Annotated in this window: 34 protein-coding genes; 19 read left to right on the top strand and 15 right to left on the bottom strand. The window is 73.2% G+C overall.

The features are described from left to right. Positions 1 to 947 (top strand): 16S rRNA (cytidine(1402)-2'-O)-methyltransferase (gene rsmI / locus I6A60_RS04510; RefSeq protein ID WP_203055565.1); only part of this gene is annotated, 947 nt, incomplete at its 5' end. A gap of 121 nt (positions 948 to 1,068) precedes the next feature. Here rsmI and I6A60_RS04505 read toward each other — a convergent pair. Together I6A60_RS04505 and I6A60_RS04500 are read right to left on the bottom strand one after the other, a co-directional pair. After that, the gene (locus I6A60_RS04505) at positions 1,069 to 2,142 is read right to left on the bottom strand and encodes an rRNA adenine N-6-methyltransferase family protein (RefSeq protein WP_307873527.1); all 1,074 of its coding nucleotides are present in this window, start codon (positions 2,140 to 2,142) and stop codon (positions 1,069 to 1,071) included. 10 nt (positions 2,143 to 2,152) lie between these two features. Continuing rightward, positions 2,153 to 2,995 (bottom strand): TatD family hydrolase, encoded by an 843-nt coding sequence (locus I6A60_RS04500; protein ID WP_203020066.1) that lies wholly within the window; start codon positions 2,993 to 2,995, stop codon positions 2,153 to 2,155. Between the two features lie 223 nt (positions 2,996 to 3,218). On the opposite strand from I6A60_RS04500, the gene I6A60_RS04495 reads away from it, so the two are divergent. Both I6A60_RS04495 and I6A60_RS04490 read left to right on the top strand, forming a co-directional pair. Then, positions 3,219 to 4,325 (top strand): ABC transporter substrate-binding protein, encoded by a 1,107-nt coding sequence (locus I6A60_RS04495; RefSeq protein ID WP_203020068.1) that lies wholly within the window; start codon positions 3,219 to 3,221, stop codon positions 4,323 to 4,325. A 149-nt stretch (positions 4,326 to 4,474) separates the two neighbouring features. Further along, complete coding sequence (locus I6A60_RS04490; protein WP_203020070.1) at positions 4,475 to 5,101, top strand: YdcF family protein; 627 nt, start codon at positions 4,475 to 4,477, stop codon at positions 5,099 to 5,101. A gap of 24 nt (positions 5,102 to 5,125) precedes the next feature. On the opposite strand, the gene I6A60_RS04485 is transcribed toward I6A60_RS04490, so the two are convergent. Continuing rightward, positions 5,126 to 6,175 carry a tryptophan--tRNA ligase gene (locus I6A60_RS04485; protein WP_203020072.1) on the bottom strand — a complete coding sequence of 350 codons (1,050 nt, stop codon included), beginning with the start codon at positions 6,173 to 6,175 and terminating at the stop codon, positions 5,126 to 5,128. A gap of 10 nt (positions 6,176 to 6,185) precedes the next feature. Beyond that, positions 6,186 to 7,100 (bottom strand): glycosyltransferase family 2 protein, encoded by a 915-nt coding sequence (locus tag I6A60_RS04480; protein WP_203020074.1) that lies wholly within the window; start codon positions 7,098 to 7,100, stop codon positions 6,186 to 6,188. A 344-nt stretch (positions 7,101 to 7,444) separates the two neighbouring features. Between I6A60_RS04480 and I6A60_RS04475 the strand changes: the two genes are divergently transcribed. The 5 genes from I6A60_RS04475 (at position 7,445) to I6A60_RS04455 (ending at position 13,471) form a co-directional block, all read left to right on the top strand. Next, positions 7,445 to 7,675: a hypothetical protein gene (locus tag I6A60_RS04475; protein ID WP_013421808.1), complete on the top strand. Its 231-nt coding sequence runs from the start codon at positions 7,445 to 7,447 to the stop codon at positions 7,673 to 7,675. Between the two features lie 358 nt (positions 7,676 to 8,033). Next, on the top strand, positions 8,034 to 9,494 hold the full coding sequence (locus I6A60_RS04470; RefSeq protein WP_203020076.1) for an FHA domain-containing protein: 1,461 nt from the start codon (positions 8,034 to 8,036) through the stop codon (positions 9,492 to 9,494). A gap of 105 nt (positions 9,495 to 9,599) precedes the next feature. Next, a complete protein-coding gene (locus tag I6A60_RS04465) occupies positions 9,600 to 10,415 on the top strand; it encodes a DUF305 domain-containing protein (protein ID WP_203020094.1) in 816 nt (271 codons plus the stop codon). Positions 10,416 to 10,708: 293 nt separating this feature from the next. After that, positions 10,709 to 12,271: a SulP family inorganic anion transporter gene (locus tag I6A60_RS04460; protein ID WP_203020078.1), complete on the top strand. Its 1,563-nt coding sequence runs from the start codon at positions 10,709 to 10,711 to the stop codon at positions 12,269 to 12,271. A gap of 228 nt (positions 12,272 to 12,499) precedes the next feature. After that, a complete protein-coding gene (locus I6A60_RS04455) occupies positions 12,500 to 13,471 on the top strand; it encodes an acyl-CoA thioesterase domain-containing protein (protein WP_203020080.1) in 972 nt (323 codons plus the stop codon). Between the two features lie 7 nt (positions 13,472 to 13,478). Here I6A60_RS04455 and I6A60_RS04450 read toward each other — a convergent pair whose 3' ends face one another. Then, positions 13,479 to 15,038, bottom strand: a complete 1,560-nt coding sequence (locus tag I6A60_RS04450; protein WP_238434758.1) for an MFS transporter — start codon at positions 15,036 to 15,038, stop codon at positions 13,479 to 13,481. 830 nt (positions 15,039 to 15,868) lie between these two features. Here I6A60_RS04450 and I6A60_RS04445 point away from each other — a divergent pair. Then, positions 15,869 to 16,810 (top strand): JmjC domain-containing protein, encoded by a 942-nt coding sequence (locus I6A60_RS04445; RefSeq protein ID WP_307873525.1) that lies wholly within the window; start codon positions 15,869 to 15,871, stop codon positions 16,808 to 16,810. Between the two features lie 34 nt (positions 16,811 to 16,844). On the opposite strand, the gene I6A60_RS04440 is transcribed toward I6A60_RS04445, so the two are convergent. Next, entirely contained in the window at positions 16,845 to 17,699 is an 855-nt protein-coding gene (locus I6A60_RS04440) for a sucrase ferredoxin (RefSeq protein WP_203020082.1), read from the bottom strand. Positions 17,700 to 18,177: 478 nt separating this feature from the next. Between I6A60_RS04440 and I6A60_RS04435 the strand changes: the two genes are divergently transcribed. Together I6A60_RS04435 and I6A60_RS04430 are read left to right on the top strand one after the other, a co-directional pair. Next, positions 18,178 to 18,747: an LppP/LprE family lipoprotein gene (locus I6A60_RS04435; protein WP_203020084.1), complete on the top strand. Its 570-nt coding sequence runs from the start codon at positions 18,178 to 18,180 to the stop codon at positions 18,745 to 18,747. A gap of 324 nt (positions 18,748 to 19,071) precedes the next feature. Further along, on the top strand, positions 19,072 to 19,296 hold the full coding sequence (locus I6A60_RS04430) for a Fic family protein (RefSeq protein WP_203020086.1): 225 nt from the start codon (positions 19,072 to 19,074) through the stop codon (positions 19,294 to 19,296). Positions 19,297 to 19,800: 504 nt separating this feature from the next. On the opposite strand, the gene I6A60_RS04425 is transcribed toward I6A60_RS04430, so the two are convergent. Together I6A60_RS04425 and I6A60_RS43345 are read right to left on the bottom strand one after the other, a co-directional pair. Then, positions 19,801 to 21,150 (bottom strand): winged helix-turn-helix domain-containing protein, encoded by a 1,350-nt coding sequence (locus I6A60_RS04425; protein ID WP_203020088.1) that lies wholly within the window; start codon positions 21,148 to 21,150, stop codon positions 19,801 to 19,803. A gap of 20 nt (positions 21,151 to 21,170) precedes the next feature. Then, complete coding sequence (locus tag I6A60_RS43345; RefSeq protein ID WP_203042332.1) at positions 21,171 to 23,066, bottom strand: FUSC family protein; 1,896 nt, start codon at positions 23,064 to 23,066, stop codon at positions 21,171 to 21,173. 540 nt (positions 23,067 to 23,606) lie between these two features. On the opposite strand from I6A60_RS43345, the gene I6A60_RS04415 reads away from it, so the two are divergent. Genes I6A60_RS04415 through I6A60_RS04400 form a run of 4 tightly spaced genes read left to right on the top strand, consistent with a single transcriptional unit; the run spans position 23,607 to position 28,865 of the window. Then, positions 23,607 to 24,566: a UDP-glucuronic acid decarboxylase family protein gene (locus I6A60_RS04415; protein WP_203024530.1), complete on the top strand. Its 960-nt coding sequence runs from the start codon at positions 23,607 to 23,609 to the stop codon at positions 24,564 to 24,566. Further along, positions 24,566 to 26,344: a glycosyltransferase family 2 protein gene (locus I6A60_RS04410; RefSeq protein WP_203024529.1), complete on the top strand. Its 1,779-nt coding sequence runs from the start codon at positions 24,566 to 24,568 to the stop codon at positions 26,342 to 26,344. Before I6A60_RS04415 ends, I6A60_RS04410 begins: the two co-directional genes overlap by 1 nt. Next, complete coding sequence (galE, locus tag I6A60_RS04405) at positions 26,341 to 27,423, top strand: UDP-glucose 4-epimerase GalE (RefSeq protein WP_203024528.1); 1,083 nt, start codon at positions 26,341 to 26,343, stop codon at positions 27,421 to 27,423. Before I6A60_RS04410 ends, galE begins: the two co-directional genes overlap by 4 nt. Next, complete coding sequence (locus tag I6A60_RS04400) at positions 27,420 to 28,865, top strand: UDP-glucose/GDP-mannose dehydrogenase family protein (protein WP_203024527.1); 1,446 nt, start codon at positions 27,420 to 27,422, stop codon at positions 28,863 to 28,865. The genes galE and I6A60_RS04400 overlap by 4 nt, the downstream gene beginning before the upstream one ends. Positions 28,866 to 28,977: 112 nt before the next feature. On the opposite strand, the gene I6A60_RS04395 is transcribed toward I6A60_RS04400, so the two are convergent. After that, positions 28,978 to 30,045 (bottom strand): glycosyl hydrolase 53 family protein, encoded by a 1,068-nt coding sequence (locus tag I6A60_RS04395; RefSeq protein WP_203024526.1) that lies wholly within the window; start codon positions 30,043 to 30,045, stop codon positions 28,978 to 28,980. Positions 30,046 to 30,787: 742 nt separating this feature from the next. Here I6A60_RS04395 and I6A60_RS04390 point away from each other — a divergent pair. Then, positions 30,788 to 31,705, top strand: coding sequence for a hypothetical protein (locus tag I6A60_RS04390; protein WP_307873524.1), 918 nt, complete (start codon positions 30,788 to 30,790; stop codon positions 31,703 to 31,705). Between the two features lie 215 nt (positions 31,706 to 31,920). Here I6A60_RS04390 and I6A60_RS04385 read toward each other — a convergent pair whose 3' ends face one another. The 5 genes from I6A60_RS04385 to I6A60_RS04365 form a co-directional block, all read right to left on the bottom strand. Continuing rightward, complete coding sequence (locus I6A60_RS04385) at positions 31,921 to 32,532, bottom strand: HD domain-containing protein (protein WP_307873523.1); 612 nt, start codon at positions 32,530 to 32,532, stop codon at positions 31,921 to 31,923. A 71-nt stretch (positions 32,533 to 32,603) separates the two neighbouring features. Then, positions 32,604 to 33,833 (bottom strand): TauD/TfdA family dioxygenase, encoded by a 1,230-nt coding sequence (locus tag I6A60_RS04380; RefSeq protein WP_203024524.1) that lies wholly within the window; start codon positions 33,831 to 33,833, stop codon positions 32,604 to 32,606. Positions 33,834 to 33,915: 82 nt separating this feature from the next. Next, the gene (locus tag I6A60_RS04375) at positions 33,916 to 35,724 is read right to left on the bottom strand and encodes a TIGR03767 family metallophosphoesterase (protein WP_203024523.1); all 1,809 of its coding nucleotides are present in this window, start codon (positions 35,722 to 35,724) and stop codon (positions 33,916 to 33,918) included. Between the two features lie 110 nt (positions 35,725 to 35,834). Continuing rightward, positions 35,835 to 36,191 (bottom strand): TraR/DksA C4-type zinc finger protein, encoded by a 357-nt coding sequence (locus tag I6A60_RS04370; protein ID WP_203024522.1) that lies wholly within the window; start codon positions 36,189 to 36,191, stop codon positions 35,835 to 35,837. A gap of 22 nt (positions 36,192 to 36,213) precedes the next feature. After that, on the bottom strand, positions 36,214 to 37,776 hold the full coding sequence (locus I6A60_RS04365; RefSeq protein ID WP_238434757.1) for an APC family permease: 1,563 nt from the start codon (positions 37,774 to 37,776) through the stop codon (positions 36,214 to 36,216). Positions 37,777 to 38,273: 497 nt separating this feature from the next. Here I6A60_RS04365 and I6A60_RS04360 point away from each other — a divergent pair, with 497 nt between their 5' ends. Continuing rightward, positions 38,274 to 39,920: a 3' terminal RNA ribose 2'-O-methyltransferase Hen1 gene (locus I6A60_RS04360; RefSeq protein ID WP_203024520.1), complete on the top strand. Its 1,647-nt coding sequence runs from the start codon at positions 38,274 to 38,276 to the stop codon at positions 39,918 to 39,920. Positions 39,921 to 39,951: 31 nt separating this feature from the next. Next, entirely contained in the window at positions 39,952 to 42,840 is a 2,889-nt protein-coding gene (locus tag I6A60_RS41275) for a polynucleotide kinase-phosphatase (RefSeq protein ID WP_238434756.1), read from the top strand. Positions 42,841 to 42,906: 66 nt separating this feature from the next. On the opposite strand, the gene I6A60_RS04345 is transcribed toward I6A60_RS41275, so the two are convergent. After that, the gene (locus I6A60_RS04345) at positions 42,907 to 44,283 is read right to left on the bottom strand and encodes an acyltransferase (RefSeq protein WP_238434755.1); all 1,377 of its coding nucleotides are present in this window, start codon (positions 44,281 to 44,283) and stop codon (positions 42,907 to 42,909) included. Positions 44,284 to 44,981: 698 nt separating this feature from the next. On the opposite strand from I6A60_RS04345, the gene I6A60_RS04340 reads away from it, so the two are divergent. Then, positions 44,982 to 46,427, top strand: coding sequence for an FAD-binding oxidoreductase (locus I6A60_RS04340; RefSeq protein ID WP_203024518.1), 1,446 nt, complete (start codon positions 44,982 to 44,984; stop codon positions 46,425 to 46,427). Positions 46,428 to 46,502 lie beyond the last annotated feature (75 nt).

The raw sequence follows: 46,502 nt of genomic DNA, 5'->3' as shown, positions 1-46,502 counted from the left end.
CCCGGGGGGCCCCGGGGGGGCCCGCCCCCCGGGGCCCCCCCGAGGTGCTGGCCACCGCGGATGTCGTCGCCGCCGAGGACACCCGGCGGGTGCGCCGGCTGGCGCACGCCCTCGGCGTGACCATCGGTGGGCGGGTGACGTCCTGCTACGACGCCGTCGAGGGGGCGCGGGCCGCGACGTTGACCGAGTACCTGATCGCGGGGCAGACGGTCGCGCTGATCACCGACGCCGGGATGCCGGCCGTGTCCGACCCCGGGTTCCGCGTGGTCGCAGCCGCTGCCGCCGCCGGCGTGCCGGTCACGGTGGTGCCCGGGCCGTCCGCGGTGACGGCGGCCCTGGCGGTCAGTGGGCTGCCCAGCGACCGGTTCACGTTCGAGGGCTTCCTGCCTCGACGCGGTGGGGAGCGGCGCGGCAGGCTGCGCGAGCTCGCGGCCGAGCGGCGCACGATGGTCTTCTTGGAGGCCCCGCACCGGCTGGCGTCGAGCCTGACCGACCTGGCCGCCGTGTTCGGCGCCGAGCGCGCCGCCGTCGCCTGCCGCGAGCTGACCAAGACCTGGGAGGAGATCGTCCGGGGCGATCTCGGCCGGCTCGTCGCCTGGGCCACCGACGGCCGCGAGATCCGCGGCGAGTTCACCCTCGTCGTCGCGGGCGCCGCCGTCGCCTCGCGCCGGCTCGGGTTCGCCGACCTGGCCACCGCGACCGAAAGCGGCGTCGAGACGTCGGCGATCCCGCCTGATTCGATCCTCGATGACCTTCGGGCTCCTGGCCCCCCGACCGCCGCCGAACTCGCCGCGGCGGTGGCCCACCACGAGGCCGCCGGGCTCTCCCGGGCCGCGGCCCGCCGCGCGGTCATGGACCAGTTCGGCGTCAGCCGCGCAGCCGTCTACGAAGCCCTGGTCGTCAACCGCGCCGGCGACGCGACGAGCCGGCGTCCTCCCGGCCGCTGACCATCACCCGGACCGGCACGGTGACCGACAGACCGGCACCCGGACCGGCCTAGCGGGAACTTCAGCCCATCCGCCGGGCTCACAGCGGCTAGACCGCTGACCCGAAGATCCAGGAATGCGGTCAGGGCGTGGTCGGCGTGGCCGCGGCTTCGGCGCGGGCGGCGGCCAGCCGGCAGTAGGCGGCGACGTCGAGGGTCTCGCCTCGGGCACCGGGATCGACGCCGGCGGCCCGGGTCAGCCGGTCGACGGCGGCGGGTGAGCCGGCCCAGCCGGCGAGCGCGGTGCGCAGTGTCTTGCGGCGCTGAGCGAAGGCGGCGTCGATCGCGGCGAAGACGTCCGGGCGCAGCTCCGCCGGCGCCGGGGCTGGCCGGCGGGTGAAGGCGACCAGGCCGGAGTCGACGTTGGGCACCGGCCAGAACACCGACCTCGGTACCGCCCCGGCCGAGCGCGACTCGGCGTACCAGGCGAGCTTGACGCTCGGCACCCCGTAGACCCGTCCGCCGGGTGGGGAGGTCAGCCGGTCGGCGACCTCCGCCTGAACCATCACCAGGCCACGCTCCAGCGACGGAAACCGCTCCAGCAGACCGAGCAGCAGTGGCACGGCGATGTTGTAAGGCAGGTTGGCGGCCAGCACCGTCGGAGCCCCAGCCGAGCCAGCAGGGCTGCCCGCGTCGGCCTGTCCAGCGGGGCCGGCGACGCCAGGCGCGCTGGCAGGGCTGACGGGCTCGGCCGGCCGGGCAGGGCCGCCAGGCCCGGCCGAACTGGCAGCGCCGTCGTGCAGGTGGGGCTCGTCGGGCAGGTCGGCGGGGACCAGCCGCAGCGCGTCCTTGGTCAGCACGGTCAGCCGTCCCGCGGTCGCCGGGTCCAGCCGGGCGGCGGCGGTCGCCGGCAGGGCGGCGGCCAGCGCGGGGTCGACCTCGACGGCGAGCACCCGGCGCGCGGCCCCGAGCAGGCCGAGCGTGAGCGAGCCGATTCCCGGTCCGACCTCAAGGACGACGTCGTCCGGCCCGATGCCGGCCAGCCGCACGAGCCGGCGGACCGTGTTCGGGTCGACCAGGAAGTTCTGCCCGCGCTGCTTCGTCGGCCGCAGATCCAGGGCGGCCGCGATCGCCCGGATGTCAGCCGCCGACAGCAGCCCGTCCTCGGGCACGGCCCTCAGGGCCCCGGCCCGTGGTCTGGCGCCAACCTCTGCCACGTCGGCGGGTCTACCAGGGCCCGAAGACGCGCTCGGCGGTCGCGGCCACGGTTGCGGCCAGCTCGTCGACGGCCTCGCCACGCACCTCGGCGATGGCGCGCAGCGTCAACGGCACCAGGTACGGGCTGTTCGGCCGGCCGCGGAACGGCATCGGGGTCAGAAACGGCGCGTCGGTCTCGACCAGCAGCAGCTCACGCGGGGCGACGGCCGCGGCCTCGCGCAGCTGCTCGGCGTTCTTGAAGGTGACGTTGCCGGCGAACGACATCACGTAGCCGGCCGCCGCGCAGGCCTTCGCCATCTCGGCGTCGCCGGAGAACGCGTGGAAGACGACCGTGGCCGGCGCGCCCTCCTCGGCCAGGATGCGCAGGGTGTCGTCGTGCGCCTCCCGGTCGTGGATCATCAACGGCCGGCCGGTCTCCTTCGCGATCGCGATGTGGCGACGGAAGCTCGCCTGCTGGGCCGCGTGCTGCTCCGGCGGGGTGCGGAAGTAGTCGAGCCCGGTCTCCCCGACGGCCCGGACCTCGGGGCGCCGGGCGAGGGCGGTCAGCTCGGTGAACGTCGCCTCGTCGACCCCGCGGGCCGCCTCGTTGGGATGGATCGCGACCGCGGCGTAGACGTCCGGGAACTCGGCGGAGACCTCGGCCTGCCACCGGCTCGTCGCCAGGTCCACGCCGACGGTCACCATCCGCCGGATGCCGACCGCCCGCGCCGCGGCGACCGCGTCGGCCGGGGCGGCGTCCATCAGGTCGAGATGGCAGTGGCTGTCGATGATCTCGATGTCCAGCGGCTCCGGCGGCGGCGGCGGATCCCCCTTGCGGCCGGTGTCCTTCGCCCGCACGTTCGCGCCACTCACGTCGTCACCTCTGCCACCTGATCACCTCGTCCAAGGCCAGAGCACCTGCCTTCACAGGCCTGTGGAGGCCCGGGATACCCTTCGGACGGACGGCTGTTCGCGCGCCTCGTAGATCCTATGGGTCGTGAGTGGCGGTCCTCGTGTGGCCAGATCCTCGGGATCTGGCCGCCCTGCCACCATCGGGGATGCCACTTTCCATGGGTTGCTTGCTACACGGATGCCGATGACCGCTCTGACCGTCGCGCTTGTCACGCCTCTCACCGGTCCCGACGCGGCGCAGGGCCTGGCCAGCCTGCGCGGCCTGACATTGTGGGCGCGGGACGAGCACGTCCCGCTGCCCTGGACTGATATCAGCGTGACGGCCTACGACGCGTACCCGGATCCCGCCGCGGCCATGCGCACCGCCGCTGCCGGGCGGCCGGTGGCAATCCTCGGCCCGTTCGGCCGGCGCGCGGCCCTGGCCGCCGTCGCCGCGACCGACCGGGTCGTGTTCAACGTCGGCGCACCGATCACCCGGTTCATGCGGCAGACGTACCCCAAGGTCATCAACGTGGCCGCGCCGTCGTCGACGTGGCCGCGCCAGGTGCTCGCGCTGGTCCGGTCCGCGGACCGGACCGCGCGCAAGGCTGCCGTGCTGCTCGCCGCCGGCGACTTCGCGGTCGAGACCACCGCGAGCATCAAGGCTGCCGGCCGTTCGCTCGGCTTCGACGTCACTACCAGCACGTTCGGCCCCGGCCAGGCGGCTCTCGCCGCCAGCCGGCTGCCGTCAGCCGACGTGCTGATCGTGCACGGCGGCCCGGACGACGAGCTGACGGCGGCCAGCGCCCTGCTGCGCCGGCCCTGGCGGGCCGCGGCGTTCTCCACCGCGGTCAGCACCCAGGTCGCCACGAGCTTCGGCGACGCCAGCGACGGCCTGCTCGCCCCGGGCAGCTGGCTGCCGGACAGCAAGGCCGAGACCGCCACGGGGCCGACGGCCTGGCAGTTCACCGGCGAGTTCCACGCGCTGCACGGCACCCCGCCGACGGCGACCGCCGCCTGGACCTACGTGTCCGGGCTCATCCTGGGCGCCTGTATCCGCCACGCCGGCAGCGTCGACGACTCGGCCGTGCTCGCCGCCGCCCGCGGCATGGACACCACGACACTGCTCGGCCGGTTCCGCCTCGACGAGACGACGGGCCTGCAGGTCGGTCACCAGATCCCGATCGTGCAGTGGCAGTCCGGCGCCTCCTGGACGGTCTGGCCGCGCGAGGGTGCCCGCGCCCGGTTCGCCCACCCGCGCTGGCAGGCCCGCACCGCCAACCCCGGCTTCACCCCGCGCACCTACCACTGACCCAGAGCGCCACTGACCCGGCTCGCCGCCGCCCGGACCCCGTCCGGACCGCCGGGAGGCCGTCGGGGCTCGCCGAGACGGCACCACACCAGGCGACCATGGGGCCGAGCGGTTGTACTTGGTGCGAGCAGGAGAGCTGGGAGGTGGCGATGCGGGCCGGACCGACCGCGGCGCTGCCTGGCGTCCCGGAGGCGCCGGGACGCGCCGCCCCGGGAGCGACCGGTCCCGGCCCGGCGCCGCGGGCGCCACGCGGGCTGCGGCGGCGGCGGCTGCTGCGCAGCACGGCCGGGCTGCTCATCGTCGGCTTCCTGCTGACGACCGCGAAGCTGTACGTGTTCCCGAAACGGGACCCAGCGGTGCCCGTCGACGCGATCGTGATGTTCGCCGGCAGCGCCGGGCGGCTCGACCTGGCGGTGACCCTGGCCCGCAACGGCTACGCCCCGGTGCTGGCCGTCTCCCAGCCGACGCCGACCGATCCCTGCCCGCCGGACACCATCCCCGGCGTCGAGGTTCTCTGCTTCCACCCGAAGCCGCTGACCACGCAGGGCGAGGCCCGCTGGACGGGCGCGACCGCCCGGGCCAGGGGCTGGCGGTCGATCATCGTGATCACCTCGACGCCCCAGGACACCCGCGCCCGGCTGCGGCTGAGCCGCTGCTACGACGGGGGCGTGCGGGTGATGAGCGTCGACCCGCCGAACCGCCCGACCTGGGCCTACATGGTCGCCTACGAGTGGGCCGCCACGCTGAAGGCCCTCACGTTCCAGCGCTCCTGCTGACCGGCCGCCGCCGCGAGCCGAGGTCTAAAGCGCGTCGATGCCGACCGCCCGGCGGACGCCGGCCAGCACCGGGCGGGCGCGGTCGCGGGCCTGCTCGGCGCCGTCGGCGAGGATGCGGTCAAGCTCGCTGCCGGGAACCATGAGCTCCTCGTAGCGCTCGCGCAACGGAGTGAGCCGCGTGTTGATCGCCTCGAACAGAGCGTTCTTCAGCTCACCCCACCCGGTTCCGCCCGCTTCGAGCCGGCGCCGCATGTCGGCGACGTCCCCGGGCGTGGCGAAGTTCTCGTAGAGCTGGAAGGCGGCCGAGGTGTCCGGGACCTTCGGCTCCTCCACCGGGGTGCTGTCACTCTTGATCGACCGGACCAGCTTGCGAAGCCGGGCCTCCGGGGCGAACAGCGGGATGGTGTTGCCGTAGGACTTGCTCATCTTGCGGCCGTCGAGGCCGGGCAGCACCCGTCCGGTGTCCCCGGGCGGCGTGACCGCCTCCGGGATCTTCAGCGCGAAGACGTCGCCGAACAGGTGGTTGAACGAGCCGGCGACGTCGGCCGCGATCTCCAGGTGCTGGACCTGGTCCTGCCCGACCGGCACCACGTCGGCGTTCATGATCAGAATGTCGACAGCCATCAGCACCGGGTAGTTGAACAGGCCCATGTTGATGCCGGAGTCCAGGTCGGCGATGCCGGCCTCGGCGTTGCGGTCCCGGGCGGCCTTGTAGGCGTGGGCCCGGTTCATCAGGCCCTTGCCGGTGACGCAGGACAGCACCCAGGTCAGCTCGAAGATCTCCGGCACGTCCGATTGCCGGTAGAAGATCGTCTGCTTCGGGTCCAGGCCGAGGGCGACCCAGGTCGCGCCCACCGACCGGGTCCAGCCCGCCAGCGAGGCCCGGTCCCGGACCGAGGTCAGCGCGTGGTAGTCGGCGATGAAGTAGATCGACTCGTAGGACGAGGCCATCTCCAGCGCCGGGCCGATCGCCCCGATGTAGTTGCCCAGATGCGGCTCGCCGGTCGGCTTGATCCCGGTGAGCGAGACCTTCTGACCCTGGCGCGAGCCGTCGTGCGCGTCCTCGTGTGCCACGGGGCTCAGTTTACGGACGCGGGTCCACCCAGTTTCCCGGCGTGCAGGCGGACGGCTTCCCTGCGTGCAGGCGGGCGGCTTCCCTGCGCTGCAGGCGGGCGGCATAGCCGACCATGAAGCGGACATGGCGGGCCGCGTCACGCAGCGAGTGCAGCTTCGAGGTTCCCGTCCGCGGGTGGTAGGTGATCGGCACCTCCCTGACCCGCAGCCCGCTGGCCGCCGCCGCGACGACCAGCTCGGAGGCCAGCTCCATCCCGCCCTGGCGCGGCGCCATCCGCTCGTAGGCGGCACGGGTGAACGCCCGCATGCCCGAGTGCGCGTCCGTCGTGCGCAGCCCGAACAGCCGGTTGAGCATCCGGGTGAGCACCGGATTCCCGATCCGCCGGTGGGTCCAGGGCATCGCGCCGGGCCGGATGTCGCCGGCGAACCGGGAGCCGAGCACATAGTCGGCTCCACCTGCGCGCAGCGGGTCCAGGAGCCGGGGCAGCTCGCCGAAGTCATAGGAGCAGTCGGAGTCGCCCATCACCAGGTAGTGGCCGCGGGCGGCGGCGAACCCAGCCAGGTAGGCGTTGCCGTAACCGCGGCGCGGCTCGCGCACCACCCAGGCGCCGGCCTGCGCCGCGACCCGCGGCGAGTCGTCGGTGGAGCCGTTGTCGGCGACGACCACCTCGCCTGACAGCCCGGCCGCGGCGAGCCCCGCGTGGGCCGCGCGGACGCACCGCCCGACTGAGTCACGCTCGTTCAGGCACGGCATCACCACGGACACCAACGGCTGGTCGCGTCCCCCGGGAGCGGGCGGCCCGGGTTCGGCGGCACGGGGACGGATCGCTTCGGCCGGGCCGCCAGGGGTGCGCGGGCCGCCGGCGGCCTCAGAAGTGGGGCGGGTGGCCGGGTATCGCTCCGGCTTGACGGTGTGCTCGGTCACGCAGTCTCGTCTACCCCCTCCAAAGCGCGGAACGCACAGTGTCCAGCTGGCATGAAATGACAACAGACCAGCGCCGTCGCGCCCGACTTCAAACCTCAGAGCGAGCGATCGATAACCAAGAGTGTCCAATTAGCGATCATCGGCCGCGGGATCGCGGCGGCTAACCGGGGGGTCGCTGGATCCTTGCCGAGACCGTCGGGGATCGTGGAGCGGGTCACCACGTCCCGCGGCCGGTCCCGCCGTCGGGCGGGGCCTGCGGCCGTCGTGCGCGCCCGGAGGCATATCGGGGGGATCCAGGGCGTTGCCTGCCCCGACATCGGGGACGGCGATCGAGAGGAATCAAGATGGCGGATGTATCGGTGCGTTTCGCGATGACCGATGACAGCGAGATCGTGCTCAACCTCTCGCTCACCCAGGCAATCCGACTGACCGAGGCGATCGCGTCCAAGGTGAGCCAGGCGATGACGGAGCAGCCTCGGATGAACAACTCGATGACGGGCTCGATGCCCGCGGGCATGAACGGCACCGGCGGCTACCCGCCGGCCGGTCGCCCCGGCCCGTACGGCACCGGCTGACCGGCGCCCCACGACCGCGTCGGCACCCCATCACCGCGCTGGCGTGCAGCCGACAGCATCCGCCCGGGCAGCCGACGGTGGAAGATACGGAAAACCGCTCGTCGGACCGATAACCTGTCCCTGAAGATCGCACGCGCCCAGGCTGGGTTGGTCGAGCAGGCTGAGTCGAGCAGGCTGGGCCGAGCAGGCTGGGCTAGTCGAGCAGGTTGCCCGGGTGATGCCGTCGGCGCCACCCGGGAACGGGCCGGCGGCGCGGCGGGCTGCACACCGATCGAGCACGCAACGACAGCCCGGGCCGCCCCAAGGCCCGGGCGGCGAGGGCCGGCCACCGTCGGTCCGACGGGCGCGGAGGGGAACGATGGTGGGACTGGACCGTTTCCGGGTGGTCGTGGAGGCGGGCCGCGGCCAGGAGACCGGCGTGGTGGTCCGACTCCCCGGTGTCCTCATCGTCGCCAGGGTGGGCCGGCCACGGACGGCCGACACAGCCCGCCGGCTGCTGGACCTGTGCGCCGAGGTAGCCGCCGAGCCGGGTGACACGGCGAGCACCGGCCGTCGCCTGGTCCGCCGGGTCGCCGGCCTGCTCGCCGCCGCGGACCCCGAGGACGTGCCGGACTTCGCGCTGCTGACCGCCATCGGCGAGCGGATCGCCGCGCTGGTGCACGGCGCGATGGACGTGGCCGCAGGCGGCTCCAGCCCGATCACCCTGTCCGGAGTCGAGTCGGCCACCTGGGTGGACCGGCTGCTGCCGGATGGCATCACCCACCTGCACATCGCCCCGAGCGACCTGTCCGACGGCTCCGGCCAGCCCGGCGGCGAGGGCTCCGAGGTGACCGGCACCGGTCTCGGCTTCCCGCTCGACCTGCGGGTCGGCGCGGTGCCCGGCGTCGGCGCGAGCCTGCTGCCGGCTCGGGACGCTCCGCTGCCGACCCCGCGGTCAGCCGCCGGCGACCTGTTGTCCAACTACGGCTCGCCCCGGGAGCCGGCGACCGCCGCGGAGCGCATCCCGCTGCCGGCCGACCGGATCCCCGAGCAGCAGTCGGTGGCCCCGCCGCCGCTGGCCCCGCTGCTCACCAAGGAGGAGCAGGCCCACCGGGCGCAGTCCGGCTCCGAGCCGACTCAGGCCGCCGACTTCGACGAGCTCGAGTTCGACGAGTACGACGAGGATCCGCCGACCGAGCTCGCCCGCCCGGTGGGGGGCACGGCCAACCACGACGACGCCCGCGCGCACGGCGAGCTCACCGAGGACGACGACAGCGAGGCGCTGACCCAGCTGCCGGGCCAGACGTTCACGGTCTCTGACCTGATCGAGGACGACGACGCGCCGACGATGCTGCCGGACAACGGCCAGGCGCAGGTCGAGGGCGTGCTGTGCCCGAACGGGCACTTCAACCATCCGCAGGCCCCGTACTGCGCCGACTGCGGCGCGTCGCTGTCCGCGCAGGAGGGCCAGTCGGTGTGGCGGCCACGGCCGTCGATCGGCGTCCTGGTCTTCGACGACGGCCAGACCATCCCGCTCGACATCGACCTGGTGATCGGCCGCCAGCCGGACCGGGACGACGCCGTGCGGGCCGGGAAGGCCCGGCCGCTGGCCGTCGAGGACGGCGAGAGCGCGGTCTCCCGGGTACATGCCGTCATCACCCTGAGTGGCTGGGACGCGGTGATCACCGATCGCGGTTCGGCGAACGGCACCTACATCGCCCCACCCGAAGCGACCGTGTGGACCCCGCTGGAGCCGAACCAGCCGGCCCCGCTGGTCTCCGGCACCCGGGTCCAGGTCGGCAAGCGGACCTTCGTCTTCAACGGCCAGGTCAACGTCTGAGCCGTACCGCCACGACCGCGCCGCCACGGACAGCATCGCCACGACCGCGCCGAGGGCGGCCGCGGCGCCGACCGGACTAGCCTGGTCGCCGTGGCAGACAACGGGATGGTTTCCGCGCAGCGCACCGAGGCGCCGCCCGACGATGTGCCAGTGACCGATGTGCCTGCGACCGACGGACCGGTGACCGACGGGCCGGCCGGCGACCTGCCAACGCGGGACGTGCCGGCGCACGACGCGGCGCCGATCCGGGGGCGACGCTCCCGGCTGGTCTGGGCCCCGCTCGTGGTCGTGCTGGCGGCCGCTCTGGTCGCCGCCGGATTCGGGCTGCGCGGGCTGACGAACGGCGCGCCGGGCAACGGCTCGGTGGACGCCGGCTTCCTGCGCGACATGTCCGAGCACCACGGCCAGGCCGTGCAGATGGGCATGCTGGAGTTCAGCCACGGCGCCGACCCGCAGTCGGTCGCGATGGGCCAGGACATCGCGCTCACCCAGCAGCGCGAGATCGGGGTGATGGGGTCCTGGCTGGCCGACTGGGGGCTCACCCAGTCGACCGTTGGCGCGCCGATGACCTGGATGGGTGGCACCGGCACGGCCGCCGACGACATGGCACACATGCCCGGGATGGCGGGTGGCGGCTCGCTGGGCACCCCGGTCGGGACTGACGGGGTCCGGATGCCGGGGATGGCCGGCGACTCGGAGCTGGCGCAGCTCGCGGCGTCCAGCGGCCGGGACTCCGATGTGCGGTTCCTCGCGCTCATGATCCACCACCACCGCGGCGGGGTGCTGATGGCGCAGTACGCCGCCCAGCACGCGGACCAGGACAAGGTGCGCGCTCTGGCGAAGGCGATGGTCGTCGTGCAGTCGGCCGAGATCCAGCAGATGGAGTTCGACCTGCAGCGCCTCGGCGCCCCGCAGGCATAACGCCGGCCAGGCACCGGCTCGGCCCCTGCCCCTGCGGGCACGACCAGCGGCGCGGCGTGCCGGGGCGGACCGCGCACACGTCAATAGATGATCATTCGTTGGGCATTAGATACGCTTCTGGTCGTTTCGACGGGTCACTCGCCCGGCGCTGGGACGAGGGGCGCCTTGCCCCACGCCACGGCCGGAGCCGGTCCTCCCGCTCGCAGACCGGTCCGCTCAGCACCGCCGGGCGCCGTGCACGTCCGCCCGGGACGCCTTGCTACCGGTGCCGCCGCTCGTGTGAGGTTTCTCAGATGTCCGCACTACCCGGCTCCGCCCCGGTGCCGTCGACCCCGGCCCGGCAGCCGCCCCGCGGCGGCTCACTGGCCACGCTGCCCCTGTTGCGTGACGCGCTCCCGGCGTTGCGCCGGGCGGTGCCGGGGCCTCGGGTCGCGGGCGTCGAGCTGGTAGCCGGACTCGTGACGGCGCTGGCCCTGATCCCCGAGACGATCTCGTTCTCGGTGGTCGCCGGCGTGGACCCGGCCGTCGGCCTGTTCACGTCGTTCATCATCTGCACCGTGATCGCCTTCACCGGCGGGCGCCCGGCGATGATCTCCGCGGCGGCCGGCTCGATGGCGCTCGTCGCGGCGCCGCTGGTCCGCCAGCACGGCTTCCAGTACCTGCTGGCGACGACGATCGCCGTCGGTGTGCTGATGTTCGTGCTCGGCCTGGTGGGTGTCGCGCGACTGATCCGGTTCGTGCCACGCACCGTCATGATCGGTTTCGTCAACGCGCTCGCGATCCTGATCTTCACCGCGCAGATGCCGCACGTGTTCGACCACGGCTGGCGGGTGTACCCGCTGGTCGCGGTTGGCCTGTTCGTGCTGGTCACGCTGCCACGGCTGACGAAGGCAGTGCCGGGACCGCTGGTCGCCGTGGCCCTGCTGACGCTCGCGACGACCACCTTTCACCTCAAGGTGCCCACCGTCGGCGACGAGGGCCAGCTGCCCACCGGCCTGCCGGTGCCCACCCTGCCGCACGTCCCGATGGACTGGGACACCGTGCGGATCATCCTTCCGTACGTGCTCGCGCTGACGGCCGTCGGCCTGCTCGAGACCCTGCTGACCGCCCAGATCATCGACAAGATGACCGACTCGACCCACAACCCGCACCGCGAGGCGTGGGGCCTTGGCATCGCCAACGTGGTCAGCGGCTTCTTCGGCGGCATGGGCGGCTGCGCGATGATCGGCCAGGCGATCCTCAACGTGTCCACCGGCGGCCGGCGCCGGCTGTCGACCTTCGCGGCGGGCGGCTTCCTGCTGCTGCTGGTCCTGCCGCTGCACTCCGTCGTCCGGCTCATCCCGATGTCGGCCCTGGCGGCTGTCATGGTCATCGTCGCGGCGATGACGTTCGACTGGGGCAGTGTGCGACCTGCGACGTTGCGTCGGGTTCCGATCACCGAGACGTTCGTGATGGTGGCGACCGTCGCGGTCGTGGTGCCGACCCATGACCTCGCCTACGGGGTGGTCGTCGGCGTCGTCTTGGAGGCGCTGCTGTTCACCCGCAAGGTCGCGCACCTGGCGAACGTGACGAGTGTGCTGGACCCGGACGGCAGCGAGCGGATCTACGCCGTCCAGGGGCCGCTGTTCTTCGCCTCCACGAACGACCTGGTGACGGCGTTCGACTTCGGTCACGATCCGGCCCGGGTGGTGATCGACCTCTCCGACGCGGACGTGCTCGACTCGGCGGCGGCCGCCGCGCTCGACGACGTGCTGCACCGCTACGAGGAGCGCGGCAGCATCGTCGAGCTGACCGGGGTCAACCGCGCCAGCGCCGCGATGCTGCGCTCCCTGCGCCCGAGCGACACCGGCACCTAGGCTCCCGCGGCAGTCCCTGATGCCGTCCGCCGCGAGCCGTCCGCGGCGGCGCGGCGGCGCGTGGGTTCGGTCACTGGGCGCGTCGCCCATCGCGGCACGGCCCAGATAGTGGAGGCCGTGCCCGCCGCCAGGCCGTACCGGCGACGCGCGGGCTTCCGGTGAGTTCTGGTGGCCTTCCGGCAACGTCGCCGCTCCTCGCGCCGCGCCCGGAAGCGGGATGGGGGTCCGTTGAGCGCGAGCACTGTCGACGCGGAGAGCGCGGGCACGGACAAGCTGGTGACGGACGAGCTGGTAGCCGCCATGGCCCAGCTCGCCGGAACAGCCACGAGAGGTTCGGACCTGCCGCTGCCGCGCCATTCCGAACCGGCGGCGGGGCTCCCCCGGTTCGGCACGCTGGCCGAGGTGCTCGCGGTACTCGACCTCGCCGGCGACGTCACGCCCCCGGTGCCGGTGCGCTCACTGCCGAACGCCTTCGGCGGCGTGCTGGGCGCCCAGCAGCTCGCGCAGCAGATCGTGCTCGCCGAACGGCTGGCGCCGGGCAAGACCGTCCAGACGCTGCACGCGGTCTTCCCGAACCCCAGCCGCTGGGACCGGCCGGTGGACGCCGACTTCGAATGGCTGCAAGCGGGCCGGACGTTCGCGAACCTGACCCTGACCTTCCGCCAGGACGGCCGCGCCATCAGCCGCAGCGACGTGCTGCTCGCCGCGGACGGGCCCGACTTCGTTCGGCACGCGCCGGACCGGCCCGAGGGGTGGACCGGGCCCGAGGCGGCCAGGCCGATCGACCACCCGATGATGCCGTGGGAGGTCCGCACCGGCCCGGGCCCGACGCCGTTCTCGGTCGACCACTGGCAGCGGATTCCGGCGGCGCCGGACGACCCGGCGGTGGCTCGGGCGCTCGCGGCGTACGCCAGCGAGCCACTGCTGGTTCCTCGCGTGGTGGCCGATCACGTGGCGCGTGGCGAGGTCAGGATCGCCCCGGGGGCGCGGCTGGCGGCCAACATCATCGCCGAGACCGTCACGTTCGTCGAGGAGCTGGACGCGCGGGAGTGGCACCTGGTGCGGGTGTCCTCCCCACATGCCGGCCGAGGCAGGGTGCTGGGGCGCGGCGAGGTCTTCCGGGCCGACGGTCGGCTGTGCGCCGTCTTCGAGTGCGTCGCGATGCTGCGCGTCCTGCCGCCGCGGCCGGACGCGGTCTAGCCGGCGCTCAGCCCGCCTCGGCGGCGAGAGTGGCGTCGGCGGCGGCCGACGGGGTGTCGAGCGACGCAGTGTCGACCGACGGGGTGACGACGACCCGCGGTGTGGCGGCGCGACGCGGCAGGGCGAGGGCGAGCAGCCCGGCTGCGACCATCAGGCCCGCGGCGACCGCGATGCCGCGGGCATAGCCGGAGGTCAGCGCGACGGGACCGGCCACACCGTGGGAACGCAGCGACGCCGTCCGGCTCGCGGCGACCGTTGTGAGCACGGCGAGCCCGATCGCGGCGCCCATCTGGCGGCCGGTGTTGACCAGGCCGGAGGCCAGCCCCGCCAGCCGCCCCGGGACGCCGGTCGTGGCGGCGCTGGTGGTCGCGACCATGTTGGTGCCGGCGCCCAGGCCGATCAGCAGCCCGGGGCCGAGCACCTGCGTCCAGTAGGAGCCGTCCGCCGAGATCTGGGTGAGCCAGCCGAAACCGGCGGTACCGACCAGGGAGCCGGCGAGGATCAGCGGCCGGGCGCCGACCCGGCCGACCAGCCGGGAGGCGATCTGCGAGCCGGTGATGATCATGACTGGGATCACGAGCAGGGCGGTTCCACCGGCCAGCGGGCTCATCCCCCGCACATCCTGGAGGAACAGCGTCAGGAAGTAGAACAGCGCGAACGTCGCCGCGCCGAGGAACAGCACCACGACGTTCGCGACCGCGAGCGCGCGCATCCGGAAGATCGACAGTGGCACCAGCGGGTTCGCGCCGCGCGCCTCGACCGCGACGAACGCCGCCAGCAGCACCGCCCCGCCGGCCAGGCAGCCGGCCGTCCCGGCCGATCCCCACGGGTGGTTCTCGGCATGCACGATCCCGAAGACCAGCACGCCCAGCCCGGCGGTGACGAGCAGGGTGCCCGGCACGTCCAGGTCGCGCAGCCGGCTGACCTGGCCGCGCGACTCGGCGAGCACGGTCCTCGCACCGACCAGCAGCAGCACGCCGATCGGGACGTTGACGAAGAGCACCCAGCGCCAGTTGGCCAGGTCGGTCAGCACGCCGCCGATGAAGGCGCCGCACGCACCGCCGCCCGCCGCCGTGGCGCCCCACAGGCCGATCGCCCTGGCCCGCTCCCGCGCCTCGGTGAACGACGTCGTCAGCAGGCTCAGCGTGGCCGGTGTCAGTACCGCGGCGCCCACTCCCTGCGCCGCGCGGGCGAGGATCAGCGTCGCCGGGCCCTGCGACAGGCCGCCGACCAGGCTCGCCCCCGTGAACAGCACCAGGCCCACGATCAGCACGAGGCGCCGGCCGAACAGGTCCCCGGCCCGGCCGCCGAACAGCAGGAGCCCGGCGAACGCGAGGGTGTAGGCGTTGGCCACCCACTGCAGGCCGCTCGGCGAGAGCCCGAGCTCGCTCTGCATCGACGGCATCGCGACGTTCACGATCGAGACGTCCAGCACGACCATGAACTGGGCCAGGCAACAGACGACGAGGACCGCCCACCCGGGCCCGCGGGCTCCGATCGGCCCCGGCGCCCCGTCCCCCGGTCCGGGGCCGGGTTCCGCCTGCGCCGCCGTGTCGGTCATCGCCATCCCGAGCCTCTCCTCGCCACCCACCACTCGCCGCCGACCACCGTCGCGACGCCAACCACACCGCCGCCGGCGCTCCCACCCCGCAAGCGACGGCGGCACGACCGCGGGCCCGGCGGGCACCCGCGCACGGCGGTCCGGGCCGCGCCCCGCGCGCCGACGGTCGGCTGACCTGCGGGTACGCCGGCCGTTCCCCACCGTACGGGGCGACACGGGCATACCGTGCGCCGACGGCGGGCGGCGGTCCGCGCCGTCCGGCTTTCGCCCGGCGTGGAATTCGTCGCCACGGGCTGGTTGCGCCAATGGGTTTACGGCCTCTATCATTTTGATGCGACGCGCCCACACCAAAGGCGCGCGACTATCGGTGGGAGGGCTTCAGTGAACCCTTGTGCGCACTCCAACGATGACGATCTCGTGGTCTCCGTCGAAATTCTCGACGATGTACGGGACCGCTACGACGCCGAGCGGGCGGACCCCGACGGCAGCGACGGCTGAGTTCGCGAGAATAGGCCAGCCACTAACCAGAGTTGACTAATTTGGATCGCGGGTCACAGGCACTGGACCACCTGCTCGTTCGCGAAATTGAGGGCGCGCTGGGTTGGCCAGACGGGACTCCGCTAGGCCGGGAGTTCGCGACCGGACGGTTCGCCGATCAGTCATTGGTCGAAAGAATTGTGACTCCGTCCAAAATATTGGACATAGTCACCCGTCGATTCGTGGAGCCGCCCCGGCTGCGCCTTTTCCAGGACAGCCGGGAGCTTCATCCTTCCGAATATCTGCGGGTTCAGGAAAACCGGCGGCGCCCCTCTGTCCGCACGCTGGACCCGACATCCGTGACAGCACTGCTGGACGCGGGCGTGACCCTCGTACTGGACGGGCTTGAGACGTTCGACCCGATCGTCGAGGTCGCCACCCGCGCGCTGCGCTGGTGGTCGGGTGAGCTCGTGCAGACGAACGCCTACCTGACGACCAGGTCGGCCGACGGCTTCCCACTGCACTGGGACGACCACGACGTCCTCATCGTCCAGCTGGCCGGCGAGAAGAACTGGGACGTCCGCGGCAGCACCCGGTCCGCGCCGATGTTCCGCGACGCCGTGCCGAACGAGGTGGCCAGCTCCGAGTCCGTCTGGCAGGGAGTGCTGCGCGCCGGCGAGGTACTGCACATCCCCCGCGGCTACTGGCACCAGGCGACCCGGGTCGAGCATGACGACCCGGTCAGCCTGCACCTCACCTTCGGCTTCACCCGGCGGACCGGGGTGGACTGGCTGACCTGGATCGCCGACCAGGCCCGGGAGCAGGAGCTCTTCCGCACGGACCTCACCAGGTCGTCCGCCGACCGGGAGGCCGAACGCGTGCGTCTGCAGGAGGCGGCGATCGAGCTGGTGCGCTCGCTGCCGCCGGAGGTGTTCCTGACCGCGCGGGAACGCACCCGGCCGCCGGCCCGGCACGCGCCGACGCTGCCCTCGGCGCACGAGCCCGAGGTCGTCGTCTGTGTCACCGAGTTCGCCCCCCACGTGGAGCGGTCCGAGGGCCAGCTGGTGGTCTTCGCGGGCGGTAGGAAGATCACCGTTCGCGACCGGGCCGCGGCCGCCATCGAGCTGCTACTCAGTGGCTGCCCCGTCGACCTGGCGGCCGCCGAGGCCCGGGTCGGTTTCGACGTCCGGCCGCTCGCGCGCGTCTTCGTCCGGGAGGGGATCTGTGTCGGGCTGACCCCCGAGCTGGCCGCCGGCTACGCCGGTCTCGTCACCGGCGGGACACCCTGGAAGCTGGGCTGAGCCGGCCGCCGCGACCGCTTGTCGATGCGGCGGCTCAGGCGGCCCTGGCCTCCTCGAGAACGTCGACCTCCCAGCCGTAGACGGGACGGCTGAGCGGGGCGGCACAGGTGTACTGGATCGGCCGCTCGCCGCGCTGCTCGCGCGAGATCGCCAGCCGCCACCTGCCTTCGTGCGCCTCGACCACCACCTCGGACCAGCCCCGGTCGCCGGGCACGCTGACGACGGTGGTCGTGGGCGGCGTCAGCGGATCGCGGTGCCCGAACAGCTCCCGGTACCAGATCTCGGCCACGGACTCGGCCTGGGTCGACCCGAGCCGACCGCGCACGTGGCCGAGCGGCAGGAGGCCGTGCTCGACCAGGTCATGGACCTGTTCGTCGTCCAGCTCGTCCAGCCGGCCGAGCAGGTACCCACCGGGCAGCAGGATCGCGGTCGCGGAGAACCGGTCCCCGCCGAGGTGGCTCACGCCGTAGACGGGGGCCTCAGGGGCGAGGGTCTTGACCCGGCGCAGGAAGCCACCGCCACGCAGGCCGCAGCAGGTGTCGTGCCGGCCGTGCACGCAGACGCCGAGAAACCACTCCCTGGGGCCGGCAGCCTGCCAGCCACCCCGCGACGCGCGGTAGATCCGCCGCCGGGTCGTGTCCCAGAAGAACGCCGGCTCGTTGGTCGGCTGGCCCGGGTACGGGCGGTAAAGCTGCGTTCTGGCGCCGGGTAGCTCGGGGAAGAGACCCGGGTCGGCCGGCGGGACCTGGTGCGGCCACGGCCCCGCGGCCGGGAGGAAGCAGTACGCCCCGACATCCGGCACGGTTCCCCTGATGTCCTCGGCGGCCGACCGGGACTGGGCACCGCAGCGCGTGGAGTGATGCGGGGCGACCTCGTTAGGCTGGGTCATCGGCTCGCCTGTTCGACGCCGGGCGCGCCCGAGCACCCGGTCGACGCGGTCGCGGTCCTGAAGACAGTCGCGGTCCTGAAGACATCTGTGGACACGGCGCCGAACGCATGCAAGCGTCGCGGCTCAGGGACAGCGGCCACTCCGACACCTCCGCACGAAGCACATCAGCAGGTACATCAAGTTAGGTTCACTTAACCCTATCGCGGATGGGCCGCAGGTGCCGCGTGACGCTGCTCCCCTCCCGTCGCCAGGCCGACACCGCCCGGCAGACCGGCGAAACCGGGCGGAGCGAAGAGCCGCACACGGGACCAGGCGCCCGTTTACTGGATGACGCCAGGTGCCCTGGGGTACCTGCCTCGCGAGCGCTGCGGACCTGCCCCTGCTTTCGGGGCCGCGAGGCCCAGCCGTCGGCGCGACCCGGCCAGCGGGCGACTCCGCCAGCCAGGACCGGGCACCCCACTCCGGCAGGAGGCGGACCATGGCCAAACCCGTGATTCGAGACCTGGCCCGACGAGGCCGTCGCGCCGGCTATGAGACCGCTGGACGTCGGTCCCGCGGCAGGCAGGTGGTCTGCGGGCTGGCGCTGTGTGGACTCGCCTGGATCGCCGGTCCCGGCGTCGCCATCGGCGCTCCGAGTCCGCCGGCCACCGGCCGTTCGCCGGCTGGCGGGTTGAACCTCGCCGTCGGGGCGGTCAAGGCGGCGGGCTACACACCTGCCGACACGTCCGGCTACGACCCCGGTCGAAGCCTCAGTGTGATTATCGGCATACTGACCGGCTCAGCCGACGGTCACCCGCAGCAGGCCTTCCTCTTCCACGACGGCCGCTACGTGGGCGTCGACGCAGGCATTGCGAGCGCGTCCACCTCCTGGGTGTGGTCGACCAACGACACCGTCGCGCTGCAGTACCAGCTCTACCGCCCCGACGACCCGATGTGCTGCCCCACCGGCGGCGCCACGACGGTGCGGTTCGAGTGGCTGGGCGGCCGAGTCGTCACGGCCGACCCCCTGCCGTCCGCCGACTGGAACGCACCCCTGAGCAGGCGGTGAGTCGCAGCCATTCCCGCGTGACCCCTGCGCGGTGATCGCCGTTTTCGCCCTCGGGTGGTCGTGAATCGGGCCCGACCGCGACCATTTGAGGGCCGAACTCGCGATCATGATCAAGACCCGGAGCGGGCAGACCTCGTCGGGAACGCCACCAGGCACGCAAAATCCGGTCTGCGACCCACGTCCGACCTGCGGCTGCGGCGACCGCGCAGCGGCGATGGACTCGTGGTGGTCGAGCCTGCCCGCAGTCCGCCGGGACCTCGCTGGGGCGCATCACCGCTTTGATGATCCGCTCGTCCTCTTCCGTGGGTCTGAAGACGACACCTGTTGCCACAATTCGAACGCACCCATCCGTTCTCCGACGGAAATGGCCGCACCGGCCGCGCGATCATCGCCTACCAGACCATTCGCCGATTCGGGTTCCCGGCGATCATTCAGGTCGCCCAGCGACCCGCGTACCTCGCCATGCTCGACGCCCAGGACACGCCCGCCCTGACCCGGTTGCTCGCGATCTCACTTGCCGACGAGGCAGGCCGGCGCGCGGCCATGTAACCGCTCTCTTGATCGATCTCAGGATTCTGCCTCGGGCATGGAGAAACGCTCTTCCGTCGGGCCGATCCGCGACGACAATGATCGAATGGATCAGCGCGGACCAGGGCTCGCCTCGGTCCTGGCGATCGGGGCGTTGGTCGCGGTCCTTGGCGCGGGGTGCGACTCGGCCACCTCGTGATCCGGGTCTCCACCTACACCGGCCACGACACCGCCGCGACCATCGGGCAAAGCCTCGGCCGCCTCGCCGCCGCCCATCTGGGCTGACCACTAGCAAGCATCGCCCCCTCCGCCGAGCGCCGAGGCTCCGGCCAGGTCCTCCGACCATGATCGGGGGGATTTGGGGTAGCCAGGGCGACCCAAAATCCACCCGAAAACGCACGGCGGGGTCAGCCGGCCCTCGGCCCAGCCGCGGTGACTGCGATGTGGCCGCGCCGGACCAGGGGTGGATCTTCGCGTTCCACGGAACGCGCGCCGCGACCGGGCCGGGGCCGGGCCGGGGCGCCGTCAGCGGGCTTGCGTGGAGAGTTCCGGGCCCAGCTGCGGTGCGGGCGTCGGCAGTGGGATGCCTGGTACGGGTGCCGGGTCCAGGATCTCCCGGGCGGCGAGGGCGCGGGTCAGGTCGGCGGCAAGCGTTCCGCGTGGCGCCACCTCGACCGGACCTAGGCCGAGCCATCGGGACATGCCGGTCAGCTCGGTGGCCAACGCCGCGGCGACGACGCCGGGTCCGGGAAGGGCCTTGGCGGCCGCCCTGGTCAGGGCGTCCGGCTGGTGCTCCGCCGGTTCCAGCCAGGCGGCCTGCGCTCGCAGGACGCCGGCGGCCCGGTCCGCCTTGAGGTCGACCCGGGCCACCAGCCGGTCGCCGAGCAGGAACGGCAGCACGTAGTAGCCGTAGCGCCGGTCCTGCGCGGGTGTGTAGACCTCGAGCTTGACCTCCATGCCGAACAGCCGGCGGGTCCGGGCACGTTCCCAGATCAGCGAGTCGAACGGCGAGAGCAGGGCGGCCGCGTCCACGCGGCGTGGGATGGTCAGCCCCGGCCGCAGGTACGCGGGTGCCGGCCAGCCGTCGACCGTCACCGTGACCAGGTCGCCGGCCTCGACCAGCTCGGCCAGCCGAGGCCGCACGACGGCGGCCGACAGCCGGAAGTAGTCACGCAGGTCGGCGGCGAGCGCGACGCCGAGCCGGTCGGCGGCGTGCAGCAGCAGGGCCCGGTGCGCGTCCGCCGGATCCGGGGTGGGCGTGGCCCGCACGACGGCCGGCAGGACTCGGTCGGGCAGGTCGTAGGTCCGTTCGAACGTCGTGCGCCGGCCGGCGGCGCACACCTGGCCGGTCCAGAACAGGAACTCCAGGGCCCGTTTCCCGTCGGCCCAGCCCCACCATGACCCCCGGCCGGTCCCGGGCTCGGACAGCTGGGAGGCGGTCACCGGACCGCCGGCCTCGACCTCGGCGAGCACCTTGGCCACGTAGTCCGACCGCTCCCGGCCGAAGTGGGCGAGCCCCTTCCACATCCCGTCGCCGGCGAGCGCGCCCGCGGCCCGCCAGCGCAGCAGCGGCTCCCAGCCGATCGGCACGAACGACGCCTCGTGCGCCCAGTACTCGTAGGCGTGCCGATGGCGGTGGACGTAGTCGTCGAGGGCCGGCCGCGAATAGCCGCCGAGCCGCGACCAGCCCGGCAGGTAGTGCGACCGACTCAGGACGTTGACCGAATCGATCTGCAGGACGCCCACCCGGTCGAACAGCCACCGCAACTGCCGGCGGTCGATCGGCTTCTCCGCCGCCGGCCTGGCCCGCGCGAATCCCTGCGTCGCCAGCGCCAGCCGCCGCGCCTGTCCCGCCGTCAGCCGCTCGACCGTCATGGCCGCAGACTACGGCGAGGCTAGGACAGTTCCGCCCGCCGCGCGTCCGGGTACGGATCACCGGCCGGGACGTCCGGAGCCGGCGCCGGGCGCGGGACGGGCGGCGCGGACGTGCCAGCGTCAGGCGCTTCGGCAGGAGCCGACGTGCGGGCCTCGGCCTGATCGGCCGGGATCGACTTGCTGGCCGCGGGCCGTTCGGCCGGGACAGACCCGGTCGGGGCGGGCCGCTCGGCCGGAGTCGGTTGAACGGCCGGCGCCGGACGCGGTGAAAAGACCGCCTGGAGGGTGGCGACCGCGTCCGCCAGCTCGTCGAGCGCGGCGGCGACCAGGTCCTGGGCCGGCGATCCGGCGGGACGGCTGCCGGGGGCGCCCTGGCGGGGAACCTCGGCCGCCGGCTCCGGGCGGCCGGCGATCGCGCGGCGGACGCCACCGAGCTGACGGGCCAGCCCGCCGGCTCGGCGCCGGTTGGCGCCGTCGGCCAGTGCTTCGGGTGCCTCGTCAAGCGCCCTGACCAGGGTGTCGACGGGCTCCCGGCACCGCCTTACCGCGGCGACCGCGTCGACCAGGTGCGGTCCCGGACGGCGCAGCGCCTGCCAGACCAGCCGGCGCACGGTGAGCGTCTCGGCGATCAGGCCCAGCTCGTCGACCGCGGTGAGGAACGCGTCCCGCCGTTCGGCCAGCGTCGCGGCCTCGGCCCGGGCGACCGCGAGCAGCGCGTCGGTCAGGGCCGCGGCCGCCTTGGCGACTCGGGACCGAGTGACGTCCCTGGTCCGGATGGGCAGCACCAACCAGCTCGCCACAACCGCCAGCACCGAGCCCACGGCGATGGCTTCCAGCCGCTCGTCCAGCACGTGCGTGCTGGTCAGGCCGAAGTAGCCGTACAGCAGCGCGAGCATCGAGGTGACGCCCGCCGCCCAGAACGCGTAGTGCAGGTTGCGCAGCACGAGCGCCACGGCGAGCACCACGAAGATCGCGACAACCGTCCAGGGGCTGTGGGCGGGGGCCGTGCTGACGGCGACCGTCGCGGCCACCGTTCCGACCGCGCCGCCGGCGAGCCGGGAGAGGCTCTTCACCGCCACGTCACCGCGCCCACGGTTGCCCGCGGCCACGATGTACGCGGTGACCACCAGCCAGGGCCAGTGGTACGGAAACGCCCACCGCCCGACGGCGAACGCGGCGCCCAGCCCGACCGCCATCTGCGCGGCCATCTTCGTGCTGGCCGGCAGCTTCTTCGGCACCAGGTTCTTGGGCACCAGGCGCCGAAGGCCCGTCGATCCGGCCTGAGGGGTCGCTGCCGGCGCCTGCGTCGGCGGAACCGGTGGTGCGGCGCCGCCGGTGCCCACGCCCGACGGTAGCAGCCCAGCCCAGTCGGCCAGCTCGTGCAGCGTGATCGCCCAGAAGGACGCGATCACGGCCATCAGCACCGACCACCAGCGGGAAACCTCGCCGGGACCCGCGGCGGCGGGGACGATCAGCAGCGCGATGAACGGCAGCGTCGCGAGGGTGCCGGCGCGCGCCGCTGTCGGGCCGAACCGCCGGACCCAGATCGCGCCGCTGAGACCCAGGACAAACAGCGTGTCGCCGAGGTTCGGGTGCCGCAGCATCAGCGTCCCGACCTCGCTCGCCGCCACCGCCACGGCCGGCAGCAGCAGAAGCCGCCCGAGCACGGGTAGCAGCCGGTGCCCGGCGGGCGTTGCCTTCGTCGACCGGCGGCGCTCAACGCGAGAGACGGTGATGGTGAGGACGACGGCCTGGATGACGACGCCGACGGACAGCCCGGCGGCGTGCTCCACGCCCAGCGCGCTGCCGAAACTCGCGAGCACCGCGGCCATGACGACGGCCGTCGTGACGGCACTGGAGCGCAGGGCGGCCGCCAGCGCGGTCACCCGGGACCTGGGGATGACGAACCCGGACACGCGAACCAGCATCGCATCGCCCTCCGACAATCCGAGCCCGCCGCCGGAACGTCGCACGCCATGATCAAGGCGAAGGTCCAGCCGTCACCGCCGCACTCAATGTGTCGCGCAAGGCGGTGGTCATACGAAGCCAGGCATCAGTCAGTGACAGAAAGTCAGACGAAGCGCCGCCTGAGACGCGAGTCACGGCTGCCTGGCCCGCCCGCGGACACAGATCGCCCCTCAACTGCGTACCGTCAGTAAGCGACGAGGTGCATCGGCACGACCGGCATCGTCGCCAGCAGGGTCGCGACACCGTCCCGGACGTCAAGACGCCGGGAGCAGCGGACCCGCATCCGATGGCTGCCTCGCGACCAGCGCTTCTCCGCGTAGGAGGGCGACCGGTCCGGCCCGGGACAGGAGTCCCTCGCCCTGGCGGTCTCGACCAGACCTCACCCTGACATCCGCCCGTCCGCGCCGCCGCGCGCGCTTGCGGATGCCGACCGCCGCGATAGCCGTCTGGCCGACGGTTCGACGAGGTCATTCACGAAGGGGGACGTGATGTCGCGCGTCGCAATCACCGGTGGAGCAGGGTTCCTGGGCAGTCACCTGTGCGAACGGCTGCTGGCCGACGGCGCAGAGGTGATCTGCGTCGACAACTTCGTCACCGGCCGGCCGGAGAACGTCGAGCACCTGCTCACCAACCGACGGTTCCGGCTCATCGACCGGGATGTCACCGAGTTCCTGCACGTGCCCGGTCCGCTGGACGCCGTGCTGCACTTCGCGTCTCCCGCGTCCCCGGTCGACTACTACCGGCTGCCGATCGAGACGTTGATGGTCGGTTCCGCCGGCACCCGGAACGCCCTCGGCCTGGCGCAGGCGAAGGGCGCCCGGTTCCTGCTCGCCTCCACGTCCGAGGCCTACGGCGACCCGAAGGTCCACCCGCAGCCCGAGTCCTACTGGGGCAACGTCAACCCGGTCGGCCCGCGCAGCATGTACGACGAGGCGAAGCGGTTCGCCGAGGCGCTGACCATGGCCTACCGCAGGGCCAGGGGCGTGGACACCGGCATCGTCCGGATCTTCAACACCTACGGCCCCCGGATGCGCGCCGACGACGGCCGGGCCATCCCGACGTTCATCTCACAGGCGCTGCGCGGCGAGGGGATCACCGTGGCCGGCGACGGCTCACAGACCCGGTCCTGCTGCTACGTCGACGACCTGGTCGAGGGCATCCTGCGGCTGCTGTGGTCCGACCTGCCCGGCCCGGTCAACATCGGCAACCCGCACGAGCTGTCGATCCTCGACACCGCGCGACTGGTCCGCGACCTGTGCGGCTCTCCCGCGCCGATCACGTTCATCCCGCGCCCGGTCGACGACCCGACGGTCCGTCAGCCGGACATCACGATCGCCCGCGGGAAACTCGGCTGGGAGCCGAAGGTCGCCGTCGGCGACGGCCTCGCGCGGACCATCGAGTGGTTCGAGCGCGAGCTCGTCGGGGCGAGCCACGCGCGAGCCGCCTGATGCGGCACCGGGCCGGTCCGTTGGGTCAGCTCGGGGGCGGGCGCGACCAGCAGAACGAGGCGACGTTCGTGCCGATGTTCGGCCGGACCGACCGGGCCGTGCGGGGGCTGTTCGTGCTCGCCTGGCTGGCCGCGCTGGGGCTGTTCTGGGGCTGGTGGTTCGACCCGGCGCACCTGGTCACGGTGCCGGGCTTCGTCCTGAACACGGCGCTGCTCGGCTACCTGTGCTACCTGCCCGTCTACTTCGTGCTGACGTCGCTGCGGCTACGCCGGGTCAACCCGAAGCTGGCGCTGCGGGGCCAGCGGGTCGCGTTCGTGGTGACGAAGGCGCCCTCGGAGCCCTGGGAGGTCGTCCGCACGACGCTCGCCGGCATGCTCGCGCAGGACTATCCGCATCCGTACGACGTGTGGCTCTGCGACGAGGACCCGGACGCCGCGACCTACGACTGGTGCGGCCACCACGGCGTCCGGGTCTCCACCCGGCGCGGGGCCGCCGACTACCACCGCGCCACCTGGCCCCGCCGGACGAAGTGCAAGGAAGGCAACCTCGCCTTCTTCTACGACCACTGGGGCTACGACCGCTACGACGTGGTCGCCCAGCTCGACGCCGACCACGTCCCGGCGCCGGACTACCTGGCCCACATGGTCCGCCCGTTCGCCGACCCGAAGATCGGCTATGTGGCCGCACCCAGCGTGTGCGACGCGAACGCCGCCGACTCGTGGGCGGCCCGCGGCCGGCTCTTCCGGGAGGCCAACCTGCACGGCCCGGTCCAGGTCGGGTCGAACGGCTGGCTCGCGCCGGTCTGCTTCGGCTCGCACTACGCGGTGCGGACCGGGGCGCTGCGCGAGATCGGCGGCATCGGCCCGGAGCTGGCCGAGGACTTCTCGACCAGCTACCTGCTGAACGCGGCCGGCTGGGAGGGTGCCTTCGCGCTCGACGCCGAGGCGCACGGGGACGGCCCGGCGACGTTCGCCGCAGCGCTCACCCAGGAGTTCCAGTGGTCGCGCAGCCTGATGGTGCTGTTCCTGGACACCTTCTGGCGGCACGCCCGCCAGCTGCCAAGGCTCCTGCGGGCCAGGTTCCTGTTCTCGCTGAGCTACTACCCGCTGCTGGCGGTGACGACTGCCGCGGGCCTCTTCCTGGCGCCGGTCGCCTGCCTGACCGGGCTGCGGTGGGTGAACGTCAGCTACCTGCACTTCCTGGCGCTGTGGCTGCTCGCGTCGGCGGTGATGCTCGGGCTGAACGGCTACCTGCGCCGCCGGCGGCTGTTCCGGCCGGCGCGGGCGAAGCTCACCGGCTGGGAGAGCTGGCTGTTCGCGATGGTGCGCTGGCCGTACGTCGGCTGGGGCTGCGTCGCCGGGCTGCTGCAGAAGGTGCGGCCCAAGGCCGTGACCTTCAAGGTGACGCCCAAGGGTGACCGTGGCGTCGAGAAGCTGCCGACCAGGCTGCTCGCTCCGTACATCGCGGTCTGTCTGGTCGCCTTCGGCGCGGCGCTGTACGGCTCGCGGGTGCATCACGCGCTCGGCTACGTAGTGCTCAGCCTGCTCGGTGGCCTCGCCTACCTGGCGGTGATCGGCGCGGTGGCCGCGATGCACGCGGTGGAGACCCGTCGGGCCACCGGTGCCGGCGCCGGCGCGCTGACCGGGACGATCGCGGTCCCGCTGCTGGTCGTCGCCGTTCTGGCCGCACTGTGCGCCGCCGCGGCGACGAGCACGTGGCTGGCCTTCGACGCCACCCAGACGAACCCACTCGACCTGCTGGAAGGGGTTTCCCGATGAGCACGGTCCTAGTGACAGGAGCCGCCGGCTTCATCGGCTCGCACACGACGGTCGACCTGGTGGCCGCGGGCTACGACGTCCTGGGCGTCGACAACTTCGCGAACAGCTCGCCCGGCGCCATCGAGCGGATTCACAAGCTGGCCGAGGGCACCGGATCGTTCGAGTTCGTCGAGCTGGACCTGCGGGACCGGGCCGGCCTCACCGAGCTGCTGGGCCGCCGGCCGGTCGACGCGGTGATCCACTTCGCCGCGAAGAAGGCCGTCGGCGAGTCGGTCGAGTTCCCGTTCGACTACTACGACACCAACGTCGGCGCGACGCTCAGCCTGGTCGCCGCGATGCTCGACCGGGGCGTCAACCGGCTGGTCTTCTCGTCCAGCTGCTCGATCTACGGGGACGCCACGACCGTGCCGATCCGCGAGGACGCGCCGGCCCGGCCGACCAACCCGTACGCGCGCACCAAGTGGATGTGCGAGCAGATCCTCGCCGACGTCTGCCGGCGCCACTCGGACTGGCACGCGACGTCGCTGCGGTACTTCAACCCAGCCGGCGCCCACGCGTCGGGCCTGCTGGGCGAGGACCCGCGCGGCATCCCGAACAACGTGCTGCCGTACATCGCCCAGGTCGCGGTCGGCCGCCGGTCCGAGCTGTCGATCTTCGGGGACGACTACCCGACGCCCGACGGCACCGGGATCCGCGACTACCTGCACGTCGTGGACCTGGCCGAGGGCCACCGGCTGGCGCTCGCCGCGCTGGACGACGCCGTGGGCCACCGGGTGATCAACCTGGGTACCGGCCGGGGTACGTCGGTGCGCGCGCTGCTCGACGCCTTCTCGACCGCCTGCGGGCGCGCGCTGCCGAGCCGAGTGGTCGCCCGCCGGGCCGGCGACGTGGCCGAGCTGGTGGCCGACCCGGCGCTCGCGGCCGGGCTGCTCGGCTGGACCGCCTCGCGCGACGTCGCCGCCATGTGCCGCGACGCCTGGGAGTTCCAGCGCCTCAACCCGAACGGCTACGAACCTGGGCCGTTCGACGACGACCGCACCAGCCAGCACGCCACCAACGGAATCGGGGGATCCAGGTGAGCACGAGCACCAGGCAGTTCGGGTCGGGCAGCAACGCGACGGCCGGACGGCCGCGGCTGACCGTCATCGGCACCGGCTATCTCGGGGCGACCCACGCCGTCTGCATGGCGCAGCTAGGCTTCGACGTGCTCGCTGTCGACGTCGACACCACGAAGATCGAACGGCTCGCGGCCGGCGAGGTCCCGTTCTTCGAGCCCGGGCTCGACGAGCTGCTCCAGGCCAACCTCGCCGCCGGCCGGCTGCGGTTCACCTCGTCGTTCGAGGAGGTGGCGCGCTTCGGTGACGTGCATTTCCTGTGCGTGGGCACCCCGCAGCTGCCCGGCCGGCAGAACGCCGACCTCTCGTACCTGCACGCGGCCGTGACCGCGCTCGCGCCGCATCTGCGCCGTGGCTCGCTGGTGGTCGGCAAGTCCACGGTCCCTGTCGGCACCGCGGCGGCGCTGGCCGACCGGCTGGCCGTCGAGGCGCCGGGCGTGGAGCTGGCCTGGAACCCGGAGTTCCTGCGCGAGGGCTTCGCCGTCGAGGACACGCTGCGGCCCGACCGGCTTGTCTTCGGCGTCGCGTCCGCCCCGGCAGAGGCGATCCTGCGGTCCGTCTACGCCCCGATCACCGACCAGTACGACACCCCGGTGATCGTGGCCGACTTCGCCACCGCGGAACTGGTCAAGGTCGCCGCGAACTCCTTCCTCGCCACCAAGATCTCCTACATCAACGCGATGGCCGAGGTCTGCGAGGCCGTCGACGCCGACGTGACGACGCTGGCCCGGGCGCTCTCGCTCGACGAGCGGATCGGCGGGAAGTTCCTGCGGCCCGGGGTCGGCTTCGGCGGCGGCTGCCTGCCCAAGGACATCAGGGCGTTCCGGGCCAGGGCCGACGAGCTGGGCATCGGGCACAGCCTGACGTTCCTGTCCGAGGTGGACGAGATCAACCTGCGCCGCCGGGACCGGATCGTCCAGCTCGCACGGACCGCCGTCGGCGGCTCGCTGGCCGGGCAGCCGGTCGCGGTGCTCGGGGCGTCGTTCAAGCCGAACTCCGACGACGTCCGTGACTCGCCGGCGCTCGCGGTCGCCGCGCTGCTCGACGCCGCCGGCGCGACCGTCACGGTCTACGACCCGATGGCGCTCGACAACGCCCGCCGGGCCCGCCCGGAGCTGACCTACGCGACGTCGGCCGCCGAGGCGGTCAGCGGGGCGAAGGCGACGGTCCTGCTCACCGAGTGGGCCGAGTTCGGCGAGCTCGACCCGGCGGAGCTCGCGACGCTCGCCGCCGCTCACACGATCATCGACGCCCGGCACACGCTCGACTCGGCCCGATGGCGCGCGGCCGGCTGGACGTACGTATCCCCCGGCCGCCCGGCGATGACCCCCGCCGTCCCGGCCCAGCCCGATGTCGAGCCGCTCCAGCGCCAGGTCCAGGAGGCCTTCGCCGCCCGCGCGGCCTGATCCACCGAATCCGCACCCCCGGGTCGTCACGCCCGTCAGCCGGCCAGCACGGTCGGAGGCGTGACGCCCCGGGGGTTGTCGCGTCTTCGGGCCAGGCCGGCGGTCCAGGCGGTCAGCGGCCCGCCGGAGCGAAGGCCGCGGACGCCGCGGGGAGCAGGCGGCCGGAGCGGTCGAAGAGGGTGAGGTTGGTGAAGGGTGCGCTCGCGCCGGGCTCCCAGCCGACGCCGGCCAGCCAGCCGGGTTCCCAGACGACAAGGCCAAGGCCGCGGTTGTTCGGGACCTGACGGATGACTTCGCGCAGGGCCTGGTAGTAGGCGCGCTGGCCTTCCGGCGTCGGTGGGAAGCGGCCAGCCTCGGGGAGCTGGGCGGCGTCGGTGACCCCCAGGACGGGGTCGCCCTCGGCCATCGTCCACGGGTAGCCGGTCTCTGCGAGGAGGACGTCGGTGCCGTACCGGCCGGCGAGGTCGGTCATCGTCGAGCGCAGCAGTGCCAGCGGCCCGTGCCAGAACGGGTAGTAGGACAGCGCGATCACGTCGAACGGGAGGCCCGCCGCTCTTACCCGGTCGAAGAAGGCCCGGCTGCCGGTCGAGTCGCCGATGCGGTCGGTGTGCAGGGCGACCGCCAGCCGGTGGCCCGGCGGGCTGCCGTCACGGGCTCCGGCGACGGCGGCGCTCAGCAGGTCGAGAAGGCCGGGCCAGCCACCGTCGGCCCGGTCGGGGCCGAGCCGGCCGAGCGGCCAGAGCATCCCGGCCGAGATCTCGTTGCCCGTCTGGACCAGGTCCGCGGGCGTGCCCTGGCGGGCGAAGTCCGCGACGACCTGACGGGTGTAGCCGTGGACCCGGCGAGCGAGCGCCGTGAGGTCGCCGCCGCGCCAGGACGGCGGGATCTCCTGGTGCCTCGGGTCGGCCCACCGGTCCGAGTAGTGGAAGTCCAGGTAGATCCGCAGGCCCGCGTCCCAGGCCCGCCGGGCGAGCGCCAGCGCCGAGGCCTCGTCGCCGTAGCCGGCCGGGCCCTCCACCCACAGCCGAAGCCGGACGTGGGTCGCGCCCTGGCCCGCCAGGATCCGCTCGATGGGCGCGTGGTCCCCGTCGACCGAGAACCGGTGGCCGGCGGCCTCCACCAGCAACGCGGTCGAGATGTCCGCGCCCCGGACGGGCGGCACCGGGGTACTCGCGCTCATCGACGGCTCCTTCCCTCGCGCTCCCTCGCGCCGGGCGCCGGCTGGGCCTCATGCGCCGGGGACGTTGCGCGCTGGGACTCTGCCCGCCGAGGACGTTGGCCGGCCGCCGGACCGATCGGCCCAGGTCAGGCAGCCGCTCACTCCTCATACCCGCGACGGCCAACCACACCATCTGTCGCAGATTGACCACCCTGGGAGATCTGTCCTGGTCAGGGCGTAATTCACAGGTGACCCCTGGTCGATCCAGGCCGGGGCCAAGGTCTAACTTCATGGCCGGGCAAACACGCCGATTAGGCGCCAAACAGCAGCAATCGGGATGGGGACGGCCGTCCCACGGGGCATTCCGCAGGTCCGACCCCGCGAGGCAGCCATGGACGACGAGACGCCACCACCGCTCGGCCCACGGCCCGACGACGGACCGCCGGCAGCGTCGAACTGGGCGCCCCCGACCGGACCCCCGGTCTCCGCCGTACCGCCCGGCGCGAACCAGCCGGGGACGCCGCCTTCCGCGCCGGCGAGCCAGTCCGAGCCTCCCCCCACCGGGCCGGCGAGCCAGCCGGGGCCGATCCCGCCCGGTCCCGTGCCGCCCTGGCCGCCGACCGGCGGCGCTTGGCCTCCAGGCCCAGGCGGGCCGACTCCGTGGCCGGCCGCTCCCGGCGGGCAGGCCACTGTCGGCCCAGGCGGCCAGGCTCCGATGACGCCCGGCCCTCCCGCGCCGCGGGGCCGGCGCCGAGGCGGCCGGGTGGTGGCCCTGCGGGTGCTCGGCGGCCTCGGCGCGCTGCTCGTCGCTGGCGCGGTTCGCTTCGGCATCCACGAGGCCATTGACCACGCCGACCACCACGGTTCCTCGCCGTCCTCGTCCAGCGCGACGTCGACGTTCACCGTCGGGGGCTGCGTGAAGATCACCCAGCAGCCGCGGGTGCTGGCGAGCAACCCGGTCAACGGTGAGCTGAAGTCGGCGCCCGAGTACGGCCCGGTGGGCTGTGGCGACACGTCCGCCTACGCGAAGATCACCGCCCTGGACGTGGCAGACGCGGCGTCGGCGGCTCCGTTCGGCGGCGGAACGTCCTCGGTGGCCGACGTCGGATGCCCGCAGGACACCGACGAGATCGTCACGCTGACCAACAGTTTCAGCATCCTGAAGCGGACCGGCTGCCTGCGTAACCTCGTCGCGCCCCATCCCGGTGACGCGGGCGGCGGTGGGGGCCTGGTCCGGGCCGGCGACTGCCTGCAGGTTTTCCCGACCTACACGAACAACCTGGCCGAGGTGCCGTGCACCGACCAGGACTGGACCGTCGACGGGGTGACCCTCGGCAAGGAATGGTTCGGCAAGATCACCGCTCGGACCGACGCGAAGGCTCAGTGCGGCCCGGACGCCACCTACGCCATCAGGATCGATGCCAGGAGCAACCCGGTCCTCTGCGTGGCGAAGGCCGGCGGCTGGCTGCCCGGCGCCGGCGACTGCGTCGACTCGAACACCTTCAGCGCGGGCCGTCCACCGGAGCGGCGCCCGTGCACCGACCAGTACCTGGCGACCCAGATCGTGGCCCTCGTGCCCGCCGGAGGAGCGTGTCCCGCCGGCTCCCAGCCAGCCAGGACGACGTCCGCCGACCCCGAGGCCGGCTGGATCCCGACGGTCTGCGCCCGCCCCGTCGACTAGTGGGAGCCGCCTGACCCATCGGACGCCGGCCTGGCCCCCACCTCACCGGAAAGATCGGCGCCGCCCGCGCCATCGTTCGCCCGTCCTTGATCGCTGTTTGGGCCCTGGGGTGGTCGTGGAAACGCCCCCGGCACGACCATCACAGGGCCAAAACCGCGATCACAGGTCTGTCGAGCGCGAGCGCGGCTGGGCAGGCGCCGCTGGTCGGCAGTCGGCTAGTCCGCGGCGGGTGCGCGGACCAGGCTGGCGAGCAGGTCGTCGTAGGCGGCCAGCGGCGGGACGACGGCGTCGGGGTCCTTGCCGCCGTCATCCCAACGGCGGACGCTCGCCGCGTCCTCGGCATAACGGCCGGCCCGGAACGCGGCGAGCTCGGCGCCGTCCAGGGGACCGCCCTGCATCGCGAGCGTCTTCTTCGAGATCGGCGACAGGAGGTCGTAGTAGCCGGGATCGACGGCGCACAGGTAGCGCTTGGCCTCGACGTGCAGGCGGACCGGCTCGGTCACCTCCGGGCCGAACCAGCGTTCGAGCCAGGCCGCGCCTGTCTCCTCGTGCCGGATGTCCTCGCCACGGTGCAGGGCGTCGGCCGAGTCGAGATCGATGACGTGGCCGACGTCGTGCAGCAGGGCGGCGGCGACGAGCGCGGGAGCCGCTCCCGCCGCCAGCGCGCGGGCGGCCGTCCGCAGCTGGTGCTGCGCGACGGTCAGCGACTCGCCCAGGTAGTCGGACGCGGCAGCCGCGCCGAAGGCGCCGTGGACCGCCCCCAGAGCCGCCTCGACAAACGTCTCGCCGGCACCCACCGGACCGCCACTCACCGCGGAGTCACTCACGGGACCGCTGCCCTCCAGACCGTCACCAGATGGATCGCCGCTCACGAGATCGCCGCTGCCCGGACTGCCGCTCACCGGGCTGCCGCGATCGGACGCGCGGACGCGCGGGTCGCGACCACCCTCGGGGCCCGCCCGCGGCCGGCCGGACCGGCCTGGGTGGGTACGGCCCGGGTGCCGTCGCGACGCAGCACCTCAAGCGTGCTGCGCAGGCCATCCATGTCGACGTAACAGCCCTGCAGATGCCGGCCGCCCGACCCCGTGTCGCCAGCCGCCACCGGGCCGTAGGCGGACCTGCCGTGCAGGACGCGGGTGTTGTCGAAGATCAGGCAGTCGCCCGGGGCGAGGCGCAGCGAGACGGCGAGGTCGGCCTCGTCGAGGACCGCCCCGAACGCGGCGAGCGCCCGGTACACCGCGCCGATCCGGTCCGGGGCGACGTCGGGGGGCTGTAGGCCCCGGTCGTTCCAGCGGACCTGGGTGACGGCACCCGCGTCGTCGACGGAGATCACCGGCGCGCGGCAGGTGAGGACCGACGTCGGCCCGTCGTAGCGGAACGGCAGCCAGACCTGGGTGAGGGTGTCGAACGCGACCCGGTCGGTCTCGCGCAGTCGGTCGGCGGCGGCGAAGCCGTCGACGAGCGCCGTGTCGCCACCCGCGCCGGCGGCGCGCAGGCAGTGCAGCAGCTGCACGGTCGGAACCGGGTCCCGGTACGGGTTGTCCGTGTGCGGCGAGAGCGCCAGGCCGGTGTAGGCGAGGTGCTCCGGGTCCGGCTCGACGCGGACGTCGAAGAGCTCGCCGTAGTTGGTCACCCGGACGTGACCGAGGCTGCGCCCGACCGTGAGAACCATGCCGGGCCGGGAGGGCACCTCGGTGATCACCGAGGCGCCGAGCTTCTCGACGGCGCCGAGCGCCGTGGCCATCGCGACCGGCGAGCGCAGGTAGGCGTCCCAGGCCACCCGCGGCGGGCCGACGGGCAGGTCGGTCGCCGTCCACGCGACCCGGGCCCGCGCGGACTGGTCCCCGGTCCGGGCACCACGGCCGGGCGCGTGCTGCTCCAGCCAGGCCAGCTCGAACACCGACTCATGGCCGTCCGGCGCGAAGACGACCGTCAGCCGGCCGTCGCGCACCGCGTGCCGCTCGACCGCCAGGTCCGGGAACAGCCGCGCCACCCGCGCCGACCCGACCAGCCGCTGACCGGTCGCCGGATACCGGCACTCGGCGCAGCCACACGCGTCCCGCAGCCAGATCGAGGGCAGGACGAGATCGCCGAGGTGGAGCATGGTCACCGGCCCCGCAGCGTTCATCGTCCCAGCGTCCGCCGCCGCGACGGCCAGCCGATGACATCCGGTTGAACCAGCACGAAACTTCGGCGCCGGCGCGGCCGGGTCAGGGCAGTGGGACGGGCGCCGGCAGCCGCAGGTCAACGTTGCGGTCGAGGGCGGTGCCCGCGCCGGAGCCGCCGCCCGGGTCCGGGTCGGCGTCGTTGCCGGGGCGGCGCTGCCAGTAGTTGGCGGCCAGCTCCCGGGACAGGGCGGCGAGCGCCAGCGGGTCGACCGGGCCGGCCTCGTACGCGGAAGCGAGGACCGCGCTGGTCTGGGCGTAGCCGCGGAACTCGTCGTAGTCGGCGGCAACGGGAGCCGCGGTGTCCAGCACGGTGGCTACGAACGCGAGGGTGCTGTCGCCGTTGTCGACCAGCTCGATCAGCCGGGACTGCTGCGGCCAGTCGATGTGCGACGCGGTCGTGATCTCCCAGAAGCCGCCTGAGACAGGGCTGCCGGCCGGGCGCGCGTACGGGGTGACGGTGTGGCGATGGGTGTGCCCGTTGACCCAACCGATCACGTTCGGATACCGCAGGAGCAGGTCACGGACGCGCGACAGCAGCACCCGGGGTGCCTCGTCGGGCGCCTGATCGTTGACGAGGCAGTCCAGTGGGTGGTGACTGAACAGGATGAACAGGCTGTCCGGGCCGGCGCCCGTCGCCATGGACCCGTCCTCGGCGAGCCAGCGGGCCGAGCCCCGCTGAAGGACGCCTTCGAGCCAGGCGAGCTGGGGCTCGTCGAGTGCGCCCTGCCAGCCGCCGAAGGGGTTGACCGTGTCCAGCACGACCCCGACCACGGGCGGCAGGCCGTTCGCGCCGGGAGTGGCCGTGAACGTGTAGTAGGCCGTGCCGTCCGCGCGATTGGCCTCGGTGTACCCGTGGCCGACCGGGAGCCCGCGGGTGTCGAAGTGCGCGGCGATGTGCTCGGTACGGCGGACCGGCCGGCGGCGCTCGTCGGCCGGAACGGTCCGGGTCGGCCCGGCGAGGAGGACCGCGAACGCTTCGAGATCACCCGTGTCGACCGCCCGGCCGACCGTCGCCAGGTCGGCGTCGGGGGCGAGATCGTAGATCTTCGCGTCGCCCACGGCCAGCGTCGGGATCGGCTCCTCGGGGACCGCCGTGCCCTGGGCGAGGTTGTCGTGGTTGCCGTGCACGGCGTACCAGGGCGTCGTGAGTCCGGTGGCGGCGAAGGCGCGGCGGGCCGCGTCGATCACTCCGGGCACCTCGGGAAAGCCGTACTCGCCGCGGGCCTGGTCGTCGGGCCGGCCGGGTGGGGTGCCGTCCGGGTGCCAGAAGCGGACGTCGTAGTGGTCGTCGTCGGCGACGCCGTGATAGCGATCCGGGCTGCCCGAGTCGACCTGGACGTCGCCGCCGCCGTCGAGCACGTCGCGGTACCAGGACAGCTCGTTGGCCTGGCAGTTGTCGGTGGCGTCGCCGGTGACGATCGTGAACGCCAGCGGCGTGGTCCGGGCGTGCGCGTTCACCGTCTGGACCATCGCCTCGACGACCTGCGCGGCGAACGCCTCGTTCGGCCGGTACGCGCCCAGCTCCTGGACCTTCTCCCAGAACGGCGAATCCGGGTCGCCGACCCGTTCGAGGAACTCGGCGCGAGCCGGCGACTGGTGGTCCACGACGTGCAGGTCCGACAGGTGCGCGAAGGCCAGCAGGGTGCGCCGTTCACCCGCCGGTGTGGCGGCCGGCGCCTCGGCGAGCAGGTCGGTCCGGACGACGAGCGGCTCCCCCGGTCCGGCCACCAGCGGGCGATAGCCACCCGCCCGGGCCTCACCCCGGACCAGTCGGCGCTGGGCCGTCGTCACCGGCTCGGCCTGGCCTGTCGAGGCTGGTGGGCCTGGTTCATCCCAGGGCTTGGTGGTCATTGTGAATCCCCCGATTCGGCGCGCCCGCCGGTTTGCCCGCGTCTGCCCCATGATGAACGCGCAGGTAGCGAGATGCCCAGCAGTCCTGGCAACACGCGTTCTTCGGTGGCCTAGCGCCGGCCCGGACGGGACGCGCAGCCGATGCAGGACCGCACCCAGGGGCGGGCGTCGAGACGCCCCGGCTCGATCGGACCGCCACAGGTCTCACAGCCGCCGAAACGGCCGGCGGCGAGGCGCGCCAGCGCGGCGTCGATCTCGGCGAGACGGGCCGTCGCCTCACGCAGCGTGGCCCGGACCTGCTCGCGTTCGAACGGGATCGACGTCCCTTCGATGTCGTGCTCGTCGTCGGTGTTGACGTAGCTGTCGTCGAGCAGCGACGCGAAGCGCTCCCGCAGCGCCGCCAGCGCGGCGGTGGCGTCGGCGCGTTCGGCCGTCAGCCGGGCCCGGGCGGACGTCTCGGAGGTCATCGTTCGATCGAACCGCGTCCGGTCAGCGCGAGGCCAGCTCGGTTTCGAGCAGCGCCCGGGATCGAGCGGCGGGTGGCGTGGCGCGGACGGCCAGCTCGAAGACGACGAGGCTGAAGCCGACGAGCACGCCGAGGTCGCCCCAGAACGGGATGACGGCACGCCCACCGCCGAACTGGCCCAGCCAGGAGACGATGGTCAGGCCTCCCAGCCAGGGCACCATCCACAGCGCGGATCGCCATTCCAGCGGCGGCCAGCGGCCGGGCGGCTGGGTGGCCCGGTATCCGGCGAAACAAACCAGCCCGGCGACGATCGCCACCGCCAGCTTCTGGTCGTTCACCCAACCAGCCCAGTAGACGATCAGGTTGGACGTGGTGAACGCGACCCGGGCCAGGACCGGCGCCAGTGGCAGCAGGAAGGGCCGGGGACGGTCCGGGTCGACCTTGCGCAGCACCATCAGCGCGATCGGCGCGAAGGCATAGGTCAGGAACGTCGCCGAGCTGATCAGGGTCACCAGCTGCTGCCAGCTGGGGAACGGCAGGAACATGACCAGCCCGATCACGTACGCGAGCAGGATCGAGACCACCGGCGTGCCGCGCCGGTCGAGGCGGCGCAGCACGCGTGGCAGATAGCCGGTCTGGCCCATCGAGTACGCCAGCCGGGCCGACGTGCCGACGTAGATCAGTGCCGTGCCGCCCGGCGAGACGACCGCGTCGATGTACAGCAGTACCGCGAGCCAGCCGAGGCCCAGCCCGGTCGCGATCGTCGCGTACGGCCCGTAGTCGCCGTTGCCCACCGGGTGCGACCAGCCGCCGGCGATCCCGGCGGGCGAGAGCGCGCCGAGGAAGGCGATCGCGAGCAGCAGGTAGACGGCGGTGCCGAGCACGGTCGCGAGGATCACCGCGCGGGGGACGTCGCGGCCCGGGTCGCGCGCCTCGGCGCCCATCTGGACGGCCTGCTCGAAGCCCTGCAGCGCGAAGACCACGCCGGCCGGCAGCGCGGCGAAGACCCCGTGCGCGCCGAACGGGGCGAACCCGCCGCCCGCGTGGAAGTTGCCGGGGTGGAAGGCGACGGCCATCAGCGTGATGACGGTCAGCACCGGCACCAGGAACTTCCAGATCACCGCGACCGAGTTGGTGTCCGCGAGCCGCTGGACGCCGAGGACGTTCACGACGGTGCAGACCCCGAGCGCCGCGGCGCCGAGCGCGAGGCCCTTCCCGGTGAGGGTGCCCTGCGGGCTGATCAGGCCGGGCCAGACGTTGTTCAGGTAGGACAGGGCCGCCTCGGCCTCGATCGGGGCGAGCGCGACCGCCTGGATCCAGGCGAGCCAGCCCGCGACGAAGCCGGAGAGCGGGCCGAGCGCGAGGTGCGTGTAGCGGGCGCTGCCGCCGGCGACCGGGTAGCTGGCCCCCAGCTCGGCGTGGACGAGCGCCAGCCCGAGGATCAGGACACCGGCCAGCGCCCAGGCGAGCAGCGAGGCCGGGCCGGCGACGCGGGCCGCGGTCAGCGCTCCGAGCAGCCAGCCGGAGCCGATGATCGAGCCGAGCGAGACGAAGGTCAGCCCCACCAGGCCCAGCTGCGGGGCCATCCCGGTGCCGCGGCCCCGCGTCCGGTCGGGCGGTCCGGGCGGAGTCTGGTCGGGCCCAGCCGAGCCCGTCTGCCGCCCAGGCGTCGAAGGCGACGGCACCGCGACGGCGCGGTGCCTCGCGGCCGGTTGGCTTCCGTACATCACCGGCCGCCTCTCGAAATATAGCTCTGTCGCGATTAGCTGGGTGTGGCCGTTAGTTGCCCGACCATAGCGACACGCGGTGCATGATTACTGGCTTGACCGGTATTCCAAAGAATTGACGGAAGCCCTCGCGGAATCTCGGCCGTCGGCGCTGCGGTCGCGAGGCCCAGTGTCCGTCCAGCCGTCGCGAGCTGCCCGTTGACGAGCCTGCGACGTGGGCTCTTCCGGTCTCGTCGCCGCCTTCAGGCCGTAATGCCGAATAGCCAATGAACCGGCGGGGCGACCGTTTCACGGACCCGCGAGAAATCGGAAAAATGACGTGACACGGGCCATCCCGGTCGGGCAGAATACCGGCCATGCTGCTGACCCTGACCATGACCGCGCCCGCAGCAACTCGGCCACCAGCCGGCGGTGACACAGCAACTGGGCCCCCATCCGGCGGTCTCTCAGCAACCGGGCACCCGGTAACGGCGGCTCCCGCGACCGACCTTGGTTTCCTGCTGCACAAGCACCCGGACCGGGCCCAGCGGTTCGACACCGCCGCGGGCGGCGCGTACGTCTTCTACCCGGAGGCCACCGCGGCCTGCTGCACGGCCGCGCTCCTGCTCGACGTCGACCCGGTCGGCCTGGTCCGTGGCAAGGGCAACAGCCGGGGCACCACGGCGGCCCAGTACGTCGACGACCGGCCCTATGCCGCGTCCAGCCTGCTGGCGGTCGCGATGGCCGCGGTGTTCTCGACCGCCATGGCCGGCATCTGCAAGTCCCGGCCGGAGCTCGCGGCGACGCCGCTGCCCCTGGAGATCCGGGTCCCGGCGCTGCCCTGCCGGCGGGGCGGCGCCGCGCTGGCCGAGCGGCTGTTCGCCCCGCTCGGCTGGCGGGTCGACGCCGTCGCGGCGCCGCTCGACCCGGCCTTTCCCGAGTGGGGCGACGCCCCGCACCACGACGTGACGTTCACCGGCACCGTCCGGCTCGCCGACGCGCTCACCCAGCTCTACGTGCTGCTGCCAGTGCTCGACGACGGGAAGCACTACTACGTCGGGCGCGACGAGATCGACAAGCTGGTCCGCGAGGGCGCGAGCTGGCTGCCCGGCCACCCCGAACGCCACCTCATCGCCCGCCGTTACCTCGCCCACCGCGCTGGCCTCGCCTCGGCCGCGCTCGCCCAGCTCGGCACCGTCGAGGACGTCCCGGTCGACGCGGTCTCGGCCGGCTTCGAGCCCGGGCTGGTCGCGGTCGACCAGGACCCGGACGCCGACCTCGCGGCCGACGACACCGCGGCGCCAGCGGTTGCGGCCACCGCCGAGGAGGTCGCGCCCCAGACCGGTCCGGACGCTCCGGTCGAGGCGGCGTCGTCCGTCGCGGAGCGCCCGGACGAAACGCCCGAGCAGCCGCGGCCGCCGTCGTTGGCCGTCCAGCGCAGGCGAGCGATCATGGACGTGCTGCGGGCGGCCGACGCCAGCCGGGTCGCCGATCTGGGCTGCGGCGACGGGAAGCTCGTCGGCGAACTGCTCGCCGACGCACGGTTCACGGAGGTCGTCGCGGTCGACGTCTCGCACCGCGCGCTGGAGACGGCCGCGCGACGCCTGCGGATCGACCGGATGCCCGAGCGAGTCCAGGCCCGGCTGCGGCTGGTCGCCAGCTCGTTGACCTACCGGGACGCGCGGATCGCCGGCCTCGACGCGGCCGTGCTCTGCGAGGTGATCGAGCACGTCGACCCGCCGAGGCTCCCGGCGCTGGCGGCGGCCGTGCTCGGCGAGGCCCGCCCCAGGCTCGTAGTGATCACGACGCCCAACGTCGAGTTCAACGTCCGCTACGAGGGGCTCGCCCCCGGCGCGCCACGCCACCGTGACCACCGGTTCGAGTGGACCCGGGCCGAGTTCGCCGGCTGGGTCGAGGACCTCCTTACCCGCTACCCCTACACCGCCCGCCTGGGCGGCATCGGGACCGCCGACCCCGCGCTCGGCGCCCCCACCCAGCTCGCGGTCCTCGAACGGGTCGCGTGAGGCCCACATGACCCTGGAAGAGCCCGAAAAGATGACCAACAGACCCGAGCCGGCGGCGCCGGTAGCGCTGGACATCCCCGAGACCTGCCTGGTGGTGCTCGTCGGTGTCTCCGGGTCGGGGAAGTCGACCTTCGCCCGGACCCACTTCGCGCCGACCCAGGTGCTCTCGTCCGACTTCTGTCGCGGCCTGGTCGCGGACGACGAGAACGACCAGGCCGCGACCGGCGACGCCTTCGAGGTGCTGCACTACATCGCCGGCAAGCGGCTCGCGGCCGGCCGTCTCACGGTCGTCGACGCGACGAACGTCCAGTCCCGCGCCCGCCAGCCGCTGGTCGAGCTGGCCAGGCGGCACGACGTGCTGCCGGTGGCGATCGTGCTCGACCTGCCCGAGCAGGTGTGCATCACGCGCAACACCGCCCGGCCGGACCGCGACTTCGGGGCGGCCGTCATCCGTCGCCAGCGCTCCGAGCTGCGCCGGTCGATGAAGGGCCTCGCCCGGGAGGGCTTCCGGCGGGTCCACGTGCTGCGCTCGGAGGCCGAGGTCGCCGCCGCGACGATCAGCTACACCCGGCTGTTCACCGACCTGCGGCACGAGACCGGGCCGTTCGACGTGATCGGCGACGTGCACGGCTGCCGCGCCGAGCTGGAGGGGCTGCTCGCCAAGCTCGGCTACGAGCTGAGCCGCGACGACGCCGGCCGGCCGGCCGGCGCGAGCCACCCCGAGGGCCGGCGGGTGATCTACGTCGGCGACCTGGTCGACCGCGGGCCGGACACCCCCGGCGTGCTGCGCCTGGCGATGGGCATGGTCGCCGACGGGACCGCGTTCGCCGTCCGGGGCAACCACGAGGACAAGCTGGTCCGGGCCCTGGCCGGCAAGAAGGTGACGATCGGGCACGGGCTCGCTCAGTCACTCGAGCAGCTGGAGGCGCAGAGCGCCGAGTTCCGCGCGCGGGCCACCGAGTTCTGCGACGGGCTGATCGCGCACTACGTCCTGGACGGGGGCCGGCTGGTCGTCGCCCACGCCGGGCTGAAGGAGGCCTACCACGGCCGGGCGTCGGCCCGGGTGCGCTCGTTCGCCCTGTACGGCGACACCACCGGCGAGACCGACGACTACGGCCTGCCGGTGCGATATCCGTGGGCCAACGAGTACCGAGGCAAGGCGACCGTGCTCTACGGCCACACCCCGGTGCCCGAGCCGGAGTGGATCAACAACACCCTCTGTCTCGACACCGGCTGCGTCTTCGGCGGCGCGCTCACCGCGCTGCGCTACCCCGAGCGCGAGCTGGTCTCCCTCCCGGCTGCCCGCGTCTACTTCGAGCCGGCCCGCCCGCTGGCCGACCAGCCGCGGCCCACGGACTCCCCTGGTGCCGGTCCCGGCGACGCAGGGACCGAGGTCACGGCCCGCGACGGGAGTGGCCGGGCGGACGAGCCCGCGCCGCCGGTGGTCGCCGACCCGGCCTCGGCCGAGGCCCTGCTCGCGTCCCTCGGGTCGCTGGCGGTCCCCGCGCAGGCCGGGCCGTCGACGGGCGTCGGGGTCGCGGCGGCCGCCTGGGCGACGAGCCTCGGCGGCCCCGTCCTACCCGTCGGCTCGCCCCCGCCGACCGGATCGCTCGGCCCGGCGCTTCCCGCCGCGGTGCGGCCCGCCGGGCACCGTGCCGACGACCTGCTCGACATCACCGACGTGCTGGGGCGGCGGATCGTCGAGACCCGGCACGGCGGCCGGGTCCAGGTCCAGCCGGAGAACGCGCTGGCGGCGCTGGAGGTCATGAGCCGGTTCGCGGTGGACCCGCGCTGGCTGGTCTACCTCCCGCCGACGATGAGCCCGCCGCCGACGTCATCGCTGCCCGGCCATCTGGAACACCCGGTCGAGGCCTTCGAGACCTACCGCGCGGACGGGGTCGACGATCTTCTCTGCGAGGAGAAGCACATGGGCTCGCGGGCGGTGGTCGTCGTCTGCCGGGACCAGGGGGTCGCGACGACCCGGTTCGGCGCGGGCGACGGCACCATGGGCGCGATCGTCACCCGGACCGGCCGGCCGTTCTTCGCCCCGGAGCTCACCGAGCAGGTGCTGGCCCGGCTGCGCGCGGCGGCGACGGCGGCCGGGCTCTGGGAGCAGCTCGACGCCGGCTGGCTGGTGCTCGATGCCGAGATCATGCCCTGGTCCGCCAAGGCCACCGAGCTGATCTCCCGGCAGTACGCGGCGGCCGGAGCGGCCGCCCGCGGCGCGCTGCCGGCCGCGGTCGCGGCGCTGGCGGCCACGGCAGAACGCGGCGTCGACGTGGCCGACCTGCTGGCCAAGACCAGGGACCGGCTGGACAACGCGGTCGCGTTCACGCACGCCTATCGCCGGTACTGCTGGCCGGTCGACGGCCTCGACGGGCTGAAGGTCGCCCCGTTCCAGCTCCTGGCCGCCGGGCCGGGGAGCGGTGCCGGGGCCACCCAGGTGGATCACCCGCACAGCTGGCAGCTGGCCGTCGCCGACCGCCTCGTCGCCGCCGACCCGGAGCTGGTCGTCACCACGCGCAGGTGCGCGGTGCGCGCGAGCGACCCGGCGTCGGTGGCAGCGGCCGTCACCTGGTGGGAGGAGCTCACCGACCCGCGGGCCGGCGGCGAGGGCATGGTCGTCAAACCGGCGGCCGGGCTGGCGCGAGGCTCACGCGGCCTGGCCCTGCCGGGCATCAAGGTGCGCGGCCGGGAGTACCTGCGGATCATCTACGGCCCCGACTACACCAGGCCCGAGAACCTGGACCGGCTACGCGTTCGCGGCCTGGGCCGCAAGCGCTCGTTGGCCTTCCGCGAGTACGCCCTCGGTCTGGAGGCCCTGGAGCGGGCGGCCGCCGGCGAGCCCCTCTGGCGCGTGCACGAATGCGTCTTCGCGATCCTCGCCCTGGAGTCCGAGGCCGTCGACCCACGCCTGTAGAACCTCGAAACAAGTTTTTCCTCGGCCCCGGCCATGGCGTGAGGTTGGCCGTGGGGACGACCTCGGTCAGCGCCGGCGGCCGCGCCGGAGTCGCACCGTGTCGTCGACCGAAGGCTGCGGGGGGAGCCGCATGGTCTCCTCCACTCCGCCGGTCGGGAGCAGCAGCATCGTTTCATCGACGCGCCCGGGCGGGGCCGCCGCAGGAGACGGCCGGTCCGAGCCCGACCGACGTCGGGACCGGGACCGACTCGACTCGGCCGAAGCCGAGGTCGAGGCTGCGGCCGGGCCTGGCCGGTTGGCGCCGCGCCGGCTCGGCTCGGCCCGGCTGGACCCGACCATGGCCGACCGGATCTCCTCCGGCATCGGGATGACCATCGTGGACGCCCGCATGCCGGGCGGGCGCCGCAGCCGCCGGTGGGCGCCGGCGGCGGCGCCCTTGGCCTTCAGGAAACCAGGGGTGAAGTTCTTCAGCTTCAAGACGCGTTTCTCCAGGCCGAACCAGCTGACGGCCGCGAGCGCGAGGCCGCCAGACAGGCTGAGGACGGTGTAGACCGTGAGACTTCCCTTGGCCAGCCCGAACACAGCGAGGAGCTGCTGCACGGGCATCGTGAAGATATACAGACCGTAGGAGAAGTCGTTGCGCAGCAGCTTGGGCATCGGCACCCGGGTCGCCACCCACAGGCACGCGTACGCCAGCGGCGGACCGGCCCAGATGTAGGCGTGGTCGAAGGCCACGTAGGCGATGACCACCTCCACCAGCGCGAGGGCGCCGAGCGCGTCCGAGAACGGGATCTTGTCCTGGAAGAGGCACATAAGTGCGCCGGACAGGAACAGCAGGGCGAACCGGGTCACCGTCTGCTGGTGCGCGAAGGCACCTCCCGCGACCGACGGCGCGACGTCGTGGAACGCGTACGCCGCCCACATCACGCCGAAGATGCCGAGCACGACCCGACGCCGGGCGAGCAGGCCCAACGCTCCCAGCGCGGCGATCCCGAGGTAGCAGGCGACCTCCCAGCGCAGCGTCCAGATCGAGCCGTCCCAGACGGCCGGAAACGGGACGTGCGCCGGCGTGCCCGCGACATCCCAGAACCCGATGTCGAGCAGGCAGTTGCGCAGCACGTACTGGACCGGGCCGTGCCCGTCAGTGAAGAGGCCACCGAGCGAGCTGTGGTCGTGGTACCAGGCGATGGGCGCGGCGATGAACGCGGTGCCGAGCAGTGCCGCCCAGAACGCGGGGAAGATCCGGAGCACCCGGTTCCAGAGGTACCGGCCGGTCGGAAGACCCAGCCGGCTGCCGGTGATGAGAAAACCGCTGATCACGAAGAAGGCGTCGACCGCGAACTTCGCGATCTCGCCGTGTCCGACGCTGATGCCGTCGCCGTGGCCGGCGATCGTCCGGCTGTGCGAGATGACGACGGCCGCGGCCAGTAACAGCCGAATCATGTTCAGGCTGTTACGCGACCGACTGAAGGCCGCGTTGAGCGGGCGAGCGGCCAGTCCGAGTCCCACCGCGTGTCTCCCAAGGGGTAGAGGTCTAGCGCCCCCACGACGAGACCGCCGGCCGTGACACTCGATCACATTCGGACCAAAGGCCCCCAGTTATGTACGCCGATCGCGGCAAGTCTACTTCCCGACAATCCGCTCAATACGACGGGGTGTGTGGATCACCACAAGGCGGGCACCAGACCGCCTTTTGATCGCTACCCTCCGCCAACGCCACGCCTGTCCAGCAGGCGACAGGTCTCCGTCACGCGGACTGGTGACGCAACTCGCGCAACTCCGGCGGCGCGGTGCGACCCGGAACGAGTGACCCGGGACACGCTGCCGCGACGCCTTCTCGGCACCACCACCGCGACATTCGTAGTAGCCCCACCATCCCCTTCATGGAAATACGGTGGGAACTCTTCTTGAAAACCCCCAGGCGAATTAGACGGCACGCTCCCACGCACCGGATCGATTGTCTGGACGCCACCAACAATCGCGGTCGAGCCGCACGTCAGGAGCGTTTTCTGTCAGCTTTCCGCCAGCCGGAGGCGCCTTCGGTGTCTGGTCCGCGTCATTTCTGGAAAAGAACAGAACGTCCGCGTACCAATGAGGCACGAGGTTCACAGCAGAACCCGCGGACCCCAAGGATGTGCACGATGTCGAGCACCGTCTCCGATTCCGACGCCGAGCTGTTCGCCGGCCTCACCCTGACCGGCGAGACCCTGACCGGCGAGCCCGAGGTGGCCACGTTGCGGGCCGCGGTCCGCGGCGTCGTCCTCGAGCCCGGCGACCCGGGCTGGGACGCGGCGCGCGGCGCGTTCAACCTCGTCGTCGACCAGCAGCCGCGGCTGATCGCCATCCCGGCCGACGCGGCCGACGTCGCGGTCGTGCTGCGCTTCGCCGACCTGTCCGGGCTGCGCGTCGCCCCGCAGCGGACCGGCCACAACGCCGCGCCGCTCGGCTCGCTCGACCGGACGATCCTGCTGCGCACCGACGCGCTGCGAGAGGTGCGGATCGACGCCGCCCGTCGCCGCGCCCTGGTCGGCGCCGGCGCGAAGTGGGCGGACGTCGTCCCGCGGGCCTCCGAGCTGGGCCTGGCCGCGCTGCACGGCTCGACCCCGGACGTCAGCGTCGTCGGCTACACCCTCGGCGGCGGCCTCGGCTGGTACGCCCGCGCGCTGGGCCTCGCGTGCAACAGCGTCACCGGAATCCAGGTCGTGACGCCGGGCGAGGAGCCGCGTTGGGTCGACCCGGACGTCGAGCCGGAGCTCTTCTGGGCGCTGCGCGGCGGTGGCGGCAACTTCGGTGTCGTCACCGCGATCGAGTTCGTGCTCTACCCGGTCGCCGAGGTCTACGCCGGAGTGCTGTTCTTCCCCTGGGAGCGGTCGTCCGAGGTGCTGCACGCCTGGGAGCGCTGGACCAGGACCGTGCCGGACGAGATGACCTCCGTCGGCCGCATCCTGCAGTTCCCGCCGTTCGAGGAGATCCCGGAGCCGTTGCGCGGCAAGGCCTTCGTGCTCGTCGAGGGCGTCTTCCTCGGCGACGAGGAGACCGGTGCGCGGCTGACGGAGCCGCTGCGCGCGCTGGGCCCGGTCCTGGACACGTTCGCCATGGTGGCGCCGGCGGGCATCGCCGAGCTGCACATGGACCCGCCGACCCCGGCGCCCTACCAGGGTGACAGTCAGGTGCTGGCCGACCTCACCCCCGAGGCAGTCGACCGGTTCGTCGCCGCCACCGGGCCGGGTTCGGGCTCGCCGCTGGTCAGTGCCGAGATCCGCCACCTGGGCGGCGAGCTGGACCGAGCGCGCCCCGGGAGCGGGGCGCTGTCCCGGATGCCCGGTTCCTACATCTTCTTCGGCGTCGGCATGACCCCGGTGCCCGAGAGCATCCCGCCGGTGCACCAGGCGCTCGCGGCCGCGAAGGAGTCGCTGGCGGATCTGGCCAGCGGTCAGTACCTCAACTTCGTCGAGACGGCCGTCGACCCGGCCGAGCTGTTCCCCGCGGATGCCTACGCCCGGCTGCGGGCCATCCGGGCCGGCGTCGACCCGCGCGGGGTGGTCAAGGCCAACCACGAGATCCGGGTCGCCGAGGCCGGCAACTGAACCGGCTCGGTCAACCGACGAAGCGTGGCCCCCCCGCGGGGGGGGGGGGGGGGGGGGGGGGCGGGGGGCCGCCCC

Source organism: Frankia sp. AgB1.9 (assembly GCF_016786355.1).
Taxonomy (GTDB): Bacteria; Actinomycetota; Actinomycetes; order Frankiales; family Frankiaceae; genus Pseudofrankia.
Note: the sequence above shows the minus strand (reverse complement) of the source record. Positions and strands in the feature narration are given on the sequence as shown.

What these genes read in the sequence shown, in the direction of transcription:
- I6A60_RS04450 (WP_238434758.1), bottom strand. Translation starts at nt 15,038, where the DNA reads ATGGCGATGACCGACACGGCGGCGCAGGCGGAACCCGGCCCCGGACCG.
- I6A60_RS04490 (WP_203020070.1), top strand. Translation starts at nt 4,475, where the DNA reads ATGCGGGCCGGACCGACCGCGGCGCTGCCTGGCGTCCCGGAGGCGCCG.
- I6A60_RS04380 (WP_203024524.1), bottom strand. Translation starts at nt 33,833, where the DNA reads ATGAACGCTGCGGGGCCGGTGACCATGCTCCACCTCGGCGATCTCGTC.
- I6A60_RS04395 (WP_203024526.1), bottom strand. Translation starts at nt 30,045, where the DNA reads ATGAGCGCGAGTACCCCGGTGCCGCCCGTCCGGGGCGCGGACATCTCG.
- I6A60_RS04360 (WP_203024520.1), top strand. Translation starts at nt 38,274, where the DNA reads ATGCTGCTGACCCTGACCATGACCGCGCCCGCAGCAACTCGGCCACCA.
- I6A60_RS04425 (WP_203020088.1), bottom strand. Translation starts at nt 21,150, where the DNA reads ATGACGGTCGAGCGGCTGACGGCGGGACAGGCGCGGCGGCTGGCGCTG.
- I6A60_RS04345 (WP_238434755.1), bottom strand. Translation starts at nt 44,283, where the DNA reads ATGATTCGGCTGTTACTGGCCGCGGCCGTCGTCATCTCGCACAGCCGG.
- I6A60_RS04365 (WP_238434757.1), bottom strand. Translation starts at nt 37,776, where the DNA reads ATGGCCCCGCAGCTGGGCCTGGTGGGGCTGACCTTCGTCTCGCTCGGC.
- I6A60_RS04475 (WP_013421808.1), top strand. Translation starts at nt 7,445, where the DNA reads ATGGCGGATGTATCGGTGCGTTTCGCGATGACCGATGACAGCGAGATC.
- I6A60_RS04375 (WP_203024523.1), bottom strand. Translation starts at nt 35,724, where the DNA reads ATGACCACCAAGCCCTGGGATGAACCAGGCCCACCAGCCTCGACAGGC.
- I6A60_RS04340 (WP_203024518.1), top strand. Translation starts at nt 44,982, where the DNA reads ATGTCGAGCACCGTCTCCGATTCCGACGCCGAGCTGTTCGCCGGCCTC.
- galE (WP_203024528.1), top strand. Translation starts at nt 26,341, where the DNA reads ATGAGCACGGTCCTAGTGACAGGAGCCGCCGGCTTCATCGGCTCGCAC.
- I6A60_RS04435 (WP_203020084.1), top strand. Translation starts at nt 18,178, where the DNA reads ATGGCCAAACCCGTGATTCGAGACCTGGCCCGACGAGGCCGTCGCGCC.
- I6A60_RS04410 (WP_203024529.1), top strand. Translation starts at nt 24,566, where the DNA reads ATGCGGCACCGGGCCGGTCCGTTGGGTCAGCTCGGGGGCGGGCGCGAC.
- I6A60_RS41275 (WP_238434756.1), top strand. Translation starts at nt 39,952, where the DNA reads ATGACCAACAGACCCGAGCCGGCGGCGCCGGTAGCGCTGGACATCCCC.
- I6A60_RS04415 (WP_203024530.1), top strand. Translation starts at nt 23,607, where the DNA reads ATGTCGCGCGTCGCAATCACCGGTGGAGCAGGGTTCCTGGGCAGTCAC.
- I6A60_RS04460 (WP_203020078.1), top strand. Translation starts at nt 10,709, where the DNA reads ATGTCCGCACTACCCGGCTCCGCCCCGGTGCCGTCGACCCCGGCCCGG.
- I6A60_RS04470 (WP_203020076.1), top strand. Translation starts at nt 8,034, where the DNA reads ATGGTGGGACTGGACCGTTTCCGGGTGGTCGTGGAGGCGGGCCGCGGC.
- I6A60_RS04370 (WP_203024522.1), bottom strand. Translation starts at nt 36,191, where the DNA reads ATGACCTCCGAGACGTCCGCCCGGGCCCGGCTGACGGCCGAACGCGCC.
- I6A60_RS04495 (WP_203020068.1), top strand. Translation starts at nt 3,219, where the DNA reads ATGACCGCTCTGACCGTCGCGCTTGTCACGCCTCTCACCGGTCCCGAC.
- I6A60_RS04465 (WP_203020094.1), top strand. Translation starts at nt 9,600, where the DNA reads ATGGTTTCCGCGCAGCGCACCGAGGCGCCGCCCGACGATGTGCCAGTG.
- I6A60_RS04440 (WP_203020082.1), bottom strand. Translation starts at nt 17,699, where the DNA reads ATGACCCAGCCTAACGAGGTCGCCCCGCATCACTCCACGCGCTGCGGT.